58 protein-coding genes and 1 other RNA gene (2 of these 59 cut by a window edge) are annotated in these 57671 nt (G+C 30.5%); 29 read left to right on the top strand and 30 right to left on the bottom strand.

The genetic code is table 11. The features are described 5' to 3' along the window. Together ligA and CLV91_RS10375 are read left to right on the top strand one after the other, a co-directional pair. Positions 1-115: the end of an NAD-dependent DNA ligase LigA gene (gene ligA / locus CLV91_RS10380; RefSeq protein WP_121067474.1), read on the top strand. 1883 nt of this gene lie to the left of the window's left edge; 115 of the gene's 1998 nt are visible here — the last part of the coding sequence; its start codon lies off the left edge, out of view; it ends in the stop codon at positions 113-115. Positions 116-205: 90 nt separating this feature from the next. Further along, positions 206-1210 (top strand): sugar kinase, encoded by a 1005-nt coding sequence (locus CLV91_RS10375; protein ID WP_121067471.1) that lies wholly within the window; start codon positions 206-208, stop codon positions 1208-1210. A gap of 1 nt (position 1211) precedes the next feature. Here the strand turns inward: CLV91_RS10375 and CLV91_RS10370 are convergent, their stop codons facing one another. Genes CLV91_RS10370 through CLV91_RS10360 form a run of 3 tightly spaced genes read right to left on the bottom strand, consistent with a single transcriptional unit; the run spans position 1212 to position 3339 of the window. Next, positions 1212-1658 (bottom strand): GNAT family N-acetyltransferase, encoded by a 447-nt coding sequence (locus CLV91_RS10370; RefSeq protein WP_121067468.1) that lies wholly within the window; start codon positions 1656-1658, stop codon positions 1212-1214. Between the two features lie 2 nt (positions 1659-1660). Next, complete coding sequence (locus CLV91_RS10365; protein ID WP_121067465.1) at positions 1661-2572, bottom strand: bifunctional metallophosphatase/5'-nucleotidase; 912 nt, start codon at positions 2570-2572, stop codon at positions 1661-1663. A gap of 2 nt (positions 2573-2574) precedes the next feature. Further along, a complete protein-coding gene (locus CLV91_RS10360) occupies positions 2575-3339 on the bottom strand; it encodes a 5'-nucleotidase C-terminal domain-containing protein (protein WP_121067462.1) in 765 nt (254 codons plus the stop codon). Between the two features lie 67 nt (positions 3340-3406). Between CLV91_RS10360 and CLV91_RS10355 the strand changes: the two genes are divergently transcribed. The 13 genes from CLV91_RS10355 (at position 3407) to CLV91_RS10295 (ending at position 15897) form a co-directional block, all read left to right on the top strand. Then, positions 3407-3940: a DUF6913 domain-containing protein gene (locus CLV91_RS10355; RefSeq protein WP_121067459.1), complete on the top strand. Its 534-nt coding sequence runs from the start codon at positions 3407-3409 to the stop codon at positions 3938-3940. Then, complete coding sequence (gene dapA, locus CLV91_RS10350; RefSeq protein WP_121067456.1) at positions 3940-4830, top strand: 4-hydroxy-tetrahydrodipicolinate synthase; 891 nt, start codon at positions 3940-3942, stop codon at positions 4828-4830. Before CLV91_RS10355 ends, dapA begins: the two co-directional genes overlap by 1 nt. A 117-nt stretch (positions 4831-4947) precedes the next feature. Next, positions 4948-5778 (top strand): outer membrane protein assembly factor BamD, encoded by an 831-nt coding sequence (locus CLV91_RS10345; RefSeq protein ID WP_121067453.1) that lies wholly within the window; start codon positions 4948-4950, stop codon positions 5776-5778. 12 nt (positions 5779-5790) lie between these two features. Further along, entirely contained in the window at positions 5791-6123 is a 333-nt protein-coding gene (locus tag CLV91_RS10340; RefSeq protein WP_211333210.1) for a DNA-directed RNA polymerase subunit omega, read from the top strand. A 3-nt stretch (positions 6124-6126) separates the two neighbouring features. Next, positions 6127-7332 (top strand): bifunctional phosphopantothenoylcysteine decarboxylase/phosphopantothenate--cysteine ligase CoaBC, encoded by a 1206-nt coding sequence (gene coaBC, locus CLV91_RS10335; RefSeq protein WP_121067447.1) that lies wholly within the window; start codon positions 6127-6129, stop codon positions 7330-7332. Continuing rightward, positions 7325-8212, top strand: a complete 888-nt coding sequence (porD, locus tag CLV91_RS10330) for a type IX secretion system protein PorD (protein ID WP_121067444.1) — start codon at positions 7325-7327, stop codon at positions 8210-8212. The genes coaBC and porD overlap by 8 nt, the downstream gene beginning before the upstream one ends. 56 nt (positions 8213-8268) lie before the next feature. Then, positions 8269-9927, top strand: a complete 1659-nt coding sequence (gene recN, locus CLV91_RS10325; protein WP_121067441.1) for a DNA repair protein RecN — start codon at positions 8269-8271, stop codon at positions 9925-9927. An 81-nt stretch (positions 9928-10008) separates the two neighbouring features. Then, a complete protein-coding gene (locus tag CLV91_RS10320) occupies positions 10009-10818 on the top strand; it encodes an enoyl-ACP reductase FabI (RefSeq protein WP_121067438.1) in 810 nt (269 codons plus the stop codon). Between the two features lie 150 nt (positions 10819-10968). Next, positions 10969-11985, top strand: a complete 1017-nt coding sequence (locus tag CLV91_RS10315) for a glycosyltransferase (protein WP_121067435.1) — start codon at positions 10969-10971, stop codon at positions 11983-11985. Then, positions 11982-12938 (top strand): CdaR family protein, encoded by a 957-nt coding sequence (locus tag CLV91_RS10310; protein ID WP_121067432.1) that lies wholly within the window; start codon positions 11982-11984, stop codon positions 12936-12938. Before CLV91_RS10315 ends, CLV91_RS10310 begins: the two co-directional genes overlap by 4 nt. Further along, positions 12935-13519: a dephospho-CoA kinase gene (coaE, locus tag CLV91_RS10305; RefSeq protein WP_121067429.1), complete on the top strand. Its 585-nt coding sequence runs from the start codon at positions 12935-12937 to the stop codon at positions 13517-13519. The genes CLV91_RS10310 and coaE overlap by 4 nt, the downstream gene beginning before the upstream one ends. 80 nt (positions 13520-13599) lie before the next feature. Next, positions 13600-15180, top strand: a complete 1581-nt coding sequence (locus CLV91_RS10300) for a sensor histidine kinase (protein WP_121067426.1) — start codon at positions 13600-13602, stop codon at positions 15178-15180. A gap of 6 nt (positions 15181-15186) precedes the next feature. Beyond that, positions 15187-15897 carry a response regulator transcription factor gene (locus tag CLV91_RS10295; protein WP_121067423.1) on the top strand — a complete coding sequence of 237 codons (711 nt, stop codon included), beginning with the start codon at positions 15187-15189 and terminating at the stop codon, positions 15895-15897. Positions 15898-15935: 38 nt separating this feature from the next. Here the strand turns inward: CLV91_RS10295 and miaA are convergent, their stop codons facing one another. The 6 genes from miaA to CLV91_RS10265 are packed head-to-tail and all read right to left on the bottom strand — an operon-like array spanning position 15936 to position 21644. After that, positions 15936-16856: a tRNA (adenosine(37)-N6)-dimethylallyltransferase MiaA gene (gene miaA, locus CLV91_RS10290; protein WP_121067420.1), complete on the bottom strand. Its 921-nt coding sequence runs from the start codon at positions 16854-16856 to the stop codon at positions 15936-15938. Next, positions 16856-17710 carry an ion transporter gene (locus tag CLV91_RS10285; RefSeq protein ID WP_245987173.1) on the bottom strand — a complete coding sequence of 285 codons (855 nt, stop codon included), beginning with the start codon at positions 17708-17710 and terminating at the stop codon, positions 16856-16858. The genes miaA and CLV91_RS10285 overlap by 1 nt, the downstream gene beginning before the upstream one ends. A gap of 3 nt (positions 17711-17713) precedes the next feature. Then, positions 17714-19081, bottom strand: a complete 1368-nt coding sequence (locus tag CLV91_RS10280) for an exonuclease domain-containing protein (protein ID WP_121067417.1) — start codon at positions 19079-19081, stop codon at positions 17714-17716. A gap of 28 nt (positions 19082-19109) precedes the next feature. Continuing rightward, entirely contained in the window at positions 19110-19769 is a 660-nt protein-coding gene (locus tag CLV91_RS10275) for a YggS family pyridoxal phosphate-dependent enzyme (RefSeq protein ID WP_121067414.1), read from the bottom strand. Between the two features lie 17 nt (positions 19770-19786). Continuing rightward, on the bottom strand, positions 19787-20674 hold the full coding sequence (locus CLV91_RS10270; protein WP_121067411.1) for a 3-hydroxybutyryl-CoA dehydrogenase: 888 nt from the start codon (positions 20672-20674) through the stop codon (positions 19787-19789). Between the two features lies 1 nt (position 20675). Beyond that, on the bottom strand, positions 20676-21644 hold the full coding sequence (locus CLV91_RS10265; protein ID WP_121067408.1) for a Gfo/Idh/MocA family protein: 969 nt from the start codon (positions 21642-21644) through the stop codon (positions 20676-20678). Positions 21645-21819: 175 nt separating this feature from the next. On the opposite strand from CLV91_RS10265, the gene CLV91_RS10260 reads away from it, so the two are divergent. Further along, complete coding sequence (locus CLV91_RS10260; protein ID WP_121067405.1) at positions 21820-22461, top strand: protein-L-isoaspartate(D-aspartate) O-methyltransferase; 642 nt, start codon at positions 21820-21822, stop codon at positions 22459-22461. Here CLV91_RS10260 and smpB read toward each other — a convergent pair. After that, positions 22458-22919 carry an SsrA-binding protein SmpB gene (gene smpB / locus CLV91_RS10255; RefSeq protein WP_121067402.1) on the bottom strand — a complete coding sequence of 154 codons (462 nt, stop codon included), beginning with the start codon at positions 22917-22919 and terminating at the stop codon, positions 22458-22460. The genes CLV91_RS10260 and smpB overlap by 4 nt on opposite strands. A 77-nt stretch (positions 22920-22996) precedes the next feature. On the opposite strand from smpB, the gene CLV91_RS10250 reads away from it, so the two are divergent. Together CLV91_RS10250 and CLV91_RS10245 are read left to right on the top strand one after the other, a co-directional pair. Next, positions 22997-23407, top strand: a complete 411-nt coding sequence (locus tag CLV91_RS10250; RefSeq protein WP_121067399.1) for a DUF6503 family protein — start codon at positions 22997-22999, stop codon at positions 23405-23407. Further along, positions 23386-23733 carry a DUF6503 family protein gene (locus CLV91_RS10245; protein WP_121067396.1) on the top strand — a complete coding sequence of 116 codons (348 nt, stop codon included), beginning with the start codon at positions 23386-23388 and terminating at the stop codon, positions 23731-23733. The genes CLV91_RS10250 and CLV91_RS10245 overlap by 22 nt, the downstream gene beginning before the upstream one ends. On the opposite strand, the gene CLV91_RS10240 is transcribed toward CLV91_RS10245, so the two are convergent. Next, the gene (locus CLV91_RS10240; RefSeq protein ID WP_121067394.1) at positions 23730-24275 is read right to left on the bottom strand and encodes a phosphoglycerate mutase family protein; all 546 of its coding nucleotides are present in this window, start codon (positions 24273-24275) and stop codon (positions 23730-23732) included. The two genes, CLV91_RS10245 and CLV91_RS10240, sit on opposite strands and share 4 nt — an antisense overlap. A gap of 82 nt (positions 24276-24357) precedes the next feature. Between CLV91_RS10240 and CLV91_RS10235 the strand changes: the two genes are divergently transcribed. Beyond that, a complete protein-coding gene (locus CLV91_RS10235; protein WP_121067390.1) occupies positions 24358-26040 on the top strand; it encodes a PorP/SprF family type IX secretion system membrane protein in 1683 nt (560 codons plus the stop codon). Between the two features lie 84 nt (positions 26041-26124). Here CLV91_RS10235 and CLV91_RS10230 read toward each other — a convergent pair whose 3' ends face one another. Both CLV91_RS10230 and clpB read right to left on the bottom strand, forming a co-directional pair. Further along, positions 26125-26721: a TetR/AcrR family transcriptional regulator gene (locus CLV91_RS10230; RefSeq protein ID WP_121067387.1), complete on the bottom strand. Its 597-nt coding sequence runs from the start codon at positions 26719-26721 to the stop codon at positions 26125-26127. Positions 26722-26841: 120 nt separating this feature from the next. Next, a complete protein-coding gene (gene clpB, locus CLV91_RS10225) occupies positions 26842-29442 on the bottom strand; it encodes an ATP-dependent chaperone ClpB (protein ID WP_121067384.1) in 2601 nt (866 codons plus the stop codon). A 163-nt stretch (positions 29443-29605) separates the two neighbouring features. Here clpB and ytxJ point away from each other — a divergent pair, with 163 nt between their 5' ends. Together ytxJ and glyA are read left to right on the top strand one after the other, a co-directional pair. Then, positions 29606-30001, top strand: coding sequence for a bacillithiol system redox-active protein YtxJ (ytxJ, locus tag CLV91_RS10220; RefSeq protein WP_121067381.1), 396 nt, complete (start codon positions 29606-29608; stop codon positions 29999-30001). A gap of 204 nt (positions 30002-30205) precedes the next feature. Beyond that, complete coding sequence (gene glyA, locus CLV91_RS10215; RefSeq protein WP_121067885.1) at positions 30206-31480, top strand: serine hydroxymethyltransferase; 1275 nt, start codon at positions 30206-30208, stop codon at positions 31478-31480. A 77-nt stretch (positions 31481-31557) separates the two neighbouring features. Here glyA and CLV91_RS10210 read toward each other — a convergent pair whose 3' ends face one another. From CLV91_RS10210 to CLV91_RS10180, 8 genes are all read right to left on the bottom strand, one after another. Further along, the gene (locus CLV91_RS10210) at positions 31558-32211 is read right to left on the bottom strand and encodes a hypothetical protein (protein ID WP_121067378.1); all 654 of its coding nucleotides are present in this window, start codon (positions 32209-32211) and stop codon (positions 31558-31560) included. 143 nt (positions 32212-32354) lie between these two features. Next, positions 32355-33026 carry a response regulator gene (locus tag CLV91_RS10205; RefSeq protein ID WP_121067375.1) on the bottom strand — a complete coding sequence of 224 codons (672 nt, stop codon included), beginning with the start codon at positions 33024-33026 and terminating at the stop codon, positions 32355-32357. Positions 33027-33070: 44 nt separating this feature from the next. Further along, complete coding sequence (locus tag CLV91_RS10200; protein ID WP_121067372.1) at positions 33071-35152, bottom strand: tetratricopeptide repeat-containing sensor histidine kinase; 2082 nt, start codon at positions 35150-35152, stop codon at positions 33071-33073. Positions 35153-35212: 60 nt separating this feature from the next. Next, on the bottom strand, positions 35213-35365 hold the full coding sequence (locus tag CLV91_RS16870; RefSeq protein ID WP_170146736.1) for a hypothetical protein: 153 nt from the start codon (positions 35363-35365) through the stop codon (positions 35213-35215). Between the two features lie 298 nt (positions 35366-35663). Further along, complete coding sequence (locus tag CLV91_RS10195) at positions 35664-36398, bottom strand: LytR/AlgR family response regulator transcription factor (protein ID WP_121067369.1); 735 nt, start codon at positions 36396-36398, stop codon at positions 35664-35666. A gap of 141 nt (positions 36399-36539) precedes the next feature. Continuing rightward, positions 36540-38048, bottom strand: a complete 1509-nt coding sequence (locus tag CLV91_RS10190) for a hypothetical protein (protein WP_121067366.1) — start codon at positions 38046-38048, stop codon at positions 36540-36542. Between the two features lie 11 nt (positions 38049-38059). After that, entirely contained in the window at positions 38060-38467 is a 408-nt protein-coding gene (locus tag CLV91_RS10185) for an acyl-CoA thioesterase (protein ID WP_121067363.1), read from the bottom strand. Further along, the gene (locus tag CLV91_RS10180) at positions 38467-39510 is read right to left on the bottom strand and encodes a glutaminyl-peptide cyclotransferase (protein WP_121067360.1); all 1044 of its coding nucleotides are present in this window, start codon (positions 39508-39510) and stop codon (positions 38467-38469) included. The genes CLV91_RS10185 and CLV91_RS10180 overlap by 1 nt, the downstream gene beginning before the upstream one ends. Positions 39511-39651: 141 nt before the next feature. On the opposite strand from CLV91_RS10180, the gene ffs reads away from it, so the two are divergent. Further along, an RNA gene (ffs, locus tag CLV91_RS10175) (signal recognition particle sRNA small type) lies at positions 39652-39750 on the top strand. Between the two features lie 68 nt (positions 39751-39818). Continuing rightward, positions 39819-40628: an SDR family oxidoreductase gene (locus tag CLV91_RS10170; RefSeq protein ID WP_121067357.1), complete on the top strand. Its 810-nt coding sequence runs from the start codon at positions 39819-39821 to the stop codon at positions 40626-40628. On the opposite strand, the gene CLV91_RS10165 is transcribed toward CLV91_RS10170, so the two are convergent. Next, positions 40625-42010 (bottom strand): transaldolase, encoded by a 1386-nt coding sequence (locus tag CLV91_RS10165; protein ID WP_121067354.1) that lies wholly within the window; start codon positions 42008-42010, stop codon positions 40625-40627. The two genes, CLV91_RS10170 and CLV91_RS10165, sit on opposite strands and share 4 nt — an antisense overlap. 175 nt (positions 42011-42185) lie before the next feature. Here CLV91_RS10165 and CLV91_RS10160 point away from each other — a divergent pair, with 175 nt between their 5' ends. The 3 genes from CLV91_RS10160 to CLV91_RS10150 all read left to right on the top strand — a co-directional run bounded on the left by CLV91_RS10160 (position 42186) and on the right by CLV91_RS10150 (position 45683). Beyond that, positions 42186-43808: an ABC-F family ATP-binding cassette domain-containing protein gene (locus tag CLV91_RS10160; protein WP_121067351.1), complete on the top strand. Its 1623-nt coding sequence runs from the start codon at positions 42186-42188 to the stop codon at positions 43806-43808. A 33-nt stretch (positions 43809-43841) separates the two neighbouring features. After that, the gene (locus tag CLV91_RS10155) at positions 43842-44969 is read left to right on the top strand and encodes a hypothetical protein (RefSeq protein ID WP_121067348.1); all 1128 of its coding nucleotides are present in this window, start codon (positions 43842-43844) and stop codon (positions 44967-44969) included. Between the two features lie 153 nt (positions 44970-45122). Continuing rightward, positions 45123-45683, top strand: coding sequence for a fasciclin domain-containing protein (locus tag CLV91_RS10150; protein WP_121067345.1), 561 nt, complete (start codon positions 45123-45125; stop codon positions 45681-45683). 2 nt (positions 45684-45685) lie between these two features. Here the strand turns inward: CLV91_RS10150 and pheT are convergent, their stop codons facing one another. From pheT to CLV91_RS10135, 3 genes are all read right to left on the bottom strand, one after another. After that, positions 45686-48112 (bottom strand): phenylalanine--tRNA ligase subunit beta, encoded by a 2427-nt coding sequence (gene pheT / locus CLV91_RS10145; RefSeq protein WP_121067342.1) that lies wholly within the window; start codon positions 48110-48112, stop codon positions 45686-45688. 105 nt (positions 48113-48217) lie between these two features. Beyond that, the gene (gene leuB, locus CLV91_RS10140) at positions 48218-49339 is read right to left on the bottom strand and encodes a 3-isopropylmalate dehydrogenase (protein ID WP_121067339.1); all 1122 of its coding nucleotides are present in this window, start codon (positions 49337-49339) and stop codon (positions 48218-48220) included. Then, a complete protein-coding gene (locus CLV91_RS10135) occupies positions 49339-50511 on the bottom strand; it encodes a 2-isopropylmalate synthase (RefSeq protein ID WP_121067336.1) in 1173 nt (390 codons plus the stop codon). The genes leuB and CLV91_RS10135 overlap by 1 nt, the downstream gene beginning before the upstream one ends. Before the next feature lie 147 nt (positions 50512-50658). Between CLV91_RS10135 and CLV91_RS10130 the strand changes: the two genes are divergently transcribed. Together CLV91_RS10130 and CLV91_RS10125 are read left to right on the top strand one after the other, a co-directional pair. Beyond that, on the top strand, positions 50659-52203 hold the full coding sequence (locus CLV91_RS10130; RefSeq protein ID WP_121067333.1) for a hypothetical protein: 1545 nt from the start codon (positions 50659-50661) through the stop codon (positions 52201-52203). 3 nt (positions 52204-52206) lie between these two features. Continuing rightward, positions 52207-53079: a DMT family transporter gene (locus tag CLV91_RS10125; protein ID WP_317124772.1), complete on the top strand. Its 873-nt coding sequence runs from the start codon at positions 52207-52209 to the stop codon at positions 53077-53079. 5 nt (positions 53080-53084) lie between these two features. Here the strand turns inward: CLV91_RS10125 and CLV91_RS10120 are convergent, their stop codons facing one another. The 4 genes from CLV91_RS10120 to panB are packed head-to-tail and all read right to left on the bottom strand — an operon-like array spanning position 53085 to position 55671. Next, positions 53085-53615: a DUF4252 domain-containing protein gene (locus CLV91_RS10120; RefSeq protein WP_121067327.1), complete on the bottom strand. Its 531-nt coding sequence runs from the start codon at positions 53613-53615 to the stop codon at positions 53085-53087. A 38-nt stretch (positions 53616-53653) separates the two neighbouring features. Beyond that, positions 53654-54352, bottom strand: coding sequence for an RluA family pseudouridine synthase (locus CLV91_RS10115; protein ID WP_121067324.1), 699 nt, complete (start codon positions 54350-54352; stop codon positions 53654-53656). Continuing rightward, entirely contained in the window at positions 54352-54849 is a 498-nt protein-coding gene (lspA, locus tag CLV91_RS10110) for a signal peptidase II (protein WP_121067321.1), read from the bottom strand. Before lspA ends, CLV91_RS10115 begins: the two co-directional genes overlap by 1 nt. A gap of 3 nt (positions 54850-54852) precedes the next feature. Next, positions 54853-55671, bottom strand: coding sequence for a 3-methyl-2-oxobutanoate hydroxymethyltransferase (panB, locus tag CLV91_RS10105; RefSeq protein ID WP_121067318.1), 819 nt, complete (start codon positions 55669-55671; stop codon positions 54853-54855). Positions 55672-55782: 111 nt separating this feature from the next. Between panB and CLV91_RS10100 the strand changes: the two genes are divergently transcribed. Continuing rightward, complete coding sequence (locus CLV91_RS10100; protein ID WP_121067315.1) at positions 55783-56241, top strand: nuclear transport factor 2 family protein; 459 nt, start codon at positions 55783-55785, stop codon at positions 56239-56241. Positions 56242-56283: 42 nt separating this feature from the next. Here the strand turns inward: CLV91_RS10100 and CLV91_RS10095 are convergent, their stop codons facing one another. Continuing rightward, positions 56284-57671: the 3' portion of an L-serine ammonia-lyase gene (locus CLV91_RS10095; RefSeq protein ID WP_121067312.1), read on the bottom strand. The gene runs 37 nt beyond the window's last position; 1388 of the gene's 1425 nt are visible here — the last part of the coding sequence; the start codon falls outside the window, past its right edge; its stop codon occupies positions 56284-56286.

The following is a 57671-nucleotide window of genomic DNA, read 5'->3' as shown; positions in this document are numbered from 1 at the left end:
TAAAACTTCATTCTTAGTTGCAGGTGATAAAATGGGACCAAGCAAATTGGCAAAAGCAGAAAAATTAGGTATTTCTATAATTTCGGAACAAGACTTTATTGAAAAAGTTTCTTAATTCGTCAATAGAGTATTATAATTAGTGATTTTCTGTGTAGTTTTACTATTGTTTCTTATCTAATTTTGTAACGTAATAAAGTATACCGCTATGAGTCAAATAGTAACATTCGGAGAAGTGTTAATGCGTTTATCTCCTCCAGGGAATAGAAAATTTATTCAATCTAACAGGTTAGAATTTTATTTTGGAGGAACAGAATTAAATGTAGGGATTTCTATTGCTAATTTTGGAGGCAGAGTAAAACATATAAGTTGTATTTCTGATGATTTTATTGGAAACACTGCTATTTCTTATTTAAATAAGTTTGATGTAGATACGTCTTCCATTGTTAGGTCAAGTAGGCCTTTGGGAGTTTACTTTTTAGAGGTAGGAGCGGTAATGCGCCCAAGTGCTATTTCATACAATAGATCACATTCTTCTTTTTCAGAAATTGAAGCTTCTATGGTAGATTGGGATTCCTCATTAAAAGATGCTACATGGTTCCACTGGACAGGTATTACACCTGCATTATGTAAAGGGGCTTATGAAACACTTAAAGAAGGTTTAATCTTAGCACGTAAAAAAGGTATAACAGTAACTGCGGACCCAACCTATAGGAGTGGTTTATGGAAATATGGTAAAGATGCAAAATCTACCTTATCAGAATTATTAGAATACTCAACCATTTTTATAGGAGGTGTTAATGAAATTAATGAAGTTCTAGGAACGGACTACGGTTATTCCAATGAGGATTTTATTGAAGCTAGTAAATTGTTAATAGAAAAATATCCATCTATAGAAAAAGTGTTTGATAAAATTAGAACCTCACTAAATTCTTCTTGGCATAAAATTAGGGCTAGAATGTGGAATGGAAAAGAATTTAGAGAATCGGAAGATTTAGATATTACCCATGTTGTGGACAGAATAGGGACTGGTGATGCTTTTGCTGCAGGTTTAATTTTTGGGTTACAGCATTATGAAGACTATAAGGCTATGGAATTTGGTAGTGCGGCTTGTGCTTTAAAACATACTTATGAAGGGGATGTAAATTTTGCTACAGTTAAAGAAGTAGAAGCTATTCTGGAAGGAAATACAACAGGTAGGTTAAAAAGGTAATCTAAACTTCTTTCTTAAAACACAAACTGTTCTTAACACCTATATACTGTCCGTAGTTAGGAATAATCGTGTAATTACATTTTTTGTATAAAGCAACCGCTTCGGTTTGTCTTATGCCTGTTTCTAAAATACATGAAGTGTAATTTAGTTCTTTTGTCCAAGACTCCAGTTCTTTAAGAATTTTAGTAGCAAAGCCTTTTTCCCTTGCTTTAGGAGAAACGTACATTCTTTTTATTTCCATTGAAGATTCTTCTATTGGTTTTATAGCACCGCAACCTACAGGAACATCATTTAGATAAATAACTAGAACATATTTTAAACTCTGTATAGAGTTAAATTGATTATAGAAAGCATGTTCATCGCCATCTGTAATAGCTAAATAAGCATCTAGTTTTTTTACTAAACCAATAAAGTCTTTGTTTTTAGATGTTGTTCTTACTAATTTCATATCTAAACTTTTATAGAAACACCGTTAGCGTTTGTGTTAGTGCTTCCGTTAAAATAAAAATCTACTCGTCCTAAGTTTATTCCAAAACAACCCACTTGGTTTACTAAAACCTCTCTGTTCTCAGCGTTTTTAACTATAGTAGGTTTTTCAAGAAAAGTATGGGTGTGTCCGCCAATAATTAAATTGGTGTATTTTGTTTTAGAAGCAAGGGTAATATCGTCAGGTTTTTGTTCTGTAGTATATTCGTAGCCTAAGTGGGAAAGACAGATAATTAAATCACATTTTTCCTCTTCCTTTAGCTTGGTTTCTATATCTATTGCAATTTCAAAAGGATTCAGGTATTTTGTCTCTTTGTATAATTTTTTAGTCACTAAACCTTTTAGCTCTATTCCAATGCCATAAACGCCTATCTTAATATTGTTTAGCGTGTAAGTTTTGTAAGGTTTTGTATATCCATTTAAAGCAGTATTGCTAAAATCATAGTTAGCGGTAATTAAATCAAACTTTGCGTTTGGGACTTGAGCAAGAAGCCCCTCTATGCCATTATCAAAATCATGATTCCCTATAGTTGCAGCATCATATTTAAGCATATTCATTAACTTAAATTCTAATTCTCCACCAAAAAAATTAAAATATGGAGTGCCTTGGAAAATATCCCCAGCATCAAATAGTAATGTATTGGGGTTTTCTTTTCTAATAGAGTCTACTAATGTTGCACGGCGTGCTAATCCTCCTAAACCAGGAAAATCAGAATGGTCCGATGGAAATGGGTCTATGTGGCTATGTACATCATTAGTATGTAGAATAGTAATTTTTGTTGGTTTGTATAGAGAGCAGGATCCTAAAGTTAGTCCTCCTAAGCCTAAAAAAGCAGAAGTAGCAGAGGTGTTTGTAATAAATTTTCTTCTGTCCATAGTTACTTTATTTTATAAAAACGTTTATCTATCATAGGGGATAGGGTGTCTACTTTCATGAAATAATCTATCATCGCATTTCTTATTTTATAATCTAATTCAAAAACGTTTAGTCCATCTTTAAAAAATCCCATATTATCACCTCCACTTACAAGGTAGTTAGATGTAGCTACAAAATATGTTTTAGAATCATCAAACGGTTTACCTTTAATTTTTAAAGTTTTTAATGTATTGTTTTTGTTTAGAATTACTTGAATGCCAGAGATGGGATGTGCTCTTTTTGTATCTATTAAATATTGAATCAATTCGAGCACAGATTTCCCGTTTAACTCTACCACAACAATAGTGTTTTCAAAAGGCATAACCTCGTAAGCGGTTCTAGCAGTAACGGGTCCTTTAGAAATTATGGAGCGTATACCGCCATGATTTAAAAGAGTAAAGTCTATAGTTTTTCCTGTTCTAGATTTAAATGTGGGGTTGGCTTGTTTTTGAATAATATCTGCTATTAAGTTACCAGCGCTAGTATTGTATATTCCGTCATCTTTGGAAATTTTATGCGAAGCATATGCAAGAGTACTATCTAACACATTATTTATACGGTTTCGATATGGTTTTATATAAGCGTTTATAGAATCTATTTCCGTATAATCAATGTTAATTGGTATTTGTTTGGCTTCAATTTTTGTTAGTTTTTGGGTAGAATTTGAACAGGAAGCAATGAAACCAAATGTTGTAAATATAACAAAATGTGTTATTTTTAAATTCATGATTGTTTTAATTTTGAACTGTCTAAACAAATGAAGATTCTTTACATTTGTAGAAATGTAAAAATACATGTTTAACGGAATAAAAGATAAATTAAAACGTAAATCTGGAGCTAAATTTTTAAAGGCAGAATTAAGTAAGCCAAAAGCAGAAGTTAAGCGTAAAAAAGGGATTACATCTATTGGCTGTATTGTAGATTTAGATAAGTTTGAAAATTCAAATTTATTCTATGAATTTATAGAAGAATTTTCTTTACGACCAAATGCTGTTAAGATAATAGGATATAAGAGTTTTTATGATAAAAATTCGCCATATTCTATTCCTGTTTTTTCAGGTAAAGATTTAGGTTGGAATGGAAATATAGAAAATAGTTACGCTTTAGAATTTTTGAGTCGGGACTATGATATGTTAGTAAACTACTATAATGAGGAAAACTTATTATTAGAGTTAATGACAGTAAAAACAAGAGCAAGAGTAAATGTTGGTTTTGTTGAGGTAGATAAAGTTTATAATGATTTAATATTAGATACTCCAATGAATAACTTTAAAGTTTTTAAAACAGAACTTAAAAAATATTTAAGAGTATTAAACGAAATAGAATAATGAAAGAATTGTTGGGTACAGGTGTTGCTTTGGTAACCCCTTTTAATGAAGATGGGAATGTTGATGTTGCTGCTCTAACTGTAATTGTAGAGTACAATATTAATAATGGAGTAGATTATTTAGTGGTATTAGGCACAACAGGAGAATCTGTAACATTATCTAAAGCAGAAAAACAACTAGTAATAGATACTATTACTGCTACAAATGCAGGGCGTTTACCAATGGTTTTAGGGGTAGGAGGTAACAATACAGCTTTAATAGTAGAAGAGTTATCTTCAGTAAACTTAAAAGATTTTGTGGCTATTCTTTCTGTATCACCATATTACAATAAACCTACGCAGGAAGGTATTTATCAGCATTTTAAAGCTATTTCTTTAGCGTCTCCAATTCCGGTTATCTTATATAATGTGCCAGGTAGAACCGGAAGTAATGTTTTGCCAGAAACTGTAGTTCGTTTAGCACAAGATTTTGAAAATATTGTAGCAGTAAAAGAAGCCTGTGGCGATATAGTACAAGTAATGGAATTAATTAAAAATACACCAGATGGTTTTCATGTAATTTCTGGAGATGATATTACAGCATTGCCTAGTGTATTGGCAGGGGGTTCAGGTGTAATTTCTGTTATTGGACAAGGTTTGCCAAATGAGTTTTCATCCATGATTCGTTTAGGATTAGAAAAGAAAGTAGAAGAAGCCTATAGGTTGCATTACAATATGCAAGAAGGAATGCAATTAATTTTTGAAGAAGGAAACCCTGCCGGAATAAAAACAATCTTAGAATTGGCAGGTTTGTGTAAAGCTACTGTACGCTTGCCATTAGTGGAAGCAACATCAGAATTAAAACAAAAAATTGAAGCGTTTGTAAAGCCGTTTATCAAGGTTACGGCATAAATATTTTTACAAGAAAGTTAAAACTAACATAAAAGCATTGTGGTATCCTATGAATGCTTTTATTTTAGCGTTGTAAAAATGTTTTTTATATCCATTGATAATTCCTAATTTTGCAGAATGTTTTTAAAGAAGAGTAACTTTTTTTCAATTGTTATTGTTGCATTAGTATTACAATCATGTAGCGAGTACCAAAAAGTACTTAAGAATGATGATGTAAAGGCTAAATATGACATGGCTGAAAAGTTTTATAAAGAAGAAGATTTTAAGCGTTCTAATCGTTTATTTGAACAAATTGCCCCAAAGTATATTGGTAAGCCACAAGGAGAGAGAGTAATGTTTTTCTTTGCAAATACTTATTTTCAAAGAAAAGATTTTAATATGGCAGGCTACCAATTTGAGCGTTTTATTAAATCTTACCCAAAAAGTGATAAGTTGCAAGAAGCAGCTTTTTTAGGAGCAAAAAGCTACTATATGCTTTCTCCCAATTATTCTTTGGATCAAACAGATACCGATAAAGCACTTTTAAAACTTCAGAATTTTATTAATACATATCCAGATTCTGAGTATTTTAAAGAAGCAAATAAAATAGCAAAAGAACTTACTACTAAAAAAGAAAAAAAATCTTTTGAGATAGCAAAGCAGTATAATAAACTTGGAGAGTTTAATTATGAGCTTTTAAAATCTGCAGTAGCTGCATGTGATAATTTTGTTTCAGATTATCCTGGTTCTATTTTTAAAGAAGATATTTTATATATAAAGTTGCAAGCTACAACACACATGGCAATGAATAGTTATGAAGTGTTAAAAAAGGACCGTTTAAACAATGCAAAAGATGCTTATAGCGTTTTAAAGAAAAAATATCCTGAAACTAAATTTGAAAAAGAGGCAGATGGCCTTCTTAAAAAAATTGAAAAAGAATTAAAAAGTTTTCCTACGGAAGCAAAATAAATACCTGGTATTATGAACATGAACGATTTAAAAAATTCAAAAGCTTCTGTTTCTACAAAAACCATTAATAAAAATGAGTTTGATAAAGAAACAGAAAATATTTACGAAGCTATTTCTATAGCATCTAAAAGAGCTATTCAGATAAACTCTGATATTAAAAAAGAACTTTTAGAAAAATTAGAAGAGTTTGCTACATATAGCGATAGCTTAGAAGAAGTTTTTGAAAATAAAGAACAAATAGAAGTTTCTAAATTTTACGAAAAACTACCAAAGCCACATGCATTAGCAGTAGAAGAGTGGTTAAATGATAAAATATACTACAGAAATACAGAGAAAGACGCATAATATATGTTAGCTAATAAGAACATCCTTTTAGGAATTACTGGAGGGATTGCAGCTTATAAGACTACATTTCTTGTTCGTAAACTTATTAAAGCTGGCGCCAATGTTAAAGTTGTTTTAACAGAGAGCGCCAGCTCTTTTGTTTCTCCACTAACCTTAGCCACGTTATCTAAAAATCCTGTTGTTACCTCTTTTGTTTCTAAAGAGGAAAACCAAGTAGATTGGAATAATCATGTGGAATTGGGTCTTTGGGCAGATTATATGCTAATTGCTCCTGCAACCGCAAATACGATGTCTAAAATGGCTAATGGTACTTGTGATAATTTATTGCTGGCAGTATATTTATCTGCTAAATGCCCTGTTTTTATTGCTCCAGCAATGGATTTAGATATGTATAAACATGGCTCAACTAAGGCGTCGTTGACAGCATTAAAATCGTTTGGTAATATCATTATTCCTGCTGCTTCTGGTGAATTAGCTAGTGGTTTAGTTGGTGAAGGCAGAATGGCAGAACCAGAAGATATTATTTCGTTTGTAGAAAATGAAATAGCTAAGAACCTTCCTTTAAGAGGAAAAAAAGTACTAATTACTGCTGGGCCAACGTATGAGGCTATAGACCCTGTCCGTTTTATTGGGAATCATTCTTCAGGCTTAATGGGTTTTGAGTTGGCTACATGTGCAGCAAATTTAGGAGCAGAAGTTATATTGGTTTCTGGTCCTTCTAAATATACTGTAGATCATAGTTTTGTAAATTTAATAAAAGTTGTTTCTGCAGATGAAATGTATGCAGAAGTACATCAACACTATAAAAATATAGACATTGCAATCTGTGCAGCTGCTGTTGCAGATTATAAACCTAAAACAAAGGCAAGTCAAAAAATAAAAAAGAAGACAGAGGAGTTTTCTATTGCGCTTGTTAAAAACAAAGACATTTTATTCTCTTTAGGGGAGCAAAAAACAAATCAGTTCTTGGTTGGTTTTGCTTTAGAGACAGAAAATGAAATAGAAAATGCAACAGGAAAGCTGAAAAGGAAAAATTTAGATGCTATTGTTCTTAATTCTTTAAATGATAGCGGTGCAGGTTTTGGGAAAGCAACTAATAAAATTACCTTCATAGATACCAATTTACAGATAAAAACGTTTGAATTAAAAACTAAGGCAGCTGTTGCTTTAGATATATTAAACGAAATAATTCAAAGACTAGATGCGTAATTTAAGTATCGCTATATTTTTTTTAGGGTTCACCTTGTTTGTAAAAGCACAAGAGTTAAACTGTAAAATAACAATAAACTCGGATCAGGTTTCACAAACCAATCAACAAATTTTTAAAACTTTAGACCGTTCATTAAACGATTTTGTAAATAAAACAAAATGGACAAATAAAATTTATAAAGAAAATGAGCGTATTAATGCGCAAATGTTTATTACCATAACAGAATATGAATCTAATAGATTTAAAGGTAATATTCAAATACAATCCTCAAGACCTGTATTTAATACCTCTTATGAAACCCCAATTTTTAATTATAAAGACAATCAATTAAATTTTGAGTATATAGAATTTCAGCCGCTAGTATTTAATGAGAATGTATATGAGTCTAACTTAGTGAGCGTGGTTGCCTATTATGTGTATATTATGTTAGGTTTAGATGCAGATACTTTTGAACTAGAAGGTGGTAGTGACTTTTTTAGAAAAGCTCAGAATATAGTTGCACAAGCACAAGGAGGAAACTCTGCGGGCTGGAGTCAATCTTCAGACAGAAGTCGTTTTGAACTTGTAGATAACTTACTTTCTAATACATATAAAGAATACAGAGTTGCAATGTATAATTATCATAGAAAAGGATTAGATATTCTTGGAGATAACAATAGTACAGGTAAGCAAATTATTGCAGGTACCATGAATTTGTTTGATACCATGATTAAAAGAAGACCTAATGCTTTTTTAATGCAAACTTTTTTTGATGCAAAGTCTGAAGAAATTCAAAATATCTTTTCTGGTGGCCCAAAAATAGATGTAGTAAAGCTAAAAGAAACCTTAAATAGGATTGCGCCCTTATATTCTAGCACCTGGAATGATATTAAATATTAACTCTATTTTTTTACGATAGAATATAGATTACATTTGTAGCAATAAAATTATCTACATTGCTTACAAATTTATCCATAAAGAATTACGCCCTAATAGATCAGTTAAATGTATCCTTTACTAAAGGCTTTACAGTAATTACGGGAGAAACAGGAGCTGGTAAATCTATACTTCTTGGAGGTTTGTCTTTAGTTTTAGGGAAACGTGCAGATTTATCTTCTTTAAGAGATAAAACACTGAAATGTGTTATAGAGGCAGAGTTTAATATAGAAAAATATAATCTAAATTCTTTTTTTACCAAACAAGATTTAGATTATGAAAGCACCACAATTATACGTAGAGAAATACAACCAAGTGGAAAATCTAGAGCATTTGTAAATGATACTCCAGTAACCTTAGATATACTTTCAAAATTAGGAGAAAGGCTTATAGATGTGCACTCCCAGCATCAAACTTTACAATTAGGAGATACAAATTTTCAGTTAAAAGTAGTAGATGCATTAGCAGGGAATTCTAAGATTTTAATTAAATATTCTTCTGCATTAAATGAATATCAATCTTTAGTAAAAGAATTAGAAGAGCTTATTATATTTCGGGATAACGCTTCTAAAGAACAGGATTATAATAGCTTTTTGTTAAAAGAATTAGAATCTGCTCCTTTAAAAGAGGGGATTTTGGAAGAGTTAGAAGAGGAGTATGAACAGCTTAATAATGTAGAACTCATTATGGAGCAGTTAGCTACAGGTAATCAATTGCTTAACGAGGAACAAATAGGAGTAATAGGAGCTCTTTCTCAATTAAAGCAGGTAACCACTAAATTATCTGGTTTTAGTAGTAAATACAATTCATTAAATGAAAGAGTACAATCTGTATTTATAGAATTGGATGATATTGCTACAGAATTGCAAGACTTTATAGAAAATACCGAAGCAAATCCTAAAGTTTTAGAAGAGGTTAATGCAAAACTTCAGTTATTGTATGATCTTCAAAAAAAGCATAGTGTTTTAACTATAGAAGAATTAGTTGCTGTAAGAGAAGATTTAAGCAAAAAAGTTTCTACTACAGAGAATATAGAAGCTACGATTAAAGAAAAAGAAGAAGCGCTTTCCAAGCAAAAAAATGTTTTAGAAGAGATTGTTATAAGCTTAAGAAATAGAAGGCAAAAAATTATACCTAACTTAAAAAAACAATTAGAAAGTTCTTTAAGTATTTTAGGTATGCCAAGTGCATCTTTTAAGATAGAGGTTGTTCCTTCTGAAAAGTATAAAACATCTGGTAAGGATGATTTAATATTTTTGTTTTCGGCAAATAAGGGAGGTAATTATGGAGAGCTTAAAAAAGTAGCTTCTGGCGGTGAATTATCTAGAATTATGTTAGTAATAAAAGCAATATTAGCTAAGTATGAAGATTTGCCAACGATAATGTTTGATGAAATTGATACCGGAGTTTCAGGGGAAATATCTGGACAAATGGGAGTTATTATGAAAAATATGAGTGCAGATATGCAAGTTTTTTCTATAACACATTTACCACAAGTAGCATCTAAAGGAAATCAACATTATAAGGTGCACAAAACAGAAAATACCCAAGGAACAACAACTAATTTATATATGTTATCTAAAGAAGAAAGAGTAGTGGAGTTGGCAGAAATGTTGGGAGGAAAAGAACATTCAGATTCTGCAATTGCACATGCAAAGGAATTATTAAGTGGAGTATAGGCATTTATAGGTGCACAACTACTATTTTTTTAACATATTTTAAATATCTTTGATTTTTATAAAAACCCTAAGAACAGGAAAATGGCATATAATTTATTAAAAGGCAAAAGAGGAATTATTTTTGGAGCATTAGATGAAAATTCTATTGCATGGAAAACAGCATTAAGTGTACATGCAGAAGGAGGTACTTTTGTTTTAACCAATGCGCCAATTGCTTTACGTATGGGTCAATTAAAAGAACTTGGAGAACAAACAGGTTCAGAAATTATACCTGCAGATGCAACAAGTGAGGAAGATTTAAAAAATCTTGTAACAAAATCTATGGAGATTTTGGGAGGTAAAATAGATTTTGTGTTACATTCTATTGGAATGTCTGTAAATGTTCGTAAAGGAAGGTCTTATATGGATGAGAACTATGATTTTACGGCTAAAGGTTGGGATATATCTGCTTTATCTTTTCATAAGGTAATGCAAACATTATATAAAAATGACGCTATGAGTGAGTGGGGTAGTATAGTTGCCTTAACGTATATGGCAGCACAAAGAAGTTTTCCAGATTATAACGATATGGCAGATAATAAAGCATATTTAGAATCTGTAGCACGTAGTTTTGGTTATTTCTTTGGAAAAGATAAAAAAGTAAGAGTTAATACTATTTCACAATCTCCTACTGCAACAACAGCAGGACAAGGAATAAAAGGATTTAATGGCTTTATTAATTTTGCAGACCAAATGGCGCCATTAGGTAATGCTACTGCACAAGATTGTGCAGATTATACCATAACATTATTCTCGGACCTTACACGTAAAGTTACTATGCAGAATTTATTTCATGATGGTGGTTTTTCTAATACAGGAGTTAGTAGAGAAGTAATGGATAAGTTTGAATAAAATTTATTTTATATAGATAATTTTTAAGGTTGACTTTTGGGAATGCTATTCCTGGAAGTCAATTTGTTTTTTACGTAAACTACCTCGGGGCAATCCTCGGAGCATTTAAATCTCGATTATCGAGTATATTCACCTATAAATTAGGTTACTATGGATTTGTCTTTTTCTTTTATTGTTCCAATTTATAATAGACCTAATGAGGTTCTGGAGTTGTTAGAAAGCCTTTCTAAACAAACATATACCAAACCTTTTGAAATAGTACTTATAGAGGATGGTTCTACGGTTTCATCAGAAAATATAGTAGAAAGCTTTGCATCAAAATTAAATATATCATATTATAAGAAATTTAATTCTGGACCAGGAGATTCTAGGAATTATGGAATGCGAAGAGCAAAAGGAAATTACTTTATAGTATTGGATTCCGATTGTATAATTCCGCCTCAATATTTAGAAGTAGCAGAAAAATCTTTACAAGAAAATTTTGTGCATTGTTATGGTGGCCCAGACGCGGCACATGAATCTTTTTCTACAGTGCAGAAAGCAATTAATTATGCAATGACTTCTTTTTTTACTACTGGAGGAATAAGAGGAGGAAAAAAGGCAGTAGACAAGTTTCAGCCTCGTAGTTTTAATATGGGAATCTCTAAAGAAGCATTTGAAACTGTAGGTGGTTACGGTAATATTCACCCAGGAGAGGACCCAGACTTAACCATACGTATTTGGAATAAAGGGTATGATACAAAGCTAATACCAGAAGCATATGTATATCATAAAAGAAGAATAGATTGGAATAAATTTTATATTCAAGTAAACAAATTTGGGATGGTAAGGCCAATTTTAAATAAATGGCACCCAGAGACAAAGAAAATAACATATTGGTTTCCTACGTTATTTTGTATCGGTTTTATAATATCGGTTTTTCTATTGTTATTTGGAGCTTGGATTCCTTTAGCACTATATAAACTCTATTTTATTGTATTGTTTTTTCATTCTTTATTAGAAAATAAAAACTTTAGTGTAGCAGCACTCTCTTTGGTTGCAGTAGTTATTCAGTTTGTAGGATATGGATACGGTTTTTTAAAATCCACTTTTTGGATTAACTTTAGTAAAAAGAAACCAAGAGAAATATTTCCAAATTTGTTTTTTAAAACTAACAGCATACTTTGATTAAGAAAATAGGTAAACATTTAAAAAAGAGAAAAGTAAAAATTTTTTCCATTTTTTTACTAGTCTCTAGTTTGGCTTGGTTTATAAACAAACTATCAGAAACGTATACGAGTAGTACTACATTTAAATTAAACTATATAAATATTCCAGAAGGATATCTTCTAAAATCGGTATCCAAAGAAAAATTAGATGTAAAGTTACAGGCCATAGGGTTTCAGTTTTTAAGTTTTGGATTAAGTGCCAAGGAAATAGTTGTAGACTTATCAAAAGAAGAAGTAAAAAACTCTAATTTTAGTTTATCTGTAAAGCAAATTCAAAAACAAGTAGAAAGAGCATTACCTAACTCTATGGTATTAAAAGACTTGGACAAGGAACGTATAGATTTTAAATTAGTTAAAATAATAACAAAACCTGTATCTATAAATGCTAATATAAAGCTTACACTTCAGAAAAATTGTATGCTAGATGGTGCAATTGTTTTAGAACCCAGTACTATTGAGGTTACTGGCCCAGAAAATAAAATAGACACTTTAGAGAGTTTAAAAACAGTCTTACTTGAACTATCTAATATTGGGGAAGATTTTTCTAAAACTATCAAAATAATTACTCCTAAATCATTTAAAAACACAACCTATAGTGTAGAGAACGTTATTGTAAAAGGAAATGTTTCTCGTTTTTCAGAAAAAATAATAAATAATATTCCTATTAGAGTTATTAACTTACCAAAGGATACTATAGTAAAGATTTTCCCAGACAGAGTTAAAATTTTGTGTAAAGCAAAACTAGAAGTATTAAAAAAAATAGCAAAAGAAGATTTTGTTGTAACAGCAAATTACAATAATATGCTACAAGGCAAAGAAAAAGTGTCACTTAAAGTTACTAGTACACCAAACGAAGTTTATAGTGCAACTCTTTTAGAAAAAAAAGTAACCTATATTATTAGCAAACAATGAAAATAATTGGTTTAACAGGGGGTATTGGTAGTGGAAAAACTACTGTGGCAAACTTATTTATAGCGTTGGGCGTTCCTGTTTATAATTCAGATAGGGAGGCTAAAATTTTAATGAATACCTCTAAGATTTTAATTAAAGAAATAAAAACATTACTTGGAGAAGAATCCTATAAAGAGTCAAAATTAAATAGACCTTATATTGCTGGAAAAGTTTTTAAAGACAAAGAATTATTACAAAAACTTAACGCTATAGTGCATCCAGCTGTTCGAGAAAATTTTTTGCAGTGGGTAAGTATACAAAATACTTCATACGTAATCCAGGAAACAGCACTTTTATATGAAAACAATGCCTCTTCATTATATGACGCTGTAATTTTAGTTACAGCTCCGGAAGAAGTTAGAGTAGAACGAGTTTTGCATAGAGATGCTACAAATAAAGAAGCTATTTTGGCTCGTATTAATAATCAATTAAGTGATAAAGAAAAAATAGCAAAGGCAAATTTTGTTATAGAGAATATTGATATTAAAGATACGGAAGAAAAAGTAGAAGCATTACATAAGTCTCTGCTTGCATATAGCTAGCCTAGTGAGATTTTAACATTTTTGTTAAGGTTAGGTTAAAGGTGCAATTTTCTATAGGTTAAATCTTAATTTTACAAAGAATGAATAAGAGGTTGTTTGTTATTTTAGTTGTTTTAATGAGCCTCTCACTTGTTGGAATTATTTTTGTTCAAATCTTTTGGATTAAACAATCTGTAGAAGATAAGGAAGAACAATTCTCCAATACAGTGTCGGAAGCTCTTAATAATGTTACAAATAAAATAGCAAGTAGAGAAACAAGAAATTATTTTGATAGGTATTTTAACCTTAGAGATAGTATAGGGAAACCTAAGAGTTCTCATTTAAGAAATTTCTTTTTTATAGATAGAGATATAAATTCTAATGAGATACGCATGTATTCGCATGGTATCTTAGAAGAAGATTATAATATAGCATCTACGTTCTTTGACAATGGAAGTATAGACACCGTAACAACAATTAAAAACTATACAAGTAAGCGTACCACCGCAATTTATAAAGAAAATGTTGGTCTAGATGGCAAACAATACGAATTAAATGCAGTACAGAAATTTGAAAAAATAGGGGGCTTATCTGCAATAGAAAGAGCACAAATGGAAGATGTTTTTAGCGAATATGCTAAAAAAGTACCTATTCATAGAAGAGTTTCTACACAGGAAATAGAGTTGTTGTTAGACCGTGAATTAAAAAATAGAGGATTAAATGTAGATTTTGAATACGGAGTATATAGTAAAGGTTTGCCAACAAAAGTAAAATCTAAAAAATTTAAGTATACCAAAACAAATATTTATCAGTCGCCTATTTTTAAAGATTTAGAAGGAAATTCTAATTTTTCCTTGCTTATTAATTTTCCGAAGAAAAAAAGGTTTTTAATACAGTCTATTTTAGGAATGGCAGGTTTGTCTTTGCTATTTACACTAATTATTGTTCTTGCTTATGCAGGAGCTATATATCAGTTAATACAACAGAAGCAAATATCTGAAATTAAGACAGATTTTATAAATAATATGACGCATGAGTTTAAAACGCCCATTGCAACTATTAATTTGGCAGTAGAAGCTATTAAGAATCCTAAAATAATAGAAGATAAAGAAAAGGTAATGCGGTATTTGCAAATGATACGAGATGAAAATAAACGTATGCACGCGCAAGTAGAAAATGTATTACGAATATCTAAGTTAGAAAAAAATCAACTAGATATTAGTAAGGATAGGGTAGATGTACACGACATAATAGAAGATGCAATAGCGCATGTAGAACTAATTGTAGAAGATAGGGGAGGTTATATAAATACACATTTAGAGGCACAAAGGAAAGATGTGTTAGCTAATGAAATGCATTTTACCAATGTAGTTGTAAATGTTTTAGATAATGCAATTAAATACTCGGTAGAAGCACCAAAGATTGATGTATATACAGAAATTGCAAAGAGTAATATAATAATAAAAATAAAAGACCAAGGCTCAGGAATGAGCAAGGCGGTATTAAAAAAAGTGTTCGAAAAATTTTATAGAGAACACACAGGAGACATTCATAATGTAAAAGGGCACGGTTTAGGGCTTTCTTATGTTAAAAAAATAATAGATGATCACCAAGGTGAGGTTTATGCAGAAAGTGAAAAAGGAAAAGGAAGTACTTTCTATATAAAGTTACCGTTAATTTAAAATAATATGGAGACAGTAGAAAAAAAAATATTATTAGTAGAAGATGATCCAAATTTTGGTATTGTTTTAAAAGATTACTTAGCAATGAATAACTTTGATGTTACTCTTGCTAAAAACGGTATGGAAGGTTTTGAGAAGTTTAAAAAGGACAATTATGACGTTTGTATTTTAGATGTAATGATGCCTTATAAAGATGGCTATACTTTAGCAAAAGAAATTAGAGAAAAGAACGAGAATGTTCCTATTGTTTTCTTAACAGCTAAAACAATGAAGGAAGATGTTTTAAAAGGATATAAAGCTGGTGCAGATGATTATTTAAATAAACCTTTTGATTCTGAAGTACTTTTAATGAAGCTTAAAGCAATACTTCAAAGGAAAACATCTAATACTCTAGCAGATAGTAGAAAGTTTGAATTTGTAATAGGTGGTTTTCATTTAAACTCTAAACTTAGATTTTTAAAATTTGGAGAAGAAGAGGCTGTAAAACTTTCGCCTAAGGAAAATGAGTTATTACGTCTTTTAGCTTTACATGAGAATGATTTAATGCCTAGAGAATTAGCGCTTACAAAAATTTGGAGAGATGATAATTATTTTACATCTAGAAGTATGGACGTTTATATAGCAAAACTTAGAAAGTACTTGAAAAAGGATGATTCTGTAGAGATTTTAAACATTCACGGAGAAGGATTTAGATTAGTAGTTAAGACAGCAGAATAGTTGTTGTTTGCATATTTAAAGAAAAAGCATCTAAATAACTATTTAGATGCTTTTTCTTTTACATGAATTTCTAATATGCTTGATAATTGCTTCCAATCATACTCATAATCTACCCAAAGAGTATCCTCATTCTTTTTAAACCAAGTTTGTTGTCTTTTGGCAAACCGGCGGGTATTTTTTTTAATTTCAGAAATAGCAAATTCTAACGTCCACTCCCCATTTAAATAATTAAAGAGCTCTTTGTAGCCTACTGTATTTAATGCATTTAAGTGTTTTTTATTTTCTAGAGATTTTACTTCTTCTAAAAGCCCCTCTTTTAGCATAATATCTACACGCTGGTTTATGCGCTCATATATTATTTCTCTATCCGCTGTAATTCCTACCGTAATTATATTAAAGGGTCTATTTATCTTCTTATCTGTGATAAAAGAAGAATAGGGTTTACCAGAACCAATACAAACCTCTAAAGCCCTTATGACTCTATGTGGGTTTTCTGTATCTACGACAGCATAGTATTTTGGGTCTAACAGTTTTAGTTGTTCTTGGAGAGGGATAATACCATCGTTTATTAAAGTGTTATTTAGTTTTTCTCTAATTTCAGGTGCAATTTTAGGAAATTTATCAAAACCTTTGGTTACGGCATCTACATACAATCCGCTACCGCCAACAAGAATAACAATAGAATGTTGTTTATGAAGATTGTTAATACATGCAAGAGCTTCTTTTTCAAAATCTCCTACAGAATAAGGTTCTTCAATACTTTTATTCTGTATAAAATGGTGTTTGGCTGCTTGTAATTCTTCTTTTGTAGGAACAGCCGTTCCAATACGCATTTCTTTAAAAAATTGTCTTGAGTCTGCAGACACAATTTCAGTATTAAAATGTTGGGCAATTTTAATTGCAAGTTTGGTTTTTCCTATAGCTGTAGGACCTACAACAGAGATAATGGTGTTTTTCATTATAAGGTTCCTCCACAATTGTAACAATGTTTAGCATTGTCTCTGTGGCCTTCTGCAGAGCAACTTGGGCAACATTGCGTGTTCATGTGTACAAAATTAGTGCCATTATCAGCTGCATTACCTTTCTGCTTATTATTTTTAGCAAACTCAGTAGTTACAATACCAGTAGGAACAGCAATAATACCATAACCTAAAATCATAATTAAAGTTGCTATAAACTGCCCCCAATGTGTTTGCGGAGCAATATCTCCATATCCTACAGTGGTTAAGGTAACGATAGTCCAATAAATACTTCTGGGTATGCTTGTAAATCCAGTATCATCACTTTCAATATAGTACATAAGAGTACCCATTATTATAGATAGAATGATTACTACATATATAAAAACAGCAATTTTTGCTCTACTGGCTTTTAATGCTCTAGTTAGTTCTGATGCTTCCCCAATAAATTTTACGAGTTTTAATATTCTAAAAACACGTAACAGTCGTAAAGCTCTTACAGCTAAAAATATTTGAGAGCCAGCAAAAAAGTAAGAAATGTATAATGGAATTGTAGAAACAAAATCTATAATACCATAAAAGCTAAAAATATATTTAAATGGTTTTTTTATACTTATAATTCTTAAAACATATTCTATGCTAAAAAAAATAGTAACAACCCATTCAAATGCATAAAGTGCATCATGATACTTAGCATCAATCTCTTTTACACTTTCTAGCATTACTAGTATTACGCTTATTATTATTAGAACAAAAAGAACAATATCAAACCATTTACCCATAGGAGTGTCTGCTTCATAAATAATTTCATGAATTTTATTCTTCCAATTGGTATTAGTTCTCTTTGTGTTCAAAATTTAATTGTTCAATTCTATAATCTTTACAACTCTCTTTTTTCTAAGGTAAGTTTCAATTAAATGTATGGCATTTTTTCCACCATTCATTGGTGTTATAATAGATTCTAATATATTTAAATTATTTATTTGAAAATTTAAGTCGTAAAATCCTAACCCTATAAAAATACCATCTTTTATTAAAATAGCGCTATATTCTCCAATTTCTCTTCCTTTGTCAATAATAATTATGCTTTTGTTAGCAAGACTATATTTGGTAATAGCTTTTAATGCTCTTTGGTTATACTCTGTAAAAGATTCTTTTTCTATGCAGGCACCATTACATTTATTTTCATTGTATTTAGAACAGTTTTTTTTAGCTTCTGAGACTCCATTTATTTTATCACATAAATTAAATTCTTCATTTATTTTATAAATAAAGTTTTTAGCGCCATGAATACTGTTAAAGGTTGTAAGGTTAGGTCTATTGCCAGATATATGACTTGCATTAAAACTAATATAGCCTTCTTTTGTTTCTCCTTGATAAACAGCATGAGAATATATTTTTGCTTTATTCTTATTGTTGTACTTGGGTTTTGTTTTGTTTTGCTCTTCTAACTCTTTTAAGAGAGCTATTAGCTCATTTCCTGTTTTTTCGTAAGTTACTTTTTTTGTTTCTTTCTGAAGTTTACGAGCTCTATCTCCTCTTTTTGTAAAATGGTCATTGACCCTTTTTTTTATGTTTTTGCTGTGGCCTAAGAAATGAATTTCTCCGTCTTTATTATGCATGTAATAAACACCAGTCTCAGAAGGCAAGTCTTCTATAATGTGCAATTGTTTTTCTGAAAGTTCTCCATGGGTTTCTTTTCTTATTACCGTTTTAAGAATTTCTTTATCCGTATCTTTTGCTAGTAGTAACTTAAATAGTTTTACTGTTGCTAAGGCATCTCCATTAGCTCTATGTCTATCACTAACAGGTATTCCTAAGGACCTAACTAATTTTCCTAAACTATAAGATTCTGCGTCTGGTAATAGCCTTTTAGAAAGTTCCACCGTGCACAAGGTTTTTCTTTCAAAATTATATCCTAGTCTTTTAAATTCAGTTCTTAAAATTCTATAATCAAACTGAGCATTGTGTGCTACTAAAACAGTGTTTTCAGTAATTTCTATAATACGTTTAGCTACCTCGTAAAATTTAGGCGCTGTACGTAGCATTTTATTATTTATTCCAGTAAGCTTAACCACAAAGGGCTGTATTTCTTTTTCAGGATTAACTAAGCTAATAAAAGTATCTATTACCTTGTGCCCATCAAACTTATGAATAGCAATTTCTGTAATACCTTCTTCATTGTATTTTCCTCCTGTAGTTTCTATATCAAGTATTACGTACATTAATTTGCTTTTTTAGGCGAGTTTGGTGTTACTTATAATTTCTAACTCCAAAAATACTACTACCTATTCTTACCATGGTACTGCCTTCTTCTACTGCTATTTGGTAATCTCCACTCATACCCATAGATATAATAGAAATAGATGGAATGGTCTCTTTTGTATTATTATAAATAGACTTTAAAGAACTAAACTCTTTTTTGATTTGGTTTTTGTTACTTGTAAAAGTTGCCATTCCCATGAGTCCCTTTATCTCTATGTTTTTTAAATTTTTAAAGTCTTCAGATGTAAGGAGTGTTATTAACTCTTCTTCATTTAACCCAAATTTAGTTTCTTCGGTTGCAATATGAATTTGTAATAGGCAAGAAATTATTCTATTGTGTTTTGCAGCTTGCTTATTAATTTCGGTAAGGAGTTTTAAACTATCTACACCATGAATTAAAGAAATAAACTCGGCCATGTACTTAACTTTATTGCGCTGTACATGTCCAATCATATGCCATTCTATGTCTTTAGGAAGCGTTTCCCATTTTTGCACCATTTCCTGAATCTTGTTTTCCCCAAAAATGCGTTGACCAGCATTATAAGCTTCTTGTAAATCGGTAACAGGTTTTGTTTTAGAAACTGCGACTAATGTAACATTACTAGGTAATGTGTCTTTTATTTGCTGTAAATTTTGCTTTATAGACATAAAGGTGGAATACTATTTTAAGAAAATTGCTTAGCTATTTTTTCTGCTTTTTTGGATTCAGAATAATCATAGAAACCTTCTCCAGATTTAACGCCTAGTTTACCTGCCATTACCATATTTACTAAAAGAGGGCAAGGAGCATATTTTGGGTTTTTAAATCCATCATAAAGTACATTTAGAATAGACAAACATACATCCAAGCCTATAAAATCTGCTAATTGTAAAGGTCCCATAGGGTGTGCCATACCTAACTTCATAACCGTATCAATCTCAGAAACCCCAGCAACTCCGTTGTATAAGGTTTCTATGGCTTCATTTAGCATAGGCATTAAAATACGATTAGCAACAAAACCAGGATAATCATTAACCTCGGTTGGTGTTTTTCCTAATTGAAGAGATAAATTCATTATAGCATCTGTAGTCTCATTAGATGTGCTATAACCTCTTATAATTTCTACCAACTTCATAATAGGAACAGGGTTCATAAAATGCATTCCTATAACCTTATCTGGTCTATTCGTAACAGCAGCAATTTTAGTAATAGAAATAGAGGAAGTATTTGTTGCTAGAATAGTATTTTCTTGGCAAATTTCATCTAATTCTTTAAATATTTTTAGTTTTAAATCGGTTCTTTCTGTAGCAGCTTCAACAACTAAATCTTTGTTTTTAACACCATTAGGGATAGAAGAATATGTAGTGATATTTGCTAAAGTGTTAGTTTTAACATCTTCCGTTATTTTTTCTTTAGAAATAAGACGGTCTAAATTTTTAGTAATTGTAGTAATACCTTTTTCTAAAGATGCTTCAGATATATCTATAAGATTAACCTTAAAATTGTTTTGAGCAAATACGTGAGCAATACCATTACCCATTGTTCCAGCTCCAATAACAGCAATATTTTTCATACTAATTGTGATTAAAAGATTCTATAATTTCTAAAGCAACTTTTAGAGCAGCGGCACCATCTTGTAGGCTTACAATAGGGGTAGAGTTAGAGTTTATTGCATCTGCAAAGGTTTCTAGTTCATCTAAAATGGCATTGTTTGTTTCTATTTCAGGGTTTTCAAAATAAATTTGCTTTTTTTCTCCTTCTGCATTTTGTAAAATCATATCAAAATCGCCAGTTGTTTCGGGGGCATCTTTCATTTTTACAACCTCTACTTTTTTCTCTAAAAAATCTACAGAGATGTAAGCATCTTTTTGAAAAAATCTAGACTTTCGCATGTTTTTTAAAGAAATTCTGCTTGCTGTTAAATTAGCAACGCAACCATTTTCAAATTCTAAACGAGCATTCGCAATGTCTGGAGATTTACTAATAACAGAAACACCACTAGCATTTATTTTTTTGACTTTAGATTTTACTACGCTTAGAATAGCATCTATATCATGAATCATTAAATCTAAAACTACAGGCACATCTGTTCCTCTTGGATTAAATTCTGCCAAACGGTGTGTTTCAATAAACATGGGAGAGTCTATGCTATTTTTAACCGCAGAAAAAGCAGGGTTAAATCTTTCAACATGGCCCACTTGCCCTTTTACATTATTTTTAGTAGCTAAAGAAATAAGTTCTTCTGCCTCTTCTAAAGTATTTGTAATAGGTTTTTCTATGAAAATATGCTTGCCTTTTACTATTGCTTTTTTAGCACAATCATAATGAGAAAGAGTAGGAGTTACTATATCTACAACATCTACAGCATCTATTAATGCATTTATATTGTCAAAATAAGTGTACCCAAATTGATCAGCTACTTTTTTACCATTTATTGCATCAGGGTCATAAAAACCAATTAAAGTATATTTATTAGATTCATTTAATAGGCGAAGATGAATTTTTCCTAAGTGACCAGCGCCAAGAACACCAACTTTAAGCATAAGTTTCGTTTTTTCAAAAATACGGATACTTTAGAAGTTTATGGTCTTGATATTTTAAAACTTTATGGTTATAATAATAGAAATTTTGGATATTAAAAATAAACTAAGAAATAGCTTTTGCTTTTTTAATCTTCTAATTAACTTTCCTAACTTTGAGAACCAAAACTAACCCCGATTGAAAGATACACTTAAACATAGCGGAATGCGTAACAAATTAGCAGAAGTGCTAATTGAAAAAGGTATAGAGGATAAAAACGTTTTAAATGCTATTAGGAAAATTCCAAGGCATTTATTTATGGATAGTAGTTTTGAAGGACATGCGTATCAGGACAAAGCTTTTCCTATTGCAGCTAACCAGACTATTTCGCAGCCTTATACTGTGGCTTTTCAGACAGAACTTTTGCAAGTATCAGTAAATAAAAAAATATTAGAAATTGGTACTGGGAGTGGATACCAAACAGCAGTTTTATTAGCTTTACATACTAAAGTGTATTCTATAGAAAGACAATTAGAGCTTTTTAAAAAAACATCTATCTTTTTTAAGAAAATGGGATATAGGCCAAAAAAAATGATTTTTGGCGATGGTTATAAAGGTATGCCAGAAGAAGCTCCTTTTGATGGCATTATTGTTACTGCGGGTGCTCCAGAAGTACCAAAAGCTTTACTATCGCAATTAAAAATAGGAGGTAGACTAGTTATTCCTGTTGGTATTGATGATCAGATAATGACATTGTTTGTTAGAAAATCTGAGAAAGAGTTTCAAAAAACTGAGTATGGTTCTTTTCGTTTTGTACCTTTATTAGAGAATAAAAATTAAGAGTTGAAACTTTTCTTAACTCTCGCTAAATCTCTTTTGTTATCGCGATCTTTTATGGTTTCTCTTTTATCATAAAGCTTTTTACCTTTTGCTAAAGCAATGTTCATTTTAGCAAAACCTTTTTCATTAATAAAAAGATTAAGAGGTACTATGGTTAGTCCTGAGGTTTTTACTTCTCGATCTAGTTTTTTTAACTCTCTCTTGTTTAATAATAGTTTGCGAGCTGCTTTTGGTAAGTGATTATAATGAGAGCCATGAGAATATTCATCAACCTGCATGTTAATTACAAAAAGCTCTCCTTTGTCACTAAACTCGCAAAAACTTTCTGTAATTGAAGCTCTTCCGTATCTAATAGATTTAATTTCTGTGCCAGATAAAACAATACCAGCTGTATATTTATCTAAAATCTCGTATTCAAAACGAGCTTTTTTGTTTTTAATGTTGATGTTAGTTTGCATAATAAAACAAAAATAAGGACAATATTAGTATTAATGTAATTAAGGGTGTTATTTGCGAACAAATTATAAAATTTTTTATGAGAATAGTGTTTGTTTTTTTTAGTTTACTTCTTTTGTTTTCATGTAATGAAAAGGAAAAAAATCCTACAGCACAAGCTGTAATTGATAGAAGTATTGAAGTCAGTGGTACAAAATTTTTTAAAAACAAAGAAGTTTCTTTTACATTTAGAAATAAGGAATATACTTCTATACCAATGGAAAAAGGTTTTGAATTGCAAAGAAAATTTATAAAAGACTCCGTTGTAGTAAAAGAGGTAAAACTTAAGAATACTTTAAACTATTTTGAGAATAGTATTTTAGTTAAGCTTGCAGATTCATTAAAATCCTCACATGCTAATTCTATAAACTCTGTGCACTATTTTTCTAAGCTCCCTTATGGTTTAAACGATTCTGCTGTTCAAAAAAAATGCTGGGAAAAGTTATATTGAATGATAAAGAATATTTTAAGATACAAATAACCTTTAGCAAAGAAGGTGGGGGAGATGATTTTGATGACGTGTATATATACTGGTTTAATACCCAAACTTATTTGCCAGATTTTTTGGCTTATTCCTTTTCAGTAAACGGAGGTGGTAATCGATTTAGAATAGCTTATAATGAAAGATATATAAGTGGAATACGATTTGTTGATTATGAAAATTATAAAACCATAGATAGTAAGTATCCTATTCAAGATATTGATAAACTGTACAATACAAAAGAATTAAAATTATTATCTAAAATAGAGATAAAGGATATTAAAGTTACTAATTAATCTGGACAATTACAGTTGATATGTAAACGTTGTGAAGTAGCAATCCCATTAGTTATTTGAACAATAAAAAGACTTCCATTGTCGTAGTCTTCCATACTACTGTATTTATCTTCTTCTAATAGCTGATTTACAAATTCTGGACTAGTATCCGCATGACCTACAATTAAAATATTTTGATTTGCATGGTCTTTTTTAAACTGATTTACATTAATATCGTCAAAATTATAATATTTTACATCTATATTTTTTTTAACAGATGTTGGTGCAGCAGTCATAGAACTTCTTAAAAAGTCTGTAGAATATATAGCATCAAGTTCTATGTCATCAAAAATTTCAGCCCAATGCATAGCCCTTCCTAGTCCTTTTTGAATAAGTTCTGGGTCTATATTATCCGGGTTACTCCTGTCTTTTTCTGCATGTCTTATAAAATAGTAAGTAGATACTTCTTTTACGGTATTTACTTCCTCTAAATTAGTTTTGTTTTTACAAGAAAAAAAACTAACAAATAAAAATATAACTAGTAGGCTTTTAATTGCTTTCATAATTAGGTAGTCTGTAACTTAGATAATAACTAAAAATAGGTGGAAATAGTATTTAGAAGCAGTTTTTTTTGTTTTTTTGCATATGCAAAAAAATAATATACTTTATATAGTTTTTTTAATGTTCTTGGTGTCTAATGCGCAAAACGTTACTTTGCCTGGAGATATTAGACAACATAATATTACAAACATTAATAGCAGTTTGTTAAACCCTGCAAGTTCATTACAAGGGGCAAGAACTCAATCACTAGGTCTTTGGACACGTTGGCAATGGCAAAGTATAGATGCGGATCCAACATCTATATATTTGAATTATAATAGAAAATTAACAGAAGTTTCATCTATAGGAGTAGGTTATTTACAAAATAATACAGGAGTTTTTATTAATACTGGTGGGGTAATAAATTATGCGCATAATATAAATCTAGGTACTGGAATAGATTTAGGAGTTGGATTTAATATTATTGGCTATCAGCAAGAATTAGCAGATACTCGTTTTCAAACAAATCAACAAAATCAATTACCACATATTATCGCAAATAGTAGTTCAAGTGCATTTATATTGCAAGTGGCACCTGGGATAAACTTACAAATAAACCGTTTTAATCTTGGTTTTGTTGCAGAAAATATGTTTGATTATAATTTTGAAACTAAAGAAAGGTCTTCTTTATCTTCTGACCGTGTTTATTATATTTCAGGTGCTTACGAGTTTCCTTTATCCTTATTTAATGAAAATGCTTATTTACAGCCCAATATTTACTATAAATCTGTACCCAACCAAGATTCTCAGTTTGGCATTACTACAATTTTAGATACATCTAAGTTTTGGTCGCAAGTAGGGTATAATAATTTTTATGGAATATCTGCAGGAGCAGGAGGGCATTTTTTCAAAAGTTTTTCAGTTGGTGCATTAGTAGAATTTGCAACTAATAATGATTTAAATGATGTGAATCCAACTTTTGAAATTGTTACCGCATATAATTTTGGTAAAGAAATAAAAAAACAAACTCCGGAGGATATCGAAAAAGAAAAGCAAGAAAAAGAACTCAAGGAAAAAGAGAAGTTAAAAGAAAAATTATCTAAGGCCGAAGCTCTTGCATTAAAAGAAGAAACTAAGAAAAAAGAAAATGCAACTAAAGAAAAAGCTAGAATTGAGAAAGATTCTTTAAATAAAGTTAAAGATACTAGGGTAGCTACTTCTGCAAAAGAAGCTCGTAAACGCAAAAAAGATTCTATTAGAAATTATAAGCGTACGTTAAAACTAGAGGAAGAAGCTAAAAAAGAAGAAACAAGATTAGCTGCAATTAGAGCTAAAGAAAAGAAGACTCTAGACTCTCTTGAAAATATACGTTTGGAAGAAGCTTTAGCATATTCTAGAAAGTTAAGAGAAGAAAAGGCTAAGGATTCTCTTAATGCTATTAAATTAGCTCTTGAAGAAGAAAAAAGAATAAAAAATATTACTAAAACTGAAGTTGTTACGGTACAAGCCGGTGAGAAATATGAAGAGGTAGTTAAAGAAGGAAGTTTAGAGCCTGGATATTATTTAATTGCAAATGTATTTGGAACTAAAAAGTATTATGAAGCTTTTATGGGTGATATGAAGAAAGCTGGTTTTAACCCTGGTTCTTTTTATAGAAGTAAAAACAAATATAATTATGTTTATCTAATTCGTTATAACACTATTAAAGAAGCTAGGGAAGGTAGAGATAGTGGTATAAATGGAAGATATACTAAAAAACTATGGATATTTAGAGTAAAAGGAGAATAGAATAAAAGTATAAAAAATAGGGAGGGACATGTCCCTCCCTATTTTTTATAATTACACACTTTATGAGGTAGTGCTGATTAAAATTTATTTTTTAATCTCTTTTTTTATAAGTACCTCTAGATAGGCAACAGTATTTAGTAAATATTTTCGGTCTTTTGTTATGGTAGACATTGCTACAGCTCCTTGTATCATGGTATACATTTGTTTTGCAAATTGTAAAGGAGTTACTGGTAAATGAATTTCATTGTTGTTTACACCATTTTCTAAAATTAAAGCTATTTTACCTTCAATTTCTTTTATAGTTTCTTTAGCAGCAGCTGCTAGTAACCTATTGTTATGTTGCGCATCTACACCAGTGTTTAAAATAGGACAGCCACCTAGAGGTAGCGTAAAAATGTCATATTTATGATAAAATTTAATAAGATTAAATAGTTTATCTAAAGACTTCCCTTCTTTAGCAAGCTGCTCATCAATTGCATTTAATAATATATTACGGCTATACTCAAAAGCAGCTAAAGCAAGAGCTTCTTTGTTTTCAAAATTGCCATAAAGAGCCCCCTTAGTTAAACCAGTGGCCTCCGTTAAATCACTCATGCTGGTTCCTATATAACCATGTTTGTTAAAAACAGGGGCTACAGTTTCTATAATAAAAGCGGTTGTTTTTTTTGCTTTTCCAGACATTAATGGGGTGTTATTTTATACGAATATAAAAAAACTATATACTGTATGGTATAAATATTAATAAAAAAAATCGATATAGCTATAAATATATAGCTATATCAATAAAAATTTAAATTAAACCTAAGAAGCTAGCTCATTTTGATTTCTAAAAACTAAACTTTCGTTAAAAGAATCTATTAATACAATGCTTTCTGCTTTAATACTTCCTTTTAGTAGTTCTTTAGATAAATTATTAAGAACTTCTTTTTGTATTACTCTTTTAATTGGCCTAGCTCCATATTGCGGTTCATAGCCTTTATTTGCTAAATAAGTAATAGCTTCCTGTGTAGCATCTATAGCAATATTTTGCTTATTGAGCATTTTTTTAAGCTGTTCTATTTGTAGTTCTACTATTTGTTTAATATCCTCTTTACTTAAAGGGGTAAACATAATAATATCATCTATTCTATTTAAAAATTCTGGCCTAATAGTTTTGCGTAATAAACCTAAAACCTCTACTCTGGCAGATTCTGTAGCGCTAAAAGTATCTTTACTGTTTTCAAATTTTTCTTGAATAATATGGCTTCCCATATTACTTGTCATAATAATAATAGCGTTTTTAAAATCTGCAACCCTACCTTTATTATCTGTTAATCTGCCTTCATCTAAGACTTGTAATAAAATATTAAATGTATCTGGATGTGCTTTTTCTATTTCGTCTAATAATATTACAGAGTAGGGGCGTCTTCGTACAGCTTCTGTTAATTGCCCGCCTTCATCGTAACCAACATATCCTGGAGGTGCACCTACTAATCTACTAACAGAATGACGTTCTTGATATTCACTCATATCAATCCTTGTCATAGCGTTTTCGTCATCAAATAAATAAGAAGCTAATGTCTTTGCAAGTTCAGTTTTACCAACACCTGTTGTTCCTAAAAATAAGAAAGAACCTATTGGTTTTTTTGTGTCTTGTAAACCAGCTCTACTTCTCCTAATTGCATCTGAAACTGCAACTATAGCTTCTTCTTGTCCTACAACGCGTTTGTGTAAAACATCTTCTAATTGCAATAGTTTTTCTCTTTCACTTTGCAGCATTTTAGTTACAGGTATTCCCGTCCATTTTGCAACAACATCCGCAATATCTTCATTAGTAACTTCTTCTTTAATAAGTGTTCCTACATTTTGTTGTTGCTCAAGTTCTACTTGTAGTTTTTCTAGATTTTCTTGCGCTTCTTTTATTTTGCCATACCGTAGTTCAGCAACTTTACCATAATCGCCATTTCTTTCTGCTCTTTCCGCTTCTAGTTTATAATTTTCAATATCCTGTTTTGTTTTTTGAATATTGTCTACTACTGTTTTTTCACTTTCCCATTTTGCAAAAATTTCAATTCTATCCTCTTTAAGGTTTGCTAATTCTATATTTAGAGACTTTACTTTAACGGTATCATTTTCACGTTTTATGGCTTCAATCTCAATCTCTAACTGCATTATTTTTCTATCCAAAACATCTAATTCTTCTGGTTTAGAATTAATTTCCATTCTTAATTTAGAAGCAGCTTCATCCATTAAATCTATAGCCTTATCTGGTAAAAAACGATTTGTAATATAGCGTTGTGATAGTTCTACAGCAGCTATTACAGCTTCATCTTTTATTCTTACTTTATGATGCGCTTCATATTTTTCTTTAATACCTCTAAGAATAGAAATGGCACTTTCGGAATCTGGTTCCTCTACGATTACTTTTTGAAAACGACGTTCTAGTGCTTTGTCTTTTTCAAAATATTTTTGATATTCATCTAAAGTTGTTGCTCCAATTGCTCTTAATTCTCCTCTTGCTAGCGCTGGTTTAAGAATATTTGCTGCATCCATAGCACCTTGACCACCACCTGCACCAACTAAGGTGTGTATTTCATCAATAAATAATACAATATCTCCGTCAGATTCTGTTACTTCCTTTATTACAGATTTTAATCTTTCTTCAAATTCTCCTTTATATTTTGCGCCAGCTATTAGTGCACCCATATCTAGAGAATAAATAATTTTTTCTTTTAAATTTTCAGGAACGTCACCTAAAACAATTCTATGTGCAAGACCTTCTGCAATGGCAGTTTTACCAACACCAGGTTCCCCAACTAACATTGGGTTATTTTTGGTTCTTCTAGATAATATTTGAAGAATTCTACGAATTTCTTCATCACGCCCTATAACGGGGTCTAAATTACCATTGTCTGCTAATTTATTTAGATTTTTGGCATATTTATCTAGGGAATTGTACGTTTCTTCTGCACTTTGAGAAGTTACATTTCCTCCTTTTCTTAGCTCATTTATAGCAGCTTCTAAATTTTTTAAGGTAACACCTTGATCTTTTAAAATCTGTGCTACCTTACTTTTAGATTTAAAAATAGCAAGTAATAAATGTTCCAAAGAAACATACTCATCGTTCATTTTCTTAGCAAGAACATTAGCTTCCGTTAATGTTTTGCTAGCTTCTCTTGATGCCATAATATCACCTCCAGATACTTTAGGAAAACTCTCTAGTTCTTTGTCTAATATTTGTTTTAATAAATTATTATTTACATTTAATTTTTTTAAAAGAAATGGAAGTACATTTTCATCTACTTCAGATATTCCTTTATATAAATGTTCATTTTCTATTTGTTGGTGCCCCAAAGATTGTGCAAGTATTTGTGCTTGCTGTACTGCTTCTTGGGATTTTATAGTGAAATTATTAAAGTTCATAGCTCTTATAATTTAATGTTATTTCTTAATTTTGATATGTAGAAGTCAACAACCTTACCAATAAGAAAGAGTTGACAAAATGTCTGCAATTGCCCATTAACACAAGACATAACGGCAGTTTGTAAGAAAATAATAGTTGTACGACTTATTAAATAAAGTAATTATGGGAATATTAAATAGCCTATTTGGAGGTACTAATAATGAAGAAAAAAAGGAGAAGAAAGTAATTCCATGGGTACCTTTAACTAGTGTGGAACAATTAAATGATATTGAAGAAAAATCTAAAATTAAATTACAGATTGTTTTTAAGCATTCTACTACTTGTGGTATTAGTAGAATGGTTATGAATATGTTTCAAGAGACTTATGATTTAAATGAGGAACAGGCAGATTTGTATTATTTAGATTTACATAGTTATAGATCTGTTTCTAACGAGGTGGCTGTAAAATTTCAGTTAATACACCAATCTCCACAGTTATTAGTTATTAAAAATGGGGTAGTAGAGGCTAGTTCTTCTCATGGTGGAATTAATGATTTGGTATTAAAAGAGTATTTATAAATAAATAATCTCTTTCAGTCATTAAGTAATATTATTGCGTATCTAAAATTCATTTTTAGGGACTATATAGAAGTTACTTAGATGAATATTTTTTTGCTATTTGTTAATGTTTTTTTAATAAAATCTATTCCAAAAACCATTTTATAGTATTAAAAATGATTCCCAATTTGTATTTTTGCATTTCATTTAATGCAAACATATAATATGCAACGCGACAACCTGATTTTTGATTTAATTGAAGAAGAAAGAGAGCGCCAGATTAATGGTGTAGAATTAATTGCCTCTGAGAATTTTACTAGCCCTCAAGTAATGGAAGCGGCAGGCTCAGTATTAACAAATAAATATGCAGAAGGCTACCCAGGAAAAAGATATTATGGTGGTTGTGAAGTTGTAGATAAAGTAGAGCAATTAGCAATAGATAGAGCAAAAGAATTATTTGGAGCTGTATACGCTAATGTGCAACCACATTCAGGTTCACAAGCAAATGCTTCTGTATACCATGCATGTTTAAAACCAGGAGATACAATACTAGGTTTTGATTTATCTCATGGAGGGCACTTAACACACGGTTCCCCAGTTAATTTTTCTGGTCGTTTATATAACCCTGTGTTTTATGGTGTAGATAAAGAAACAGGAAGGTTAGATTATGATGTAATTCAAGAAATTGCAACTAAAGAAAAACCAAAAATGATAATTGCAGGAGCATCTGCATATTCTAGAGATATAGATTTTAAAAAATTTAGAGAAATTGCAGATAGTGTTGGAGCATTGTTATTAGCAGATATTTCTCATCCTGCAGGTTTAATTGCAAAAGGAATTTTAAATGACCCAATTCCACATTGTCATGTAGTTACAACAACAACCCATAAAACTTTAAGAGGGCCAAGAGGTGGACTTATATTAATGGGAGAAGATTTTGATAACCCATTTGGAATAACTCTTAAGAATGGAAAATTAAGAAAAATGTCTGCCTTATTAGATTTAGCTGTATTTCCAGGGAATCAAGGTGGGCCATTAGAGCATATTATAGCTGCAAAAGCAATTGCTTTTGGAGAAGCTTTATCTGATGCGTATTTACATTATATGGTACAAGTAAAGAAAAATGCAGAAGCAATGGCCAAAGCATTTGTAGCTAAGGGGTACGATATTATTTCTGGAGGGACAGACAATCACATGATGTTAATAGATTTAAGAAACAAAAATATTTCTGGAAAAGATGCTGAAAAAGCCCTTGTTTTGGCAGATATTACAGCCAATAAAAATATGGTTCCTTTTGATGATAAATCTCCATTTGTTACTTCTGGTGTGCGTTTTGGTACTGCTGCAATAACTACAAGAGGTTTAAAAGAAGCCGATATGAATGTAATTGTAGATTTTATTGATGAAGTAATTTCTAGTCCGGAAGATACAGAAGTACTTGCTGCAGTAAAAGCAAAAGTAAATTCTTTAATGAAAGGAAGAGATTTATTTAATGCTTAGATAAATGTATTTTTTTTAAAATTAAAAAATCCCATTATATATAATAATGGGATTTTTTGTTGAACTAAATTAAAAAACTAATATTCTACCATACAAAGATGTAGCTCTTCAGGTAAATATGAATTTTCTTTAACGTCATATATAACAGCTTCTTCTTCTGATTCAAAATAAATACCCCAGTATTCATTGTAGCTTTTAGAGCCACATTCTTCAGGGATATACATTTCCATATCAAAATCATTTTCTTCTAGAACTGGAATATATATTTCGTATGGTTTTTTTGTAAAACCATTTGTAATGTAAATATATTGACTAGCTATTTCTCTAAGAATAGTGTTTAATTCCTTAGATATATTTAGGTTGTTCGTTTTATTAATGATGATTGATGTATCTTTTAAAAAAAGGGAGAATTCACTTATAGCTATTTTACAATTGTTTTCATGCTCTAAGATTTCAAGAGCTTTGCATAAAGGATTTAAGTCTTTAATATTTTTAAAATCACCCCATGTACCTAGGTTTGCATGATTTAGTATTTCAATTAAAGATAAGTTGCAATCTAATTGTAATGAGATAGAAAAGCTATCCTCTATATATCCAAAATTTTGTACAGTTACTTCTGCAAAGAAATCTTTTTCTATTTTTTTTATAAAAGAAAATATAGAAATAGTTTGAAGGGTATGGGGGAACCTCCAAGCATCACTTTTTTTAGAGTTGTCTTTGTATGCTGACATATGATTGCTTGTAATTTATTTATGCTACAAACAAATATATATGTAAGTCTTAGTTTTAGAACATAGGAAAACCTCATATAAAAAGAGGTTTTTGCTTTATTTGATTATTTAAATGTTAATTTTTAGAAATTTGTAGTCCAGATTTAAATAAATCCTCTTTTTCTAGCCTCTTCTATTAAAGCTAAATCATTTCCGCTATCTATCCCAAAAAGAGTTTTTAGTTGTCTTTTTCTAGATTCTACAGTAGTTATTGCAGCAGAAATTAAAGGAGCAATGTCTTTAGTACGAATACCAATAGAAAGGTTAAATAATATTTTTTTATCTACTTCATCAATAACTATATCATTTGCCATTTTTCTTCTTACAGCAGCTAATGCTCCAGCAGTATAATAGGGTGGGTTTGCAACAACGGTTTCTACCATTGCAATTAATGATTTTTCGTCAATTTCAGATTTTACCATGTATCCGTCTGGATCCACTGTTTTAAATACGCTATTAATTTTGTAACTATCACTAAAAGAAGACATAAAAACTACCTTAGAATCTGGAGAAACTTGTCGTGCAAGTTTTCCTAAATCTTCCCCACTGCGTTCATCATGTAAATGAGTTGGAAAAAGTTGTATGTCTAGTAAAATAATATCATAATGAATAGAGGACCTTCCAGAAGTTTCAATTTTAGATTTACCAAGTTCAAAACCTCTTGCAACATCTACTTTTACTTCAAAATCTTCAAATTCGGTACCTTCTAAAATGTATTTATACCCAAGGGGTGTCATTTCATGATCATCAATAGCTAAAATTCGAATTGTTTCCATTATATGCGTAGTTGTTGTTATGTAATTAAATTAGGGGAACCTAGCTATGCAGGTATTTCATGTTTTTTTATTCTAGATATAGGTATGTTAAAAAAGAAAGAAGTTCCTTTTCCTAGTTTTGAATCCACAGTAAAGTGTCCATTAAGTTTTTCTATTCTAGATTTTATATTTCGCAAACCAATTCCTTTTTTCTCTTTATTAAATTCATATCCTTTTCCATTATCTCCCACAGTAACCTCAAAATTAAATTTATGTATGTCAAAATTTACATAAACTTTTTGGCATTCTGCATGCTTAATAGAGTTATGGATACATTCCTGAATCATTCTATAAACATTAATCTTTATATCTCCTGATAACGTATCCCAATCAAATGTATTGTTGAAATTAAATTCTTGTTCAATTTTTGCATTTTTGGCAAGAGTAGTTAATAGTTCTGTGATTGAATTAATAAAGTTAGGAATTTTTTGGTAAGCAGCATGGTTAAGCTCATGAGAAATAGCACGAACTTCTCCCTCTACATTCTTTAGAGCAGCTATTGCTTTTACCTTTTCTTCAATAGCTTCTGGGTCTGCTTTTTTGTTTAGCCCAGTAAGTACCATTCTTGCTCCAAGCATTTTCCCTAAGACACCATCATGTAATTCTTCAGATATTCTTTTTTGTTCTTCTCTTTTAGCTTCATCAACTTTTTGTTTTTGTTCTAGCATTAAATTAAAAACTTCTTGGTTGTTTGCTTGTTGTTGTTGTGTAAATTTTAATTTTTGATTTTTATTTCGCTGTGTAACAATTACATATATGGCTATTAGTAATAAAATTAAACCGGCAGCAATACCAGTCCACAGTCTTTTTTGTTCTTGTAAAAGTTCATTCTGGGCAATAAACTCATCTGTTTCAAACCTAATACGGGCAAATTTATTTCTAATTTTACGTTCTTCCTTTTCTAAACTATCTTTTAATTGTATGTTTTGTAATAAATAGCTAGCAGCTTTTTTTGGTTCTACTTTTGCTGCAAGTATTAAGGCTTCTAATAAGCGATCATTATTAGAACTTAATTTAGATAAATTTATAGAAGAATGTACTTGCTCTTTAGCTTTAATAGTGTCTTTTATTTTTAAATAATAACCTCCCAAATAAAAGTGAGTAGCAGCTAAACCTTTAGTGTTATCTTCTTTTTTTCTAAGAACTAAAACGTCTAAATAGTTTTTTTCAACATTATCTAGCTTATTTAACTCAAAATTAGCATTGGTTAAATTGTTTAAAGCAGTAGCGTATAAGCGTGGGTTGTCTTGAAATAGGTTTGGAGCGTTTAAAACTTCGTTAAAATAAGAAATAGCAGTTTCGTATATTTTATTTTTAAGATTACTAACACCAAGATTATTAATAATACTAAAATTTTTCACTTTTCCATTATTGGCTTTTTTATCATATTCTAAAGCTTCTTGGTAATAGGAAATGGATTTTTTATTTTCATTTAAATTATTAGCAATTATACCTAAAGTTGTGTAGCTTCTAGAAAGATATTTGTTGTCTTCTTGAGCTTTAAATATCTCAATGGCTTTTATACAATTAATTTCTGCTCCAGTATTATCTTTAATTGATTCTTGAACGTTTGCCATTGCTAATAGCATTCTTGCTGCTAATTTATTCTCTTTTCGTAATAAAAAAGTTTTGCTTGCCTTTTGATAGTAAAAAAAAGCACTATCCATTATGGCTTCTTTGTTGAAAAAACCTGCTAAATCCCAATAAGAATTTGCTAAAGTGATGGTGTCATTAATACTTCTAGACAGAGCTATGGTTTCTTTATTTGTTTTTCTAAAGTTTAATGAATCGTTTAAGGAATAGTATCTAAAAGAAATTGAAGATAAATTTTTAATTTTTATAGAGTCTTTAAGTATTTTTTCATTAGCAGTATGTGCCTTTCCTAAAAAAGTAAGACGTTCTTTTGTTGTAAGAGTTTTATTTTTTGCCATGGAAACCCATGAGGAAATACTATCATTAAGGATTGTAGTGGTATTTTGACTCTTTATTATTTTGTTATTGGTACAAGCTAAAATACATAAGCTACCAATAGTTATGAGGAGTTTATATTTTGAAATATTCTTTTGGGGATGTTTGGTGACCTTCATTAAAATAAAGGTATAAAAAATGCCTTAAACTAAAAATTTAAGGCATTTTTTTATTAAATACTATCCGTCTCTTTCATCTCTTTCTGTATAATCTCCATCACCAGCTACAGCAGTGGTAATGTCAGAGAAATCTGGTGCTATTGTGTTAATTGCTGCAGCGAACATTCCTAATGTAAATAACGCTACTGCTAAAATACTTGCTACTTTTTTCATTTTCTAAATTGTTTTCAGGTTATACTTATTTTCTTAGGCTAATCTAGAAAATAGTAGAGGGGAAAAATTTAGAATAAATAGAATACTAGTAAACGTCTTAGTTCTGTGAGTATTTGATCCAGTTTTACGAGTATTTAAATAATTAAGTAAAGAGGGGGTAATTTTTTTAAAAAAAAGTATAAAAAGGGGAGTAAAAAAAGCATGCAAGTATATGAAGTAAAAACAAATTATCACAAATAATATTGCAATATTTTTACTTTTTTAGTTAAAAAAGATTTTTTTTTACTAAAATGTGAAATTAATTTAGAGAGGAAGAAATAGTGTTTCTAGAAAGAATTTTTTTAAGCTCATCTACATTTAATCTGTACGATTTGGAGAAAGGTAGTGGGGCTTTAGTGAGCTTTAATGCACAAATAGATTTTCCGTAATTTATTCTAGATACATAATTTGTGTTAACTATATAACTTTGATGTATGCGTACAAAATTTGGAGGTAATTGGTTTTCAAATGTTTTTAATGTTTTGTAGGCATTATTTATAGAGCCATCATTCATATGAAAATCGGTAGCATTATTGTCTGCTTTTAAATACAAAATATTGTCTGTATCTATATACTGAAAATCACGATAAGATTTTAAACATATAGTTTGAGGAGTATTTTTTTTTGGCAGTCTCTTTTTTAATTTAAGAAGAGATTTTAAAATTTCATACTCACTATATGGTTGTAGCCAATAATCATAAAAATTATTTTTTATTGCGTCGTAAGCGTGTTCTTTAGTTTTTGAGATTCCTATGAAAATTGGAAGTTTGTCTACATATTGATGTAGTTCTGTAATCATATTAAAATAAGATTCTGCTAGTTCATTTAAATTAATAATGACTACATCTGGGGAGAATTTTAGAATACTTTTTAGACCTTCTTCTTTATTTTTTGAGATTGTTGTGCAAGAGAAATCACCATAGTCTTCCATGTAATGCTGTAGTTGCAAATTGGAAGTTGCATCAGAATCTAATATGGCATATTTATATTGCAAAATCTTTTAGGTTTGTATGCAAATTAAGGATTGATACTAACAAACTAACTTAGTAAAACCTTATAAAAAATAAGGTTCTTTAGCTAAATTAAGAAAATACAACAAAAATGAAAGAAAAAACCTACAAATTTTAATTACAAATCATTTGTTTTCTTCAAAATATTCATAAGCACCAAGGTCAGGAGCAGAAGAGCGGTCTGTGTTTTGAATATCTACAGGAGCATTTGTGGCACTTTCTAAATCCCCTATATTAATAGCAAAAGAAGATTCATTTATATTAAAAATATTATTAAAAGCATCTTCAAAAGAGCTGTCTTTATTTAGAAATACAGTATTGTAATAATTTGTGTTATTAAAGTTAAATATAGAGTTTGTAGTATTATTATTTATATCTGATGTTATCATACAATGGTTAAATAAAAAATTAAAACTACTACCGTTATTTTTTTCTAATACTAATTCATTTTTTTTATTACCATCTATTATGCAGTTATTAAAAACAGCACTTAATTCTGTTGTATTATCTATTTTAAGAGCAGAGCCTTCTCTAAAACCATTTAGCCAATAATTTGCTATTGTTGCGTGTGTAAAGGAATAATTGCCTCCTAGATTACAATATAGGCCTATGTTTCCGGCGCCGCCAATAACCACGTTTTTAGAAGTTACTTTGGCTTTTTTTAGCCATAAATTAATGTTAGCACTATTATATATCTGGGAGTTGTTAATTTGTAAAGTACTGTTAGGGTTAGTTATTTCTCCGTTAAAGAGGATCCCTGTGGTTGCATTTTTAATGGTTGTGTGGTTTATGATATTGTTAATACTACCTTGATTAAGTATTATAGAACCCCATTGTCCGGCTATATTTGCTAGTTCAGGTTCTAATCTATCTCCTTCAAAAATAACTTCCCCTTCTTTAACTTCTTTATCCCCGCTAGGGATGCCGTTTATTTGTATTGAAGCATTTTTTTGAACAACCAAGCCAGAATTTTTATGAAAATGTATTCTACTACCGGCATCTATAATTAGTTGTTTACCTTCTGGAACAGATGCATAACCATATATTACATATGGAATAGTGTTTGTAAAATGTAATTGCTCATCTGAAAAAGTTAGTCCGTCAACAAAAATATTTTTCTCATTAGCATCCTTTCCCAGATAAACTTGTTCTTTTAAACTATTTTCTAAAATGGTGGGGGCTAAAAATACAGCATCTTTAATTAAGGTAACTAGCGGTATTTCTTGAAGGTCCTTACCGGAGTCAAACTGTAAAACATCTGTATATACCCAATTACTTTGTTGTGTTTTAGAAATATCTTGTGTAATTTCTATAAAAATATAAAGACTGTCTTGGGCAAATAACGGTATGTTTTTAAAAGCTTTTCCTTCTTGTCCGTCTACATTTAATCTGTACCCACTATTGTTTCCTTCTTTTAACTGTATGGAAGGTATGTTTACATCATCTCTTGTAGTGTTGTACACTTTTAAAGAGTATGTGCTGCTACTTATGTTTGTAAATACGGTATCTAGGTAAACAGTGTCTTTAGAAAACGCTAGGTTACCAGAACTTGGTCCGTACTCAAAATCTTTTCGACATGAGGAGCCAAAAATAATTAGTAGCATTAGTAGTATAAGAGAAGTATATAATCGCATATTAAGTACTATTATGCCTCTATATTTTTAGATTTTGTAAAAACATTTTTTAGTTCTTCAGATATTCTCATAGGCTTATGAGTTTTTGCATTTAATAAACACCACTCTGTACTGGAACGTAATAATAAGGTATTTGTTTTAGCATTGTACATTTCTACTATTCTAATAGATACAGCGCCTTTACTTTCAGAAATATGTGTTTTTACTATTATTTTATCTCCTAATTGTGCCGGTTTTTTATAAGCAATGTTGTGAGTTAGTACTACCCAAATATATAGCTCCTGTAAATGTTTAGGGGCTTTTGCTTTCCAGTGTTCTTTAGAAATATCTTGTATCCACTGTACGTATCTAACATTGTTTACATGGTCTAAGTCATCTAAATCATGAACGGCAACGGTTAATGTTTTTTTAAATGACATTACTTTTTAAGTATTTTAACTTCAAAAAGTTTATCCCAATTTTTACCAGTAACAAAAAATGTTTCTCTTGTTGGGTGGTATGCAATACCGTTTAACACATCAATAGTATCATGTTTAGTGACTTTATTCTTTAAACCACTAAAATTTATTACACCTTCAATGGAACCACTTGTTGCATCAATAATCATAATACTTGGTTTTTGGTACACATTAGCATATAATTTACCGTTAACATACTCCAATTCATTTGCTTTATTAAAGATAGATTTATTAGTTACCGTTTCTATATGGTCTTCTTCAATTAATGTAGTAGCGTTTAAAAACCATATTTTTTCTGTACCATCACTTTTAAATATTTTAGTACCATCATTACATAAACCCCAGCCTTCTTTACTTTCTCCGTATTGAAAACTTCCTGTTTTTTTAAGAGAGTTTACATCATAAATAAAACCAGTTTTATTTTGCCAGGTAAGTTGGTATATTTTATCATTTAATATAGTAATGCCCTCTCCAAAATAAGTTTTATCTAAATCTATTTTTTTAAGAATATTCCCTGTTTTATAATCTACTTTTCTTAAGGAAGAAAAACCTCTTCTTCCTGTACTTTCATACAATGTATCTTTATAAAATTCTAATCCTTGCGTATATGCTTCTATGTCATGAGGATATTCATTAATAATTTCATAGGTGTATATTTCAGGGGCTGTAGGAGAAAGAACTTTTATCTTTTTATGTATTTCTACTGTAGTATCCTCGTAAGTTATTTTTGCTGTTATTGTTTTATTGCCAAGAGTAATAGTTTTTATCTCAAGTTTATCATCTATAATTTTTAAAGGTGTGTTATCTAAAAAATAGACTACTTTATTAATATCCTTTTCTTTTTTATTAATAATACTTACTGCTACTTTTTGGTTGGGAGTAAATTCTTTTTTATTTTCTTCTAGACCAATTTCAAATAAAGAACTTGCTGCAGGGTTACTTCCTCCACAGTTTATACATAACAAAATAGTAAGAGAAAAAATAAATAACTTAATGATATTCATGAGGTTACATTGTTTTAAGAATAAAGATGATTAATGCATATTAAGTTTAATACATTATTTTTTAATGTAGGAGCAAGTTAATTCATAAAAATTAGAAACTAAAAGGATTGTGAAAGTTTTAAAAGGTTGTATATTTGCAGCCGGCAAGTCCTACACGACCAGCTCCCTTTGAATCCCCCAGGGTGGGAACGCAGCAAGGGTATTAGGTTGTAGCGGTGCGATGTAGGTAGCTTGCCTTTTTTTGTACACTAAAGTTTCTTCCTTTTTTATGTGTAATTTCCTTTAATTTATTTGTTATTTTGTACTCTATGAATAGGAAAGTAGTTTTAATTACAGGCGGTTCTTCTGGTATAGGAAACTCTATTGGTTGTTATTTAGTCCAAAAAGGGTATGTTGTATATGGAACTACAAGAAATGTTCATAAATATCCTGACTTTAAAGATTTTAATTTATTACAATTGGATGTTAGAGATACAGAAAGTATTACTAACGCTTTTAGAAAGGTTATAGAAAAAGAAGGTAGTATAGATGTTGTAATTAATAATGCAGGGGTCGGAATTACTGGAGCGATAGAAGAAACACCTACCGAAGAAATTCTGAATGCTTTTAGCACAAATTTTAATGGTCCTATTAATGTTATAAAAGGTGTTTTACCCTACATGAGAGAACAAAATAGTGGTTTAATAATAAATATTACATCTATAGCTGGTTATATGGGTTTGCCATATAGAGGCATTTACTCTGCAACTAAAGGAGCTTTAAATATTGTTACAGAAACATTACGTATGGAGACTAAAGATTTTGGTGTCCAGATTACAAGTTTGGCTCCAGGAGATTTTGCGACAAATATTGCCGCTGGTCGTTACCATTCTCCAATTTTGGAAAATTCTCCCTATAAAAAACCATATAGTCAAACTTTAGAGGCTATTGATGCTGATGTGGATAGCGGTGGAGACCCTATTATGGTAGCCAAAGCTGTTTTAAAAATAATAAATACTCCAAAACCTAGAGTGCATTATAAAGTTGGGTCTTTTTTGCAAAAATTTTCTATTAAACTTAAAAAATTATTGCCAAGTAAAGTTTATGAAAAAATTCTTTTAAGACATTCTAAGCTTTAAATTTTCCCATAAATACTTGCAAAAGCATTAACTATAGTTGCATCTTTAGTTATTATGCACTTGTTTAGAGGGTATACTATTAATGATTTGGTAAGTTCTTCAAAATCATCAGTAGTATATTGGTTTTTTGCTTCTAATTGATTTGTATTTAGTATAGTTTTCCAGCTATCTAAACTAGTTTTAAAATTTATACCTATATAAGTATAATTGGGTTTTGAAGTTTTTAAATGCTCTATTCTTTTAAAAATATTACTGTAATGTCTTTTATCTGTTTCTGACCAGAAATAAAATACAACTTTTTTATTTTTTGCTATTTCTTGTAATGATATTTTATCTCCAGAAATATTGTTTACAATTATATTAGGTATTTTATTATTAGGTTGTATATTTTTAATTCCAAGATACAAATCGTCTATTTCTTTAATATGCCTATTACTTCCAGAAAGTCTATGAAACTCTTCTATAAAGGCTTCATTGTTTTTTTCTATATCATTTGATTTAAGTAAATAATCAAAAGCAACATTTCTAAAAAGATTGTCTTTAAGTTCTTTTTCTACTACTAAACTGTCAATAAGATTTAGCTTATGTTTATTAAAATGAAAATTGTTTTTTACTTTCTGATTTTTAATTATGCATTTGTGAGAACAAGTCATATAAGACAAATTACCAAAATGAGAGCGCATAAAATCATAATATGGCCTTAAGTAGTTTAATTGTTTATTATTAAAGGAAATATTTTTTCTATAGTCATAAAAATCATCAGAAAGTTTCGCTATTTTTTTGTCTTTGGCGTGTTTTCTGTGCTCAAAAGGGTATCTTTCGTTATAATTATAGTAGGCATAATTTATGCTTGCTTCTGCAATAGTATAAGCATTAGTAGATAAACCACCTTCATCATTCAGTGTATTTAAAGCATTTATTCTTTTTTCTCTTAAAGTATTTATTTTTTGTTTAAAATCTTCAGACTCTAATGCATTATAATTTTTACGAACAATTTGTTCTTCTTTCTCATTTCCTAAAAAAACATCTAATAGAAAATTATTAACATCTTCTCCTTTTCCAGAAAATACAAGAGATTCATCAAAATCTACGGTATTTAATCGTACCATTAAACTATCACCCGGTTCTAAATAAACATATTGGTATTCTGGAGCGTGTTTAAAATGATAAAGACCCATTGGTATAGAGTCAAAAGAGAAAGAAAATCTGTTATTTGTGTCTAATAGGGCAGAGTCTATTACTTCTTCACCTTTTTGTAAGACTACATATTTACTAGTAGGGTTAACGATTTCTCCTGCAAAAAAAACACTTGGGGAACCTTTTTCTACTGTATTACAACTTGCTATTAATAAAATAAAACAATAAAGTAAATTTCTATTCATATGAAATAGTTACAATATAACACTCAAAAATAAGAAACACATAGACTTTAGCCTGTTAATAGCGAGTTAAAAAAAATTAAAGCAACGTTAATGTATTATTTAATATGTGGAGCAAGAATATTGGTTTTAGGGGATAAATTTCTCTATTTTTGCACGAAATTTAAAAGAAAGAATTATGTTATCGGTATCTAATTTATCTGTACAGTTTGGAAAAAGAGTGTTGTTTGATGAAGTAAATGTAGCTTTTACTCAAGGAAATTGTTATGGTGTAATTGGAGCAAATGGAGCAGGAAAATCTACATTTCTAAAGATATTATCTGGGCAAATAGATCCAACCTCTGGACATGTGCATTTAGAGCCAGGAAAACGCATGTCAATCTTAGAGCAGAACCATAATGCTTCGGATGATTTTACAGTTCTAGAAGCTGTTGTTATGGGTAACAAGCCTCTTTTTAAAATAAAAAAAGAAATTGATGCTCTTTACGCAGATTATACAGATGAAAATGCGGATAGAATAGGGGAGTTGCAGGTACAATTTGAAGAAATGAATGGTTGGAACGCAGACAGTAGTGCTGCGGCATTATTATCTAATCTAGGTATTCAGGCAGATTTACATTTTACTTTAATGGCAGAGATGGACCCTAAATTAAAAGTAAGAGTGTTATTGGCGCAAGCTTTATTTGGTTCTCCAGATGTACTAATAATGGATGAGCCTACCAATGATTTAGATTTTGAAACCATAAACTGGCTAGAAAATTTCCTTGCAGATTATGAAAATACCGTAATTGTTGTTTCGCATGATAGACACTTTTTAGATACGGTTTGTACCCATATAGGTGATATAGATTTTGGTAAAATGAACTTATATTCTGGTAATTATACATTCTGGTATGAGAGTAGCCAATTAGCGGCAAGACAAAGAGCACAGCAGAATAAGAAATCTGAAGAAAAAGCAAAAGAGTTGCAAGAGTTTATTATGCGTTTTAGCGCAAACGTTGCAAAAAGTAAGCAAGCTACCTCTAGAAAGAAAATGCTTTCTAAGTTAAAGGTTGAAGATATAAAACCTTCTAGTAGAAGATATCCTGCAATAATTTTTGAAAGAGAACGTGAAGCGGGAGACCAAATTTTAAATATAGAGGGTTTATCGGCTACATCTGAAGACGGAGATTTATTATTTAAAGATGTAAATATAAATTTAGCAAAAGGAGATAAAGTTGCAATATTCTCAAAAGATTCTAGAGCTACCACTGCATTTTATGAAATCATAAATAATAATAAGAAAGCAGATAGTGGTGAATTTCAATGGGGAGTTACAACAAACCAGTCTTATCTTCCTGCAGATAACTCTTCTTTCTTTAATCAAAATGTAAGTTTGGTAGATTGGTTGCGCCAATGGGCAAAAACAGAAGAGGAAAGAGAAGAGGTGTTTATTAGAGGTTTCTTAGGTAAAATGCTATTTAGTGGAGAAGAGGCTTTAAAAAAATGTACCGTACTTTCAGGAGGAGAAAAAGTACGTTGTATGTTAAGTAGAATGATGATGTTACGCGCAAACGTAGTTATGTTAGATGAACCTACAAATCACCTAGATTTAGAGAGTATTACTGCATTTAATAATTCTTTAAAGAACTTTAAAGGAACAGTTTTGTTTACAACACACGATCATGAATTTGCGCAAACCGTTGCAGATAGGGTAATAGAATTAACTCCAAAAGGCAACATTGACCGTTATTTAACGTTTGATGAATATATGTCTGATAAGACTATAAAAGAACAGCGAGCTAAAATGTATGCTGAGTAATTAGTTACTTATTAGACCCCAAATTTTATTGTCATGAAAACCTATACCTACTTATGGGGACTTCTTGCATTTATTATATTAGGCTGCAGTAAGTCTTCCCCTGACGAACAAGAATCTAAAAAAGAACCGAATGTTGCAACTTCGTATACAGTGTTATTGGATGCGAATAATTCATTGTCTGCAACATTGCTAAATGCAGACGCAACTTTTATATCTAAAAGTTCAAAAGAAAGTACTTTTAATGCAATTTCTACATCTGTTATTAAATATGATGATGATAAGGCGTATTCCTTTTATAAAAAAACTTCAGATTGTGATGGTGAAATTGTGTATTATGATTTTCTAAATGAAGAAGAGCAACTACTAACTATTTTTCCCGATATTTTAGATTGCGAATTAAATGTTTTGTCTATTATTAATACAAACTCTTCTTTTTTTATTGCTTATGAAATAACAGAAACTACATCTCCTAAAAAATATGTAATTAGAAAGGTAGATAGAAATGCTACAGAATTTACTTTTCTAGAATTAGAGCTGTCTAAGAAGCCAATGAATATGACTTTTTCGAATGATAGGCTATTCGTTTTATCGTTGGATGTGGGTATTACAAATGAAAATGAGGTCATTGTAGTTGATAATATGAATTTTAAAGTTATTAATACACAAGGATTGGGGTACGATGTAAAGAAAATATTTAAAGATAGTAACGGAGATATTATTTTTGGATATGATGAATTGCATACGGTATTAAATAAAGAAACCTTAGCTGTTAGTTATACAAGATATGGTATAGGTACGGAGCCTAAATTTGCGGATACAGCTTTACATGATTTAGATTCGGAAGATAAGTTGTATTACAGTATGCCAGCAGAAGACTTGGCTACTTCTAGTATACCTGCCGTTTATGATTTAAAAAATAATTTAGCAACATTATATATTTACGAGAATTTTTTAACTCCAGCACAATTAGAAGTGGAATATGAGATAGAAAAGACCACAGCGGTAAGTTATGATGAGCAGAACAATATTTTATTAATTGGGTATAAAAAATCTGGAAATCAAGATTTGGGAGGTATACTTCGTATAAAACCTGTACCAGATTTGGAGTTTTTGGACAATATAGATTTACCAGGTATTCCGTATGATATTATAGTGCACTAAATATTACTACTATTATATAAAAAATGCCATAATTTTATGCATAAAATTATGGCATTTTTTTTGGATATGCTCACTAAGTTTGTATCTTGTCGGTGAAAATGAGCTATTTATCGATTAGACGTCGATATAGCCAACCCCACACAGAGAATACTTATGAGTAACAAAGTTTCCCTATTAATAGCGGTATTGCTATTAATCCCTACATTGTGTATTGCGCAAACCGTAACTACCCCAGCAAAAAAAAATAAAGCATTACAAATGAACCCAGAGTATTCTATAAGTAAGAATACTGGGTCATCAAAAAAACATTCCACCTTAATGGCTGTTATAAAAGCAGCAGACTTGGAAGAAATTCTTAATTTTGATGGGCCATTTACCGTTTTTGCACCTTCTAATATCGCGTTTAGTACGGCAACAGATATAGATTTTTTATTAGACCCCACTCATAAAAAAGAAGTATATTCTCTCTTAACACACCATATAGTGGCAGGTAATTTAACCGCATCTAAAATACTAAAAGCTATGTGTAGAGGTAACGGCATAGCCTCTTTTACTACAATATTGGGTAACAAGTTAATAGCAAAAATGAATGGAATAGACATTGTTTTAACAGATGAGTTTGGTAATACTGCAAAAATAACGAATGCAGATGCTAATCAATGTAATGGTGTTATCCATGAAATTGATAGTGTTTTTTTGCCAAATAAAATATAAGTCTACCTAAGTTCAGCTCCTAAATCATTTTCAAACTTATACTTTAGTTTGTTCATGATTTTATCAATCTGTTTATCTGTTAATGTATTTTTATTGTCTTGAAGTGTAAAACTTACAGCGTAAGATTTTTTATTTTCAGCTAACTTTTTTCCAACATAAACGTCAAACAGAGTTACGTTTTTAAGTAGTTTCTTTTCTGTTTGTAATGCTATATCACGTATTTCCTTAAAAGTTACTTTGTTATCTAATAGTAAAGCAAAATCTCTTTTTACTTCCGGAAATTTTGGTATTTCTTTATAAGTTATTCTAGTGTTAGCCGCTAGTTTTAAAATGGCATCCCAATTAAAGTTTGCGAATAAAATATCTTGTTTTATATCAAATTTTTTAGCTATTACTTTTTGTATAACTCCAAACTCTACTATTGAATTACGCTTATATTCTATAGATAACCCTTCAGAAAAATCTGTATTATCAATAGGTTTTTCGTTTACATTTTCAAGACCTAAACGGTCTAAAATATTTTTAACAATAGACTTTATAAAAAAGAAATCTGTTTGTTTAGTTTCTTCTACCCAATTTTGATTCTTTTTATTGCCGCTTATTAATAGGCTTAAATATTTATTTTCAATTCTTTTTTCATTTTTATAAGCGTATGTTTTTCCAAATTCAAATAACTGTAAATTAGTTTTTTTACGATTAATGTTATAAGAGGCAACTTCTAAAGAAGAAAACAAAGGAGATTGTCTCATTATGGATAAATCTGTACTCAAGGGATTTATTATTTTTATAGAATTATCTTCAGATAACTCTTTAGAAATAGAAATGTATTCAGGAGAAATAAGACTATTGGTCATTATTTCATAAAAGCCTTTAGATGCTAATAGGTTGCCTATTGAATTTTGTATTTTATGGTCATCAAACTTACTAGTAGCAGCAATAGATGCATTAAGTTTTTGAGTAAAATTAATATTGTTGTACCCGTAAACTCTTAAAATTTCTTCAATTACATCAACGGGTCTTTGTACATCTACTCTATAGGAAGGAACTACCAATCCTAAACCAGCTTCTGTAACACTCATTACCTTAATGTCTAATGATGTCAAGATAGATTTTATGGTATCTATAGGTATTTCTTGTCCTATTAGTTGGTGTACTTTGTTAAATGGTAAGAAGACTTCAAAATCTTTTGCTTTGTTAGGATAAAAATCTATAATATCAGATGTTATTTCTCCTCCAGCAATTTCCTTTATTAAAAGAGCAGCTCTTTTTAAGCTATATTCTACATTTTCAATATCAATGCCTCTTTCAAATCTAAATGAGGCATCTGTATTTAAGCCATGTCTTTTTGCTGTTTTTCTAACAGAAACTGGGTTAAAGTATGCACTTTCTAGAAATATAGAAGTTGTATTTTCAGATACTCCAGAATGTACTCCACCAAAAACTCCAGCAATACACATTGGTTTATCGGCATCACAAATCATTAAATCTTCTTCGTGTAATTCTCTTTCTACGCCATCCAAAGTGGTAAATTTTGTCCCTTTTGGAAGTGTTTTTACAACTATTTTATTTCCTTTTATCTTAGCAGCATCAAAGGCATGTAATGGTTGTCCAAGTTCATGTAAAACATAGTTAGTAGCATCTACTAAATTATTCTTAGGAGTTATTCCAATTGCATTTAGTCTGTTCTTTAACCAATCTGGAGACGATTGTACCAATAAATTGCTCATGGTTACACCTGCATACCTTGGGGCTAGTTCATTGTTTTCTACTGTTATATCAAACTTTAAAGAACGGTTATCTACGTTAAAATTACTTACGGGAGGTGTAATTAATTCTATAGCGACTTCTTTTTGTTTAAGTCCTGCTTTTAGGTCTCTTGCAACTCCAAAGTGGCTCATAGCATCTGCTCTGTTTGGAGTTAGTCCTATTTCAAATACCTCATCGTTTTCAATATCAAAGATTTCAGAACAAGGGGTTCCTGGAATTAATTTATCAGATAAAACCATAATTCCATCATGGCTTTCTCCAAGGCCTAGTTCATCTTCGGCGCATATCATCCCATGACTTTCTTCTCCTCTTATTTTTCCTTTTTTAATTGTCCAGCTTTCATCTTCTTTAGTGTAAAGAATGGTTCCTATTGTTGCGACAGGAACTTTTTGCCCTACAGCTACATTAGGAGCTCCACAAACTATTTGAATAGGGGACTCTTTTCCAATATCTACTGTAGTAACTTTAAGTTTATCTGCATTGCTATGTTTTTCGCATGTAAGTACATGGCCTACTACAACTCCAGATAAACCGCCTTTTAGAGATTCAAAAGAAGAAACGCCTTCTACTTCTAAGCCAAGGTCTGTTAGTAATTCTGCAGTTTTTTGGGAATCCCAATCTATTTTAATAAACTGTTTTAACCAGTTGTAAGAAATATTCATTAGTTGTGTTTAAAGCTGGTAAAGATAAAACAATGGAATAAGACATTCAATAAGGAATCCTATTCAATTTTAATTTTTATGAGAATGTATTTATTTGTTTTGGATTTAGATAATTGTAGATTTTCCTAAACCTATATTTTCATCATTAATATTAAGGTCGTCATCGTTATCATCATTAATATTATTTGCAATAAAATCTCCAACATAGTCTGTTCCATATTTACTACTTCCTAATACATCTGGGGTAACAATTTTCTTAGCAAAAGACTTTAAAACTGCAGATATTACTGCATTTGCTTCTTCTATTAAGTCAAAGTGTTGTAATAGCATTGCAACACTTAATATAGATGCTACAGGGTTAGCTATGTTTTTGCCTTTTGCTTGTGGGTAAGAGCCGTGAATGGGTTCAAACATTGCATGTCCTAAGCCTACAGAGGAAGATGGTAGTAAGCCAATAGATCCTGAAATAGCACTACCTTGGTCAGATAAGATGTCTCCAAACATATTGTCTGTTAAGATTACATCAAATTTATTTGGATGTAAAATCATTTCAACGGCTGCATGGTCCATAAACATGCAGTTAAGGGTTACTTCTGGGTAGCTACTAGCAATATTTGTAACTACTCTTCTCCAAAGTCTAGAGGTTTCTAATACATTTGCTTTATCTACTAAAGTTAGTTTTTTTTGTCTGCTTTTTGCCGCTTTAAAGGCAAGGTGTGCAATTCTGCTAATTTCTTTTTCAGAGTACTCACAGGTATCTAATGCTTTTGCTCCGTCTTTACTAACTTTTTTTTTGCCAAAATAGATTCCTCCAGTTAGTTCTCTATAGATAACTAAGTCGGTATCTAATATATTTCCTCTATTTAATGGAGATAATTTTGCTAATGCAGGAAAAACTTTAACGGGTCTAATATTTGCAAATAAATCTAGCTCTTTTCTTAATTTAAATAAACCTTGTTCTGGCCAAACTTTAGAGGTTGGGTTTTGGTCGTATTCTGGAGTACCTATTGCTCCAAATAAAATTGCATCAGAGTTTTTACAAATTTTCAGCGTTTTTTCTGGTAAGGGCTCTCCTGTTTTTTTCATTGCAACAGCTCCTATGTCTGCTTTTGTAAAAGAAAAAGTGTGCCCAAAACTATGCTCTACTGCCTGTAGGCATTTTACAGATTGCGCCAGAACTTCTGGTCCAATACCGTCTCCACCTAATAGAGCAATGTTTAAATACATTAGCTAAGCGCTTTAATGTTAATACCGCTAGTTTCTATAATTTCATGAATGTCATTATCAACCACTTCTTTTCTTGTATCTGCGTATTTTAAAAATTCTTGATAAACAGTATCTAGTTGAATCTTAGTAAGTTCATACCCTACAATTTTAGCTCTGTAGGCTAAAGCAGCACGTCCGCTTCTTGCGGTTAAAATTATAGAAGATTCATTAACTCCAACATCTGCTGGGTCTATAATTTCATAGGTTTCTCTATTTTTTATTACACCATCTTGATGTATTCCAGAACTATGTGCAAATGCATTAGCACCTACAATGGCTTTGTTTGGTTGCACCATCATTCCCATTTTTTGGGAAACCATTAAACTAGTACTATTTAATAATTTACTGTTAATGTTTGTGTCTAAGCCAAGAGTTGGGTGTTGTCTTAAAATCATAACAACCTCTTCTAATGCTGTATTACCAGCACGCTCTCCAATACCATTTATAGTACATTCTATTTGTCTTGCTCCGTTTGCAACACCAGCAATAGAATTTGCTGTAGCAAGCCCTAAATCATTATGGCAGTGACAAGAAAGTGTAGCCTTGTGTATTCCTGTGACGTTTTCTTTTAAGTATTTTATTTTAGCTCCATATTCTTCTGGTAAGCAATAGCCTGTTGTATCTGGAATATTTAAAACAGTTACACCAACTTTTATTAACTCTTCGCAAATTCTAGCTAAGAACTCATTATCTGTTCTTCCTGCGTCTTCTGCAAAAAACTCTACATCTTCTACAAAAGTTTTAGCATATTTTACAGCAGCAACAGCTTTTTCAATAATAGCGTCTTTGTTAGAGTTAAATTTATATTTAATATGTGAAGCAGATGTGCCAATACCAGTATGTATTCTTGGTCTTTTGGCATACTTAAGAGCATCTGCAGCTACTTCAATATCTTTTTTAACAGCTCTTGTTAAGCCACAAACAGTAACGTTTTTAACTAACTTAGATATTTCTGTTACAGATCTAAAATCTCCAGGGCTAGATATAGGAAATCCAGCTTCAATAATATCAACACCTAAAAGCTCTAATCTTTCGGCAATTACTAACTTTTGTTCCGTATCCAATTTGCATCCTGGAACTTGTTCTCCATCTCTTAGAGTGGTATCAAAAATTTGTACTTTATCTTTGCTCATTATATTTGCGTAGTTTTAACTAGTCATTACGAATATATGACCATTACCTTAAAATAACTAAGTTAATAAAAAACATTTACAATGTTAATACACTTTTTAGTGGTGTTAAAATACTGATAAACAAACATATAAACTATTTTTTTTACGATGACAAATGTGCATAAAGATGCTTTGTTCGTTTTGGTTAAGTCCCTTTCTAAGTCAGAGAAACGTCAGTTTAAACTCTATGTTGGAAGGTTAGGGGTTAATTCTGACGCCAAATTTTTGGCTTTATTTAATTTATTAGACAAAAGTAAGCTCTATAATGAGAAAAATATTTTAGAAAGTGGTATTGTAAAGAAAGAACAACTATCTAATTTAAAAGCGCACCTTTATAAGCAAATTTTAGTGAGTTTACGTTTAAATCCAGTAAACCAAAATATTAGGGTTCAGATAAGAGAGCAGTTAGATTTTGCTACTATTCTTTATCAAAAAGGACTGTATAAACAAAGTCTTAAAATTTTAGATAAAGTAAAAACTACTGCTATTGAGAATGAAGAGAAAAATATTGCTTATGAAATAGTAGAGCTAGAAAAACTTATAGAAACCCAATATATAACTAGAAGTATTCCGGATAGAGCTAATGAATTAGCTATACAGGCAAAAGAATTGTCTGGCCATAATGTAATGACAAGTAAACTTTCAAATTTATCCTTGCAGTTGTATGGAATGATGCTTAAAGTGGGCTATGTTAAGAGCGATGAAAGCTATAAAATGGTGCAGGATTATTTTGAAAAACATTTGCCTAAATATAAAATAGAAGATTTAGGGTTTCGTGAAAAATTATGGCTGTATAAAGCCCACTTATGGTACAGTTTTTTAATACAAGATTTTCTTTCTTGCTATAAGTATGCTAATAAGTGGGTAGATTTATTTTATGAAAATAAAGATATGATTTATTTAAATCCTGTTTTTTTTATTAAAGGAAATCATTATTTATTAGAGTCATTATTTTACGTAAAATATAGTTCTCAATTTAAGCAAACCTTGCAAAAACTTGAAGCTATTTTGGAGTCCAGGAGTTTTCCTAAGAATGATAATATAAATTCTTTAGCTTTTTTGTATTTAAATGCTAATAAATTAAATCAGCATTTTTTAGAGGGTACTTTTGAAAAAGGTTTGTATTTGGTTAAGATTGTTGAATATGGTATTAATAAGCATCAAGACCGTATAGATGCACACCATGTTATGGTGTTGTATTATAAAATTGCATGTTTGTATTTTGGAAATGGAGATAATAAATCTTGTATTCTATACCTAAAAAAGATAATAGAAAATAAGAATTTAAAAATGCGAGAGGATCTTATGTGTTTTGCTCGTGTGTTAAGTTTAGTTGCTCATTATGAGGCAGGTATGGATTATCATTTAGAGGTGCAATTAAAGAGTACCTATAAGTTTTTGTTAAAAATGAACGACATGCATGAAGTGCAAAAAGAAATGATAAAGTTCTTGCGTAACCTTGGTAATATTTATCCTCATGAATTAAGAGATGAGTTTTTAAAACTTTATACGGAACTAAAGAAGTATGAAGATCATCCTTATGAGAAAAGAGCATTTTTATATTTAGATATTATATCTTGGTTAGAAAGTCATTTAGAAGACAAACCAGTTTCTCAAATTATTAGAGAAAAAGCTATGGCTTTAAAGCGTTAATTTGTGAGTAAGTTTAAAAATAAGCCACAAATAAGGCATTTATTAGAGATTAATTTTGCAATGTTATTAATAAGTACCTCAGGTGCTTTAGGAAGATACGTAACATTAAATCCTATGGTGACAATAGGGGTAAGGGCGTTATTAGCGTGTTTACTATTATATTTATATTGTAGGTATAAAAAAGTATCTTTATTTATAAATGTAAAAGATAGGTTTTTAATATTTTTAAGTGGTATTTTTCTTTGTATACATTGGGTAACCTATTTTTATGCTTTACAGCTTTCTAATGTAGCAATAGGTATGCTTTCTTTATTTACATACCCAGTTATTACTGCTTTATTAGAGCCATTTATCTTGAAAACTAAGTTCGAAAAAGCACACTTATTACTGGCTTTGTTGGTGCTATTTGGAGTATATTATTTGGCTCCAAATATTGATATAGAAAGTAGTTATGCCAAAGCAATAGGTTTAGGGATTCTTTCTGCCTTTTTTTATGCATTACGTAATCTTCTTTTAAAGAAAAAAGGAGGTAGTTATAATGGTTCTGGTCTAATGTTTTATCAAGTAGCTATTGCAGGAATAGTTTTATCTCCAATTCTATTTTTTGTTGATATTTCACTTGTATTTGAACAATGGAAACCATTGCTAACTTTAGCCTTGTTAACAACAGCTATAGGGCATACACTATTTTTAAAAAGTTTTAAAAATTTTAGTATTACTAGTGCCAGCATTTTAGGAAGTATACAACCCGTTTATGGAATCATTTTAGGTATTTTGTTTTTAGGGGAAATACCAAGTTGGCGAACCGTAGTTGGTGGGGCGCTTATATTAAGTTCCGTAGTTATTGAAAGTATCCGTTCTTTTAAGAGAAAATAAACTTATTACTGTTCTTGTTTAACTCCTGGTGAGGAGTAATTTATTTGATTGATAAGGTTATTTCCAAGACTTTCAAATTGATTGTTTTTAGCCATTTCACGAACTTTAACGGGGTCAAAATTTCCATTAAAATATAAGAAAGAACCATTTTCATTGTTATTATTGTAAATTAAAATTTCTTTTACACTATTTTTCTTTTCACGTATAGATACTACGTTGCGTTTTAAGTTATCGTTTTTTCTATATACTTCAATAAAAGAATTTCCAGTAATACCGTTCATTTGTGTGTTTAGAACGTTTGTTTTTTCTGCAGTTTCACTAGGAAATTGCATATATCTTAAATCTTTAGTATTACCAATTAAAGATTGCATTTCTGGAGATATGTTACTTAATAAAGAAAGCATAAAATGAGGAACTCTAACCGCAGTAACATGGTTGTCATTTTTATGAGCATTGTAAAAAGAGTCTATAGAGTTGTAGCTACTACAAGAGGAAATTATCAAAAAAATGGAAATGTATAGAATGTTCTTTAACATGGTATAGTGTTTTAATTAGAGTACTAAATGTACTAAAATTAACAAGAAGCGTTCCAAATTGGGTCGTTAGGAGGAGGAGCTAGTATAGTTATAGCTTCTTTTTTTACAGGATGAATAAAAGAGAGTTTTCTTGCGTGAAGATGAATACTACCATCTTTATTACTTCGGTTAAAACCATATTTTAAATCCCCTTTAATAGGACAGCCAATAAAAGTTAATTGGGAACGTATTTGGTGGTGTCTTCCTGTTTTTAAATCTATCTCTAGTACATAAAAATTATCTAATTTTTTTATTACTCTATAATCAAGAATGGCTTTTTTACTATCTGTAATTTCTTTTTTATTAGCGTAAGATTTATTCTGCTTGGTATTTCTTTTTAACCAGTGAGTTAAGGTATCTTTTTCTTTCTCGGGTTTGTTTTTTACAATTGCCCAATATGTTTTTTTTGCTTCTTTTTCTGCAAATAATTTATTTAGTCTTGGTAGCGCTTTTGATGTTCTTGCAAATACTACAATTCCAGAGGTAGGTCGGTCTAGCCTATGTGCTACGCCTATATAAACATTACCAGGTTTGTTATATTTAACTTTAATATATTGTTTAACAACTTCGCTTAAAGGTATGTCTCCGGTTTTATCTCCTTGAACAATATCTCCTGCTCTTTTGTTAATTGCAATAATATGATTGTCCTCGTATAGAACTTGTAAATTATTAGCGTTAGAACGTATTTTTGAAGCCACTAAATTTCTATGTTTTTGTAACGAATGGTAATAAATATAATTAATAGAGCACCTACGGTAACAGAAACATCGGCCATGTTAAAAATTCCTGTTTTAATAAAACTAAATTTTATAAGAAAAAAATCGGTGACAGAATTGTATAATATACGGTCTATAAGGTTTCCAATTCCTCCTCCAATAACAAAAGCAAAAGCTACTGCAAGTATCGTATTTAAATGTGTTTTTAGTAAGGTTCTGTAAAGTAAAACTAATAATACAAGAACAGGTATTCCTTGTAAAATAATGCGTTTAATAATAGGGGGTAGGTTTTCTCCAAAACCTAGCATAGCGCCTGTATTCTCCACATTGGTGAGGATAAAATTGTCTCCTAAAACTTGAATGTAGTCTTCTGGAATAACACTTTTACGAACTATATTTTTTGAAATTTGATCGCACCCAATGTTAAGTATAACTACAAGTATTATTAAAGTTCTCTTTATTAATTTAGTTAATTGCATAAATTAATATTGCTCCTCATCATTAGGGAAATCTCTACTCTTTACATCGTCTACATAATTAGATATGGCTGCACTCATTTCTTCATAGAGATTCATGTATCTACGTAAAAATCGAGGGTTAAATTCATGCGTCATTCCTAATAAATCATGAATAACTAATACTTGTCCGTCTGCATGTTTTCCACCACCAATACCAATAGTAGGTATAGAGATACTTTCGGATACAGCTTTTGTTAATTCTGCAGGTATTTTTTCTACTACAACACCAAAACAGCCAAGTTTTTCTAGCATTTTGGCGTCTTTCATTAATTTCTCTGCTTCTTCTTCTTCTTTAGCTCGTACGGTATAGGTGCCAAACTTATATATAGATTGTGGTGTAAGTCCTAAGTGCCCCATAACAGGAATACCAGCATTTAGTATTTTTTTAATAGATTCTTTAATTTCTTCTCCTCCTTCTAATTTTACAGCGTGAGCACCACTTTCTTTCATTATTCGTATGGCAGAATGCAACGCTTTTTTGGGATCACTCTGGTAGGTTCCAAAAGGTAAGTCTACAACCACAAGAGCCCTGTCTATAGCTCTTATTACTGAAGATGCATGGTATATCATTTGGTCTAGAGTAATTGGTAAAGTTGTTTCATGACCAGCCATAACATTACTAGCAGAATCTCCTACTAATATTACGTCTACATTTGCAGCATCTACAATTTTAGCCATAGAATAATCATAGGCGGTAAGCATAGATATTTTTTCGCCATTTTTTTTCATGTCCACTAAGGACTTTACGGTAACTCTTTTATATTCTTTTTTTGCTGTAGACATTCGTATTTTTTTAAGTGTGTTAAAAATAAGGAGATTTGTTCAATTCTATAGAATATAATGTCATTGAAATATTTCACTTAATTTTAATGATAACTATTTAACATAAAAGTTATGAAAAAAATAAGCTTTCTTCTGCTCTTTCTGTTTTTTCTTAATATGAATGCTCAAGATTTGGAAAAAGAAAAGATAAAACAAACTGTTTTAGATTTTTTTGAAGCGTTCCATGCACAAGATTCTATTAAAATGAAGCGTTTAGTTACGTTAGATGTTATTCTTCAAACTATTGGAAAAAATAGGGAAGGGGAAACAAGAATAAAAACGGAGAATTTTAAGGAATTAATTACTTCTATAGTTAGCATTCCTGATAGTATACTTTTTAAAGAAAAACTACTTTCTTTTGAAATAAAAGTAGATGGAGCTATGGCTAATGTATGGGTGCCTTACGAATTTTGGTTCCAAAATAAATTTCATCATTGTGGAGTAAATTCTTTTCAACTTTATAAAGAAGAGGAGCAATGGAAAATTATATACCTTATTGATACTCGAAGAATAAAAGGGTGTAGAGAATAATCTATTGTTTAAGATTAATAAAAAGGAATTAAAAGAATTATTTTAACAATCACTTAAATATACACCTACAGCCAAACCACCCTCAGAGGTTTCCTTATATTTAGAGCTCATATCTTTAGCTGTTTCCCACATGGTATTAACGACTTTGTCTAAGGGGACTTTTGCTTCTTCTGGTTTGGAACTAAGAGCAAGTTCTGCGGCATTAATAGCTTTTATTGCTCCCATAGAGTTGCGTTCAATACATGGTATTTGTACCAATCCGCCAATTGGGTCGCAGGTTAATCCTAAATGGTGTTCCATGGCAATTTCTGCAGCCATAAGTACTTGCTCAGGAGTACCTCCTAATAGTTCTGTTAACGCACCTGCAGCCATTGCAGAGGAAACGCCAATTTCTGCTTGGCAACCACCCATGGCAGCAGAAATAGTAGCCCCTTTCTTAAAAATACTACCTATTTCTCCAGCAACAAGTAAAAATTGCTTTATGTGTTTAAAGTTTGCTTGGTGATTTTCTATTACCATATAATACATTAAAACCGCAGGAATAACACCTGCACTACCATTGGTAGGGGCTGTAACTACTCTTCCTAGAGAAGCGTTAACTTCGTTCACTGCTAAGGCAAAACAGCTAACCCATTTTAGAATTTGCCTAAATTTTACTTCAGTATGTCTAATGGTTTCCAACCACTCTTGTGGTGTTGTATATGGTAATTCTCCTTTTAGAGTATTGTGTATGTCATAGGCTCTACGGGTTACATTAAGTCCGCCAGGTAGTTTCCCTTCGGTATGGCATCCGGTATACAGGCATTCTAGCATAGTATCCCAAATACGATGTAATTCTTTGTCTATATGTTCCCTTGTATTAAGGGATTTTTCATTTTCTAAGACAATTTCTGAGATACTTTTATTTTCGTTATTGCAAAAGTTTAATAATTCTGTACCTGTAGTTATGGGGAAAGGAAATTGTTTAAATATTTCAATATTTTTTTTAGCTTTTTTTAGTTCCTCTTTAACAACAAAGCCTCCGCCAATAGAGTAGTAGGTAGCTTTAGTTTTTTTACCAGAATGTAAGTATGCTTCAAACGTCATACCATTGGCGTGGAACGGCAAAAAATTTCTTTCAAAAATAATATCTGTTTCAGGAGTAAATGGGAGTGTTACTTCTCCATTAAACTCAATCTGCTTTTCTTCTTTTATTTTAGAGACAATAGTTGCAATGTTGGGAATGGGTATAAATTCTGGATCCTGTCCAGATAGCCCAAGCATTAAGGCGTAATCTGTGGCATGCCCTTTTCCTGTTAAGGATAAAGAACCATAGATGTATACTTTTATGGTAGTTACTTGAGAAAAAATAGTTGTTTCTTTTAATTCTTTTATCCATTTTTCTGCTGCACGCCAAGGGCCAAGAGTATGGGAGCTAGATGGCCCAATCC

The sequence above is a fragment of the Maribacter vaceletii genome (genome assembly GCF_003634105.1).
Taxonomy (GTDB): Bacteria; Bacteroidota; Bacteroidia; order Flavobacteriales; family Flavobacteriaceae; genus Maribacter_B; species Maribacter_B vaceletii.
This window is presented reverse-complemented; position numbering and strand designations above follow the sequence as displayed.

What these genes read in the sequence shown, in the direction of transcription:
- CLV91_RS10375 (WP_121067471.1), top strand. Translation starts at nt 206, where the DNA reads ATGAGTCAAATAGTAACATTCGGAGAAGTGTTAATGCGTTTATCTCCT.
- CLV91_RS10370 (WP_121067468.1), bottom strand. Translation starts at nt 1,658, where the DNA reads ATGAAATTAGTAAGAACAACATCTAAAAACAAAGACTTTATTGGTTTA.
- CLV91_RS10365 (WP_121067465.1), bottom strand. Translation starts at nt 2,572, where the DNA reads ATGGACAGAAGAAAATTTATTACAAACACCTCTGCTACTTCTGCTTTT.
- CLV91_RS10360 (WP_121067462.1), bottom strand. Translation starts at nt 3,339, where the DNA reads ATGAATTTAAAAATAACACATTTTGTTATATTTACAACATTTGGTTTC.
- CLV91_RS10355 (WP_121067459.1), top strand. Translation starts at nt 3,407, where the DNA reads ATGTTTAACGGAATAAAAGATAAATTAAAACGTAAATCTGGAGCTAAA.
- dapA (WP_121067456.1), top strand. Translation starts at nt 3,940, where the DNA reads ATGAAAGAATTGTTGGGTACAGGTGTTGCTTTGGTAACCCCTTTTAAT.
- CLV91_RS10345 (WP_121067453.1), top strand. Translation starts at nt 4,948, where the DNA reads ATGTTTTTAAAGAAGAGTAACTTTTTTTCAATTGTTATTGTTGCATTA.
- CLV91_RS10340 (WP_211333210.1), top strand. Translation starts at nt 5,791, where the DNA reads ATGAACATGAACGATTTAAAAAATTCAAAAGCTTCTGTTTCTACAAAA.
- coaBC (WP_121067447.1), top strand. Translation starts at nt 6,127, where the DNA reads ATGTTAGCTAATAAGAACATCCTTTTAGGAATTACTGGAGGGATTGCA.
- porD (WP_121067444.1), top strand. Translation starts at nt 7,325, where the DNA reads ATGCGTAATTTAAGTATCGCTATATTTTTTTTAGGGTTCACCTTGTTT.
- CLV91_RS10320 (WP_121067438.1), top strand. Translation starts at nt 10,009, where the DNA reads ATGGCATATAATTTATTAAAAGGCAAAAGAGGAATTATTTTTGGAGCA.
- CLV91_RS10315 (WP_121067435.1), top strand. Translation starts at nt 10,969, where the DNA reads ATGGATTTGTCTTTTTCTTTTATTGTTCCAATTTATAATAGACCTAAT.
- coaE (WP_121067429.1), top strand. Translation starts at nt 12,935, where the DNA reads ATGAAAATAATTGGTTTAACAGGGGGTATTGGTAGTGGAAAAACTACT.
- CLV91_RS10300 (WP_121067426.1), top strand. Translation starts at nt 13,600, where the DNA reads ATGAATAAGAGGTTGTTTGTTATTTTAGTTGTTTTAATGAGCCTCTCA.
- CLV91_RS10295 (WP_121067423.1), top strand. Translation starts at nt 15,187, where the DNA reads ATGGAGACAGTAGAAAAAAAAATATTATTAGTAGAAGATGATCCAAAT.
- miaA (WP_121067420.1), bottom strand. Translation starts at nt 16,856, where the DNA reads ATGAAAAACACCATTATCTCTGTTGTAGGTCCTACAGCTATAGGAAAA.
- CLV91_RS10280 (WP_121067417.1), bottom strand. Translation starts at nt 19,081, where the DNA reads ATGTACGTAATACTTGATATAGAAACTACAGGAGGAAAATACAATGAA.
- CLV91_RS10275 (WP_121067414.1), bottom strand. Translation starts at nt 19,769, where the DNA reads ATGTCTATAAAGCAAAATTTACAGCAAATAAAAGACACATTACCTAGT.
- CLV91_RS10270 (WP_121067411.1), bottom strand. Translation starts at nt 20,674, where the DNA reads ATGAAAAATATTGCTGTTATTGGAGCTGGAACAATGGGTAATGGTATT.
- CLV91_RS10265 (WP_121067408.1), bottom strand. Translation starts at nt 21,644, where the DNA reads ATGCTTAAAGTTGGTGTTCTTGGCGCTGGTCACTTAGGAAAAATTCAT.
- smpB (WP_121067402.1), bottom strand. Translation starts at nt 22,919, where the DNA reads ATGCAAACTAACATCAACATTAAAAACAAAAAAGCTCGTTTTGAATAC.
- CLV91_RS10250 (WP_121067399.1), top strand. Translation starts at nt 22,997, where the DNA reads ATGAGAATAGTGTTTGTTTTTTTTAGTTTACTTCTTTTGTTTTCATGT.
- CLV91_RS10245 (WP_121067396.1), top strand. Translation starts at nt 23,386, where the DNA reads ATGCTGGGAAAAGTTATATTGAATGATAAAGAATATTTTAAGATACAA.
- CLV91_RS10240 (WP_121067394.1), bottom strand. Translation starts at nt 24,275, where the DNA reads ATGAAAGCAATTAAAAGCCTACTAGTTATATTTTTATTTGTTAGTTTT.
- CLV91_RS10235 (WP_121067390.1), top strand. Translation starts at nt 24,358, where the DNA reads ATGCAAAAAAATAATATACTTTATATAGTTTTTTTAATGTTCTTGGTG.
- CLV91_RS10230 (WP_121067387.1), bottom strand. Translation starts at nt 26,721, where the DNA reads ATGTCTGGAAAAGCAAAAAAAACAACCGCTTTTATTATAGAAACTGTA.
- clpB (WP_121067384.1), bottom strand. Translation starts at nt 29,442, where the DNA reads ATGAACTTTAATAATTTCACTATAAAATCCCAAGAAGCAGTACAGCAA.
- ytxJ (WP_121067381.1), top strand. Translation starts at nt 29,606, where the DNA reads ATGGGAATATTAAATAGCCTATTTGGAGGTACTAATAATGAAGAAAAA.
- glyA (WP_121067885.1), top strand. Translation starts at nt 30,206, where the DNA reads ATGCAACGCGACAACCTGATTTTTGATTTAATTGAAGAAGAAAGAGAG.
- CLV91_RS10210 (WP_121067378.1), bottom strand. Translation starts at nt 32,211, where the DNA reads ATGTCAGCATACAAAGACAACTCTAAAAAAAGTGATGCTTGGAGGTTC.
- CLV91_RS10205 (WP_121067375.1), bottom strand. Translation starts at nt 33,026, where the DNA reads ATGGAAACAATTCGAATTTTAGCTATTGATGATCATGAAATGACACCC.
- CLV91_RS10200 (WP_121067372.1), bottom strand. Translation starts at nt 35,152, where the DNA reads ATGAAGGTCACCAAACATCCCCAAAAGAATATTTCAAAATATAAACTC.
- CLV91_RS16870 (WP_170146736.1), bottom strand. Translation starts at nt 35,365, where the DNA reads ATGAAAAAAGTAGCAAGTATTTTAGCAGTAGCGTTATTTACATTAGGA.
- CLV91_RS10190 (WP_121067366.1), bottom strand. Translation starts at nt 38,048, where the DNA reads ATGCGATTATATACTTCTCTTATACTACTAATGCTACTAATTATTTTT.
- CLV91_RS10185 (WP_121067363.1), bottom strand. Translation starts at nt 38,467, where the DNA reads ATGTCATTTAAAAAAACATTAACCGTTGCCGTTCATGATTTAGATGAC.
- CLV91_RS10180 (WP_121067360.1), bottom strand. Translation starts at nt 39,510, where the DNA reads ATGAATATCATTAAGTTATTTATTTTTTCTCTTACTATTTTGTTATGT.
- CLV91_RS10170 (WP_121067357.1), top strand. Translation starts at nt 39,819, where the DNA reads ATGAATAGGAAAGTAGTTTTAATTACAGGCGGTTCTTCTGGTATAGGA.
- CLV91_RS10165 (WP_121067354.1), bottom strand. Translation starts at nt 42,010, where the DNA reads ATGAATAGAAATTTACTTTATTGTTTTATTTTATTAATAGCAAGTTGT.
- CLV91_RS10160 (WP_121067351.1), top strand. Translation starts at nt 42,186, where the DNA reads ATGTTATCGGTATCTAATTTATCTGTACAGTTTGGAAAAAGAGTGTTG.
- CLV91_RS10155 (WP_121067348.1), top strand. Translation starts at nt 43,842, where the DNA reads ATGAAAACCTATACCTACTTATGGGGACTTCTTGCATTTATTATATTA.
- CLV91_RS10150 (WP_121067345.1), top strand. Translation starts at nt 45,123, where the DNA reads ATGAGTAACAAAGTTTCCCTATTAATAGCGGTATTGCTATTAATCCCT.
- pheT (WP_121067342.1), bottom strand. Translation starts at nt 48,112, where the DNA reads ATGAATATTTCTTACAACTGGTTAAAACAGTTTATTAAAATAGATTGG.
- leuB (WP_121067339.1), bottom strand. Translation starts at nt 49,339, where the DNA reads ATGTATTTAAACATTGCTCTATTAGGTGGAGACGGTATTGGACCAGAA.
- CLV91_RS10135 (WP_121067336.1), bottom strand. Translation starts at nt 50,511, where the DNA reads ATGAGCAAAGATAAAGTACAAATTTTTGATACCACTCTAAGAGATGGA.
- CLV91_RS10130 (WP_121067333.1), top strand. Translation starts at nt 50,659, where the DNA reads ATGACAAATGTGCATAAAGATGCTTTGTTCGTTTTGGTTAAGTCCCTT.
- CLV91_RS10120 (WP_121067327.1), bottom strand. Translation starts at nt 53,615, where the DNA reads ATGTTAAAGAACATTCTATACATTTCCATTTTTTTGATAATTTCCTCT.
- lspA (WP_121067321.1), bottom strand. Translation starts at nt 54,849, where the DNA reads ATGCAATTAACTAAATTAATAAAGAGAACTTTAATAATACTTGTAGTT.
- panB (WP_121067318.1), bottom strand. Translation starts at nt 55,671, where the DNA reads ATGTCTACAGCAAAAAAAGAATATAAAAGAGTTACCGTAAAGTCCTTA.
- CLV91_RS10100 (WP_121067315.1), top strand. Translation starts at nt 55,783, where the DNA reads ATGAAAAAAATAAGCTTTCTTCTGCTCTTTCTGTTTTTTCTTAATATG.